This window comes from Gemmiger sp. An120 (assembly GCF_002160955.1).
GTDB classification, from domain to species: domain Bacteria; phylum Bacillota; class Clostridia; order Oscillospirales; family Ruminococcaceae; genus Gemmiger_A; species Gemmiger_A avium.
This window is the reverse complement of record NZ_NFLN01000002.1, coordinates 1-57,343: the sequence shown is the minus strand read 5'-3', so window position 1 is coordinate 57,343 and position 57,343 is coordinate 1. Positions and strand designations below refer to the sequence as shown.

Genomic DNA, 57,343 nt, shown 5'->3' with positions numbered 1-57,343 from the left:
TTGCAGCCAGGTATCCACAATAAGACGGTTGCGCTCCGGCACATAGATCTTACTCTCCAGATCCCGGATGTTGTATTGCACGCTGTTAAAGCGCACCTTGGTCAGGTCGATGTTGGTGTGGATGCGGATACAACGAATCGGCACGAGCTCGCCGATCTCCACCGCCGTCTGGATGTCCAGCTTGTGGGCGGTGTTCTTGAAAATTTCCAAAATAACCTTGCCGTCGTCCGTCCGTTCCGGCGTGGCGGTCAGCCCCAGGGTGAAGGAAGGCTTGAAGTAGGACAAAATTTTCTGGTATGTATCGGCGGAGGCATGATGTGCTTCATCCACGATCAGGTAGTTAAAGGCATCACCCCGGAACTCATCCAGATGCAGCGCCACGCTCTGCACACTGCCACAGACCACATGGGCGTTAGGCTGCTTCATGTTCTCCACATACCGCCCCACCGTGACGCTTGGCCACAACTTGCGGAAGGTCTCCGTAGCCTGGTTCACTAGCTCCTGGGTATGAGCCAGGAACAACGTGCGTCCGCCGCAGTTTTTCGCGTCCATGACTGCGGTTACCGTCTTTCCGGTGCCGGTGGCGTGGTACAACAGAGCGATGGTTTCACTGTTGTCCCGCATGGCTTGCAGCGATTTTAGTGCCTCGATCTGGTGCTTTTTCAAATCCAGATGGGAACCGTCCAGTTCTTTGCCGCGCTGGGGCGGAAGATAGTCCTCGATCTCCTTGAACTGGGGATGGCTGCCGAGGAACACGCGCAACTCGTCCTTGACCGCGTCAGGCTGAATCTGCATCTGACGCACCGCCCAGCGATACACGTCCCACCCCAAATACACCATGCTGTTTTGCTTGAGGAGGTCGTCGTAAAACTTGGTGGACGCCACCAAGCTTTTGTTGTGGGAAGCTTCGTCATCGATCTCGATGGCGATTCGATGCGCGTCGCTTTCCAGCATGAAATCGGCATAGCGGCTGTTCTGGTAGATATCGTAAAAATGATACTGCGAATACAGGTACTTGGTTTTCTCCGCACCGAAGGTCTCGCTGAACAATTCAATGAACAGATCCTCGGCCACGCTTCCGGAGACGGAATGGTAGGCAGGCATGAACTTTCACCTCACACGATTCGCTGCAGACGCTGGGAAACGGGAACTTTCTCCTGCAACTGATGGAGCATAGTCAAAGAAATAGGCCGCTGACCATTTTTCTGCATTTTCCCGCAATGCGCCCAAACCAAAGCCCCAGGGCCGTTGTACTCCTCGGAAAAGGTCCCATCGCGATGGATTTTTAGGACGAGCAGCCATTTCGGCTCACTGGACAAGGCGACCCTCTGAATTTGGGTTGCTTTAATTTGTACCAGTCGGCCATCCGGCGCCTTGGCATCATGTGTTTCTTCCGAAGCTGTAAACAAATCCAAACCATAGAAGCTAGCTGCTAGAGCTTCCCCAATGCTGCCTATTATGTGTCCGTCCGGGGTATAGTGCCGCCCCGGAAATAATGTCTCTAAATCCCGCGAAATCTGGTAAAGCATCTGTATCTTCTCCGCCACCTGTTCTTGCAACATTGCCGTGTTCATTCCCACACTTCCATTAGCAGAATCTTTTTCTCAAATCCACCGCGTTCAGTGGCCTTTTTAGCGCGCATTCGCTCCAGTTCTTTCATCGTCCAGCCACGGGCCTTCACTACAGCTCGGATCACTTCCAGCAAATCGGCCAATTCCTCTAGGGACTTGCTTTCCTGGTATTCTGCCAGCTCCTCATCCAATTTGTGGTCCAGCAAAAGCAGGTACTCTTCGTCTGAAAGTATTTCTACTATGCAGCGCTTGCCATCCGATTCGACAATCTCAGGAATACGGTCGCGAACAAGTTTGTAATATCTTTTCACTGCATTCATCCCCTCTTAAACCGATCCAGCCAGTTTTTCTTGAAATCAATTTCAAAAAACTTCTTCGCCTCATCCAAATCCATTACAACCCAATCGCGGGATTTGTGTGGCTCTAAAGTCTCTGGCAGTTCCTTCAAAAGTCGATCCGCTTCCCATGTTGCACCCGCATTATACCGCAACTCATTGTTTTTCTCCGAAATCTCAAAAGAAGACCGGCTGGTTCGCCATGCATCTTGAATTGTTTTGATCGCATAGCTGCCAGTGACCTTCTCGCTAAAATAATCTTCGAGGCTCAAAAGACGGACGTAGTCCGGGACTTCTCTTTCGCAATACTCAGCGAAAAGATCGAGCAAAACCTGTGAGGATCTTGCTAAAATATCTGGTGCACTCTCAGAATCATCATCCTTGAGAGCCTCCAGAAGATCGTTAACGATTGGTAGCATTCTCCGCAGATATTCACGATAAAAAGCGGTACCGATCTCGCGTTGCACTGTACGCACAACACTACTCTGCATAACCTGTGTATTTGTAAGTCCTGCCTGAACACGGCAGATTACCGTGCGACGAATCACTTCCGGTGCAACAGCTTTCACATCCTCATTAGCGCTGATAACAACTGCCGGATAATGAAGGAGTCCATCTGCTACTCCGAAATCATCGTTTTTGATTGTCTCTATTGCATGCTGGTTAAATCGAGTGTTAGTCAAATCATCCACAATGATTGGGGCACCTTTTACGGTACGTTTTAATCCCTCAATACTAGAGCGGGTAAAATCCGGTGCTGAAAGCTTTGTTTTCTGCCCAATCATCATTTTAAGTAGGGTTTCCAAAAAACTGGTTTTTCCTGCTTTGCTCTGCCCGTATACAAGACCAAATACCGGGTAGGGCAACAGGTTTTGGTTGTAGCGCACTGCCATGTCTCTCATGCAAGCCATAAAGGGAGAGCAGAAAAACCAGTTGGCAAATTCAAAGTAACGCCGCTGCATCCCCTTCTTGTCGCCATTAAACTTTTCGTAGCCATCCATATACTTCAGGAAAAGCCCAATATCTTTGGCCACCTCTTCACGGGAGGGCTGTAGATCCAAAGTCGCGTCATTCAGGCGAACCAATCCCTCATCAGGGAAAATTTCCAACTGTGGGTATTCGTTTTGAAGTTCTTTATCTTTAGTTTTGCCCGCCACCACCTGCCGCCGGATTGTTTTCATTTTCTCTGGTGAAAGCATCTGCCTCCCCTTTTTATCCGGTTTCGGCACGGCCGTAGAAAACTTTGCAGCTAAATTCTTAATATCCAATGCAAAGCGGACTTCCTCTTTTGCTTCCTGCACAGGCTGTAGCACAAACGCTTTTTTCACCTGTATCGTCCTGGCAATAGGAAGTTGTTCCAGATTTTCCGCATCGTCTGCACACAGAAGGGATTCTTGGGCGACTTCATCCGTACTTTCTTCTTTCAGCTGGCAATAGCAGTCCCAATACCAATCGTAGGCTTTGTCTCCGTCAATATAAGAAATATTCTCACGCTGTTTACCTCCAAATGCCGCAAAAGACATATTGGCCGATCCCATTATAACGCGCTTTCGGCCATTCTCCGCTGAAAGCAGGTATATTTTCTCGTGAGATAGCACATTTCGTGCCACGAAGAAACGAAGCGTTCCTTTTTCAATGCGCGCGACCAAGTCTATCTTTCTTTTACTGGCCGACTCTCGAAGTCGCTCAATGGTTTTGCATTGATAGGCCATAATTTCTTGCAGCGAATAGGAAATCACCTCATCACAGCCGAACACGATTTCAGCTTTCTGAAACATTTCCAACAGCTGATAGACAAAGCCTATTCCTGATGAATAGGTAATCGCATGCAGAGTATCAAAACCCGAGAATAGCTCTTTCCAGGAAAGTGTTTCAGCCTCCAAAAACTCCATCTTTACTACATCCAGATTGCCCGAGTTGTTCTGTGGCATCTGCTCTTGTTCCGCACTCTCCCAATTGAACAGAGATAGATTTTCCATTATTCACCCTCTGCTTTCAACTTTCCCAAAATCACTTCATCCGCCGGGCAAAAATCATATTGGTCGATCTCACCCGCGGTGATCCAAACGAACTTTCTCATATTTCAAGTCTACATCTTTAATCCTATATCCTACATCCAGGCAAATATTAGGTAGCGTATACGTCTTTGACGGTTGCCAATAGGCGATGTACTTTCTCGCCGATTTGCACAGCTTAAATTCTAAGATAGCTTCTATTTCTTCAAATGAAAGAACAATTTGAGGTTCATTCTGACATTGAAAATAAAGCGCCAACGGTTCAAATTTGCTGTTGATCATAAACACACTCCTCATCCAACCACCAATTTATTTGTTTTCTTCAGATACTTCGCTGGGATAGGCACATCCAACTTCCAGGTAATGCTCATCGGACGGCTTCCCTCGTGCTTCACATAGTTGGCCGTTCCCAAGAACGTGTAGGGTGCCGTACCGGCCAGGTCGGTCTTTAATTCCCGTACGAACAGCAGAACCTTCGTGCCCATTTCCCGATGATGGATATAACGCTGCCCTTTGGAAGAGTTTGGAGTCGTTGTACTCTGGCTCTGCCAATGGAACAGAGTCTCGTTGATGGAGTAGTCCTTGTACATCGTGGTGGGCGAATAGTCCTTGTCCGCCTTGTTCAGCGTGACAAAGAACACATCCAATTGCTTGTCCGGCAGCCATTTGACACCCTCTCGTACGGTAGCAGGCTTATTGAAATCCAGCGCAACCAACAGTTGATCACGGGTGTAGGTACAATGCACATCCAGCGGGCAATCAAAGCCCAGATCCACCGGCTGGTCAAGAAAGTCGATGGCGTCGAATCTCAATCGCAACAGTTCCAGCAATTCCGCCAGCAGCACTGGACTGTCGGACAGGCTGTACAAATTGCTCAGCACCTCTTCATCCCGCCAATCGTCGGCTGCCTTGCCCCACACTGTTACATAGAACATCTGCAGCATCCGCCGCTCAATGGGTGGCAGTGTGGAGAAATCCACATTATCCAACCGTGGCAGAATATCCAGCAAAAAGCTAATCCAGCGACGAGAATCCAGTGCTGCTAATCGTCCAAAAGCACGAGTGAGTGCGGTTTCCGCCGGTTCGTCAAAATCTGGTTTCACGCCGGCCGCCACACACAGGCGGGAAAAGCTGGCCTTAGTGTAAAGGGTGCGGACGTCTAAATGGTAATAGCGTGTAAAATTGGACAGGTTCAGTGTCAGTTCGGTGTCCTCCTCAAAAGTGCGGATGCGACCAACCAGCCCCGCCCGCAGGCCGAAGGAGTTTTTGATGCTATCCAAAATCACCTGAGTCGGTTTCTTTTCCAACTGGATATAGCAACCCTTGGGTGCCGAAATGAATCCGTGCTTGAGTTCGTATTGCACGCTATGGTTAGTATTTGAGAGCAGCGCCGCAAACTTTTCCTCAAAGTTGTACTTGCGGTTGGCCTGCCCAATGAAATCTAGCACCGTCAGGCATTCTTTGTCCTCGGATAGGCGCAGGCCGCGGCCCAGCTGCTGCAGAAACACCGTGAGGGATTCGGTAGGACGCAAAAATAGCACGGTGTTCACTTCGGGAATGTCCACGCCCTCGTTATAGATGTCCACCACGAACAAAAAGCGCAGCTCTCCGCCGACCAGCCGTTTCTTGGCAGTGTAGCGTTCATCGTCAGAGGACTGCCCCACCAAACACAGGGACGGTACCTCATGCTCGTTGAAATAGTCCGCCATAAATCGGGCATGCTCCACCGACACGCAGAAGCCCAATCCCTTCACTGCATCCATGTCGGTAACGTAGTGGTCCAGGGATTGCAGGATATGGCCGGCGCGACGCTCCGCTACCGCGCGGTTTAGAGAGTACAAATTTGTCAGGTCATTTTTGTCGTAGCCGCCCCGCACCCAGCGTAGTTCATCCAGATCAACAGTATCCGCCACACCAAAGTATTGGAAAGGGCAGAGCAGTTTTCGGTCGATGGCCTCCGGCAGTCGGATCTCCGCCGCGATACGTCCGCCGAAGTAGTTGAGAATAATATCTGTTTTACCATCCATGCGTTCCGGCGTAGCAGTCAGACCCAGCAGAAGCTGAGGCTGGAAATGGTCCAGCAGCCGCCGATAAGTAGGCGCGGCGGCATGGTGAAACTCGTCTACCACAATGTAGTCGTAATAGTCCGCCGGCAAACGGTTGTACAGTTCCTGGGAATTCACCGTCTGGATAGAAACGAACAAATGGTCCAGATCCTCCGGGCGGCTGCCACCCACAAACAACTCTCCGAAATTAGGGTCACGTAAGATATTCTGAAAGGTATACCGACTTTGCCGGAGAATTTCTTCCCGGTGGGCCACGAAGAGCAGTCGATTCAACTCTTCAATGGCTTTGGGGTCGGTGGCCCCCATGTAAGAGGTAGAGATCACACGCAACCGGCCTCCGCTTTGAGTAAATGCGCGCAGCTCTTCCAAGATTAGGCGCAGACCGCTCCATTTGATGAAGGACACCAGCATATCAATCCGATCGGCGCAGGCAATCTCCTTTTTCAGTTCGGAGAACATCTGTGGCTCATTCAATGCACCAGTGAACAGGCTACTGCGGGCCAGAGATGTTTCGGGCCGAGGCAGGTCACCTGCCGTGCGTCCCATCACCAACGCAGGGTCGTTTTCTCGCAAAAGCGCAAGAAGCTGCTCTGCCCTGCCGTCAACGCACAGCGGAGCAAAGTCAGCTTCTTGGGTTGTATGTTCGATGGTCTGGATCAGCTGATTAACAAGCCCAATTTGCGCGGATACATCGCCGCCCTTATCCACCAGGTCATCCAGCCCTTTTTGCGCTACCGAGGCAAGATATTGCGCCAACACCTGAGACGCCTCTGCCTTATCGATGGCTGCTGTGGCGCGTCGCTGAGCGGGAAGCGCATCCAGCTCACCACCAATCTCCTCATTGATGACCTGCTCATAAAGACCGGGTTGCAACATACAGATCACACCTTTTTCTGATTTTGGGTAATTCTAATATAGCAGATAAATCATCCCATAATTGGGATTTTCAAAAAGCGAGGGAAAGAAATCGCGCATAAAGCGAGTTCACTTATTTCTCAGCGAAAAATACCACCCTGTTCGGCAAGGCTCAATCAGTTCCATTCGCCGGGCTAGGCCCCCTCATACACGTAGGCCCTTCGATGCAGTCTAGCTTCATTCCATCCAGAGCCTGCAAACCAATTTGCTCAAAACCATTGACTACCGCTGCATCAGCCGGAACTTGTGGTATAATGAGTCAAAGGAAAGCGCAGATGAGGGGGCAGCCATGAAACACATTTTTCTTTTGGAGGATGACGAGACGCTGGGGCGCGGGATTGCCATGGCGCTGACGGGGTCGGAGACATCGGTCGTTTGCCGCTCCAATCTGACACAAGCCCGGGAGACGCTGGCAGAGGAACACTTTGACCTATTGATTCTGGACGTCAATCTACCCGACGGCAGCGGTCTGGACTTGCTGCGCCAGGTACGCTCGGAGGGCAGCTCTACGCCAGTGATTCTGCTCACCGCCAACGACCTGGAACTGGACGAGGTCACCGGGCTGGAGGCCGGGGCGGATGACTACATCACCAAGCCTTTTTCGCTGGCAGTGCTCCGGGCGAGGGTGAATGCCCAGCTCCGGCGGAGCGCTTGCACGGCGCCCTGTGCCCTGTCCGTTGGACCTTTTACTTTTGATTTTGACAGGATGGATTTCCGCCGAGACGGGGTTGCCGTGGAGCTGAGCAAAACCGAGCAGCGCCTGTTACGGGTGCTGGTGGAAAACTGCGGGCACGCAGTACCCCGCGCCACGCTGGTGGACCGGGTGTGGACGGATGGTGCGGAATTCGTGGAGGAGAATGCCCTGTCCGTCACAGTCAAGCGACTGCGGAGCAAACTGGAAGCAGACCCCGCCAAGCCGGACTATCTGAAAACGGTATACGGCATCGGCTATATCTGGGCGGTGAAACCATGATCGGGTATGTGATTGCGTGTGCGGCGGCGCTGCTGGCGCTGGCTGTGATCTTCTATGACCGCTGGCGCACCGCCCGCACGATACATCGTTTGGACGAGATGCTCACCTCCGCTATGGACGGCAGCTTTTCCGAAGGATCTTTTGATGAGAGCCGTCTTTCCGCACTCGAGAGTCGGCTGGCCCGGTATCTGACGGCCAGCGCCCTGTCCGAACGGAATGTGCGCCGGCAAAAAGATCAGATCAGCGCCCTCATCTCCGACATCTCCCATCAAACAAGGACCCCGGTAGCCAACCTTCAGCTTTATGCCCAGCTGCTTGCGGAGCAGCCCCTCACGCCCCAAGGCAGAGACTGTGCCGCCGCCATCTCCGCCCAGACGGATAAACTCCAGACCCTCATCGAGGCTCTGGTCAAGACCTCCCGTCTGGAGACAGGAATTCTGGCTCTTCATCCTCAGTCCGGCGAGATCGCACCGGTGGTGGCGCGATCTGTTGCTCAGCTCGCGCCCAAAGCGGCGGAAAAAGGCATCAAACTGACCACCCGACAAACCGAAGGCTCGGCAGTTTTTGACCCCAAGTGGACCGAGGAAGCACTGTGCAACCTGCTGGACAACGCCGTTAAGTATACCCCCTCCGGCGGCACAGTGTCGGTGGAGGTCAAAAACTATGAGCTGTTTTCTTCCATTCGGGTGAGCGATACCGGCCCGGGTATTCCCGAGGAGGAACAGGCCAGAATATTCGGACGATTCTACCGTGCGCCCGGCGCCTATCAGGCGGAGGGCGTGGGCATCGGTCTTTATCTTACCCGACAGATCGCGGAAAAGCAGGGCGGCTATGTGAAGGTGGAGAGCGCGCCGGGTAAGGGCAGCGCATTTTCCCTGTTCCTTCCCCGCCCGTGACGGCTTCTTTCAGAACTGACACATTCTCGAAAGTGCCAGGACAGATTTGCATGATATAGTCTGTATTGTCAAAAGACGGTACAGACTTTTTCTTTGGAGGAAAACCGATATGACGATTTTACAGACCCGTGATCTAAAAAAATACTACGGTGCCGGGGACACGCAGGTCAAGGCGCTGGACGGCGTCGACCTCAGCGTTGAGTCGGGCGAGTTTGTGGCCATTGTGGGCACCTCCGGCTCCGGCAAGTCTACCCTGCTCCACATGCTGGGCGGGCTGGACCGGCCCACCTCGGGCACGGTCACCGTGGACGGGAAAGACATCTTCTCCCTGAAGGATGAAGCTCTGACCATCTTCCGCCGCCGGAAGATCGGTTTTGTGTTCCAGTCCTACAATCTGGTGCCGGTTCTCAGTGTGTGGGAAAACATCGTACTTCCGGTGGAGCTGGACGGAAGAAAAGTGGACAAAGCCTTTGTGAAGGAGGTCGTTGCCACCCTTGGGCTGGAGAAAAAGCTGCGGAATCTTCCCAATCAGCTCTCCGGCGGACAGCAGCAGCGCGTTGCCATAGCCCGGGCCCTGGCCGCCAAACCCGCCATTCTTCTGGCCGACGAGCCCACCGGTAATCTGGACAGCAAAACCAGCCAGGACGTGCTGGGGCTCATGAAGGTGACGGGCCAGAAGTTTGCCCAGACGATGGTGATGATCACCCATAACGAAGAGATCGCCCAGACAGCCGACCGCATCGTCCGCATCGAGGACGGGCGGATCGTGACGCGGTAAAGGGGGCAGATAACATGAACGTCTCCAACCGCGGCTGCATCCGCCGCCTGAGCCTGCGCTCCCTGCTCGCCAACCGCACCCGGAACCTTGTGGTAGTGCTGGCCATCGCCCTGACGGCGGTGCTCTTCACTTCCCTGTTCACCATTGCTCTTTCCATCAACGAGGGCATTCAGCAAAATAACTTTCGCCAGGCCGGCGGCTGGGCTCACGGCTCCTTCAAGTATCTCACCGAGGAACAGTTTGAGGATTTGAAGGACGATCCTCTCATTGACCAGTGGGGCTTGCGGCGCTTTGTGGGCATGCCCACCGATGTGCCGTTCAACAAATCCCATGTAGAGATCGGCTACTCCGATGCAAACCACGCTCACTGGAGTTACTGCGACCCGGTGGAGGGGCGCCTGCCCCGGGAGGGCACCGACGAAGCGGCCACCGACACCCATGTGCTGGAATTGCTGGGTGTAGAGCCGGAACTGGGCGCAAAATTCACCGTTACCTTTGATGTGGACGGCCACGAAACCACCCAAACCTTTACCCTGTGCGGCTGGTGGGAGTACGACGAGGCCATTGTGGCCAACCACATCCTCATCCCCGAAAGCCGGGCGGACGCCATCCTGGCCGAGGTGGGTGTCACCCCGCCGGGAAGCGACGGTATGACCGGCAGCTGGAACCTGGATGTGATGTTGAAAAGCGGGGCCCGCTCCATCGCCTCCGATCTGGAGAAAATTCTGGCCAATCACGGCTATCAGAGTGAGACGGCGGGCGAGGACCACATCTCCATCGGCATCAACTGGGGCTACACCGGGGCCCAGCTCTCGGACAAGCTGGACCCTGCCGTGGTGGCTATCATCGTGGGTGTACTGGCGCTGATTCTGCTCACCGGATACCTCATTATCTACAATGTGTTTCAGATTTCAGTGGCCGGGGACATCCGCTTTTACGGCTTGCTGAAAACCATCGGCACCACGCCCCGGCAGCTGCGGCGGATCATCCGCACGCAGGCGCTGCTGCTCTCCCTCATTGGCATTCCTGTGGGCCTGCTGCTGGGCTGGCTGCTGGGCGGCGTGCTCACGCCGGTCATTGTCGCACAGCTTGACGGGGTGACCGCCATGGTTTCGGTCAGCCCTCTCCTCTTTGCGGGTGCAGCCCTCTTTGCCCTGGTAACGGTGCTCATCTCCTGCCGCCGGCCTGGCCGCCTGGCGGGTAAGGTATCTCCGGTAGAGGCGGTACGCTACACCGAGGGCAAAGCACTGAAACGGAAAACCCGGCGTGGTAGCAAAGGCGTATCTTTGCTCTCCATGGCCTGGGCCAACCTGGGGCGCAGCCGGGGCAAGACCTTTCTCACGGTGCTCTCCCTGACCTTGGCCGTGATGCTGCTGACCCTGACTGTGACTCTCACGAGCGGCTTTGACATGGACAAATATGTGTCCAACTTCACCGCCAGCGACTTCATTCTGGCTGACGCAGGACAGTTTCAGACCGGCGGGGACGGATTTAATGATGAAATGGCGGTGCCGGAGGAGGTCATCGCCGCTGTGGATGCCCAAGGCGGTATCACCGCCAGCGGCCGGGTTTACGGTAAAACCGCCCCTGCCCTGGAATTTGTGACCGAAGATTACTACCGATCCATGTGGGGCCGCTGGAACACTAAGGAGCAACTGGACAGCATGATAGCTTTCATGGACCGCACCGAAGACGGACTGCTGGCCGACAGGGTACAGCTTTACGGCATGGAGCCCTTTGCTCTGGATCACCTGACGGTGCTGGAAGGCGATCTTTCCAAGCTGAACGACTTGGACGGGAACTGGATTGCTGCCGTATACAGCGAGGACGACTACGGAAACCCGGAGATGAACAGCCACTGGGCCCGGTTAGGAGATACGGTGACCATCCGCTATGTGGAGGAGTTCGAATACTACAATCCCGTTACCGGTGAGATCTACGGCTCTTGGGAAAATGTGCCGGAAAACGTAGCTTTTGCCGAGCGGGCGGTGAAATACCGGGATGTGGACTATACGGTAGCCGCCCTGGTAGTGGTGCCGTCGGCGTTGAGTTACCGCTACTACGGCGTCGACGAGTTCGTTCTGGGAGCCAAGACCTTTATCCGGGACACAGGTACCGACTCCGTCATGTACTACGCCTTTGATACTAAAGACGAAGCCAACGCCGCCATGGAAGCTTTTCTCAAGGACTACACAGAGAATATGAATCCCCAGTTCGACTACGAGAGCAAGGCTACCTATGCCGGAGAGTTTGAGAGCACCCGGCAGATGTTCCTGCTGCTGGGCGGTGCGCTGAGCTTTATTGTAGGTCTGGTTGGTGTGCTGAATTTCTTCAACGCCATCCTCACCGGCATCACGGCCCGCCGCCGGGAGCTGGCAGTGCTCCAGTCCATCGGTATGACCGCCCGTCAGTTGAGGACCATGCTGGCCTTGGAGGGGCTGCTCTATACCGTGAGCGCGGCACTTCTGGCTCTGGCACTGGTTGTAGTCACGGCGCCTTTCATCGGTTCAGGTCTCAACGGACTGATCTGGTTTTTTACCTATCGCTTTACAGTATGGCCTATCGTGGCGATCCTGCCGCTGTTTGCAGCCCTGGGCATTCTCATCCCGGTGCTGAGCTGCCGCGCCGCCCAGCGCTATTCCGTGGTGGAACGCCTGCGGCAGGAGTGAAAACGGCATTCTAAAACGAGCTGACCATCATTTGCTTACCACGCATGTGAGGGTCCACAAGGCCTTGACTTAACAATGATATGGTATTAGATTACTTAGCGTCTGTTAGCTGACAGTTTTCAGGTTCACGTGAGACTCCCGTTCAATTCTTAGCAGGAATTGGGCGGGAGTCTTTCTTGTCAACTGTACTGTCACAAAATGGTTTATGACGTGCCTTTTATGTAACGGGCCTTTTATGCTGTTCTTGTGGATGTTATAATGAAATTATATTCATCTACCGTTTTTCTGTTTTTATAAAGTAGCGGTGTCGTTCAGAAAACATGCCCCGCACAGGCCACTAAGTTTCCTGGTATAGCATCTTTTCCTGGCCGTTCTTTCGGCCGCGATGTGATTTCTGCTTTCAGTTTGCGCTGTTTGTTCCCGTTTCAGCACAACTTTTACTGCAGCACTTGTCCTTGCATCCGAAACGCTCAAAAATTCTCCGTTGTATTTCCCATCTTACTCCATTGCTTTGTTTTCGGGCAAAGATGTCCGGACATGTGTGCAAGACCACTTATTCATAACAAGGCCCCCTGATGTAGTACTTTCTCTTTCCTGCATTAGGGGGCCTTTTGTCTATGGTACGGTGGCCTTTGTAATATCCACCGATTTACTTTGCATTCCCAGCTTCTCCTGTCACTGATCAAAGGCTCTTTTAAAAATGCGAATCACCGCACCCATGCGGGTACTACAAAAAACAGTAACCCACCACACTTTTGTGAGTGTCCGCTTCCCTTTCACGGGCACAGCACAAATCTTCAACCGCGGAAATATTTTACCAGTTTGGTCAATTTTAGTACCAGTTTTGATGAATGCTTTCTCAGCCCGCTACTTCATGCCATACTATTTTTGAAAACTATTGTCGCGGCACAGGCCTTTGTCCTGAGTATGGGAAAACACACCGGCTGCATTTGAACGCGGGACAGCCTATGAATTGTAGCAGGCCTTCACTGTCTGTACCGGTGCGAAGTATCCCGGAAGAGTGTGCTCCAGTGAGACGAATCCTGGACCAAAGGCGTCTCGGCGGTATCCCCTGAGGGAAATGCTTTTCTGGGCTTTTTCATGAAGCATTAAGCCAGAGCAAGACTGTGCCGGCCTGAGCGACCGAGATTCTGTTAAATCAGTAAGGGTGCAGAAAAGGTACCGTCCTGAAAAGGCGGATCCAATGGTCGGTTGCTCAAACGCATTTTTGAAGAAGCAGGTGATATAATGCGAATCGCCATCTGTGATGATGACCGATTGTTTTTGGAGCAGTTTCGGGCCCAAGTCGAAGAACTGGATTTTGCCCGAAAGATTGATTGCTATTCCGCGTTAAATCAATTTATATATTCTTTGGATGACAGCGCCCCCTACGATGCTGTTTTGATGGATATCGACTGGAAGCAGGATGAGACTGGGATAGATGCGGCAGAAATGCTCTATCAGCGCAGCCCACAGACGAAGGTCATCTATGTCACTGGGTACAACGACCTCTTCCCCCAGCATATTTTTCTACAGAAATCCAATCTCAGCGGATACCTGGTAAAGCCGGTGGACAGCGAGTTACTGCGCGCCAACCTGGAAAAGGTGCTGGCGGCACGGGATGAGCAGCCCGTCCTGACCATTCAGTCTCATGGAAGGCCCATCTCCATCCCCCACCGTGAAATCGTGTATCTGGAGAGCCTGGGGCATACCGTGACCATCCATACACAGAGCGAGACAGTCACGGTCTATGAGCAATTGGACAAGCTGCGTCCGCTGCTGTCGGAGGGCTTCATTCAGTGTCACAAGAGCTTTCTTGTCAACATGCGGTACATCCGCCGATTTCTGTCTCAGGACATTCTGCTGGTCACCGACGCGCAGATCCCAATAAGCCGTTCCAAATACGCCCGGACAAAAGATGCATATTTCCGCTATATGGGAAAAATGTTCTGAGGGAGGCAGGCCTGTGTCTGAGACTGTGATTCTCTGGCTGATACTACACTTGGCAGCGTGTCTCGTTCATCTTGTTTTCATGGGAATGGTCATTCCCTGCCGCCTGCGCCGGTGTTGGCAGGTTGTTCTGCTGGCGGCGGGCATAGCCCTTTTTCATCTTCCGAAGCTGATCTGGGGCGACCACTCCACACCCACTGATATTTTCCGCCTGCTTCGTGCGCCATCCATCCTCGTCGCCGTCCCGGTTCTGTTTTTTGCCGGGCCGCTCTGGAAGCGTCTTCTTGTCAATCTTCTGCTGTTCAGCGGGCAATTTATCGGTGCAATGCTGGCAGTTTTTCTGTTGAGAGGCCCATACCAGATTCAAGATACCAATGGAGTGATTTTTACCTTTACTCAGAGCGCAGTTTATTTGGCAGTCGGACTGTTTGGCACCATATTGGTGGACAGCGGGGTGGTCATTTTGGCGCGCACAATGCAGGCCAGGCGTTTTTCCATGGTTTACCTTCCTGTTCTTTTTATTCTCGCCAGCCTGTTTGGAACGTTTTACGCCTACATCTCTGCCCCCGGTGCCCTTTTCTGGTGTGCCTGCATCCTTTTGAGCGGCATATCCATCGTCTGCCTGCTTTACTATGTGGTCTCGCTGGAAAAGAAGGCGGAGTTGGAGGAGGAACTGCAGAATATCCATTACACAAGAGAGTTGGAGCAGGCCCATTACCGCACGATACAGGAACGGCGGGAAGAGCTGGCACGCATCCGTCATGACTTCAACAATCAGTTGGCGGCCGTCAGATTGTTGATTCAGTCAGGCGACGAGAAGGACGCAGGAAGCATGCTTCGTCAGTTGGGAGATGACATCGCCGCCACACGGGAGGAACCGTATTGCTCTGTTCCGGTCATCAACGCCGTGCTGACAGAAAAAGCGGCCATGTGCGAAAGCGAAGGAATCAGGCTGGAAATACAGCTTGATCTTCCCCACGTGCTGACCATCCATCCGTTGCACTTGTGCAGGATCTTCGCTAATTTGCTGGATAATGCGGCAAAAGCGGCAAGATTCACAGCAGCACCGGCCATCACGCTCTCCTCTGCCATGGCGGGCGATTACTTATTTATCAAGACCATCAATCCATCACTTCCACCGGTGAAACCTGGCAAGGGGCACGGCTACGGCTCCAAGATATTAAAGCAGCTGGCAGCAAAGTATGACGGCAGCTATCAGGTAAGCTATGAGGACGGTATTTTCACTGCTGTGGTAACGCTGTTGCTGGAGCAGCCAACCAACTAAACCAAACAATGACCTTGAGGAACCGGATATAGTTCTTCAAGGTCATTTTATTTTTTGTCCGGCCAATCGAGACCGGTGCAAATTTTGCTGTTTTTTCGACCTGCTTTGATGTCGAAACCGCAAAATACAGGCAGAACAGTAAAATGAAACACAGCAGCTGTGTTTACAAGGGCGAGGAGATTGAAAAATGAATACCAACGAAAGATGGGACTCCCACGGCAACTACCTTGGCAAAGATGTGTCCTTCATTGACCGGGATGGACTGACCCACATTATCCACTATGACAATCACAACAACCGCGTGGGCCGCAGCTATGAGACCACTGACTTTTGGGGCAAGGTCTTTATGGTCCATGAGGACGCCGACGGAAACCGTCTGGCCACCAGTACCCTGGAGCAGGACTGGTGGGGTGACTACTATGTTAAAACCGAACAGACCCAGTATGCTCACGAGCAGGCCGAAGCAGAGCGGAAGAAAAAGTGCGAACCTGAAACTCGCAAAGATAACGCGGATGACGATGCCGGGATTGTCATCAAAGTTTTGAGCGCCATCATTATGGTGCCGGTGGCAATATTTGTCTGTTTGCTAATCGGCGCGATTTGCTTGAATATCGTGGGAATTGCAGCCGTTACCATCTGGCCATTTGTGATAATGGGCCCGCTGAACATGATCATCGGCGTCGTTCCGATCGGCCTTCTCTTTTTTGTGTTGGGCGGAATCGTTTTATCCTATTTCCCGTACATAGGCATCCTGCTTTACCGACGCTGGAAAAAAGAGATCGCATGGAAGGATTTTTTCCTTGCCGTGCTGCGCTGGGCTATCATCGGCCCTTTTGCATACCGGCGGCTTTTGCGCAAGGAAAAGGAAAAAACCAAGGAACATAATCCCCATCGTCCTTATGAACTGCCGCTCTGGCAGTGCCCGACCTGCAAAAACAGCATATTTACTTCAGGTCAGTTTTGTCCTCAATGCGGAACTGCTCGGCCGGAGAAACCAAGCTCCGTTACAGTGCTTTGTCCCAACTGCAGCAAACCGATCTTTCCCGCTACCGGGAAGGAAAAGGTCGGCTTTTGCCGCGAATGCGGCAAACCCTATAACCTCGAAGAGAACTAAAATATAAAGCAAGAAAAGAGGAGTGTTTGTTATGTTTAAAAATATCGGCAAAAAGATTCAGGGCTATTCCATGTTGGTGTTTGTCATTGAGGTATTTTTCAGCATTCTGGCCGGTGTGCTGGCGGGTGCTACGGTTCAGTCGGTACTTTGGGGCGATGAGGCTGAGGTAATCGGTCCCGGGGTTGGATTTTTGGTAATCGGTGCCGGTATTTTCCTGGCCTGGCTGGGGCAGATGCGCCTGTACGCCTACGGCAAGATTGCCGAGAGCTGCGAGGCTATGATGAAGACCATGGAACGTATGGAAGCCATGCAGCGTGCCCAGCTTCCTGTGCGCAAGTGCGCAAACTGCGGCGCGGTGCTGGATGATGACGCGTTCTTCTGTACGAAATGCGGTACAAGAATCGAGAAGTAAGGAGCAAACGGCATGTTCTGTAAATACTGTGGGAGAGATATCCCGGAAACCGCGGAATTTTGCCCTGCGTGCGGCAAAAAGCTAAAGGAAGAAATCTTTAAAGACGAAGAAGAACGCAAACCGCTGGGAGCTGTCTTTGTGCTGATGCTGCTGGTGCTGTGCGGCAGCACGGTCGTGGACTGGGGCCGGGTGCTGCTGCTCGGATATCAGCTCCATATAGGCTTAGTGATCCCCACCGTGATGCTGGTAGCCGGACTGGCGCTGCTGGGAATATTGATTGGGCAGGAAAAGATCAGCACCGCAGACTACCGTCTCTCCGACCTGCTGGTGCTCCTGTGTGTGCGGATGGTGGTACCCGGGCTGCTGCTCAGGTGGGAGTTTCAACTGGCATCCAGCTTTGGGACGGATGCCGTCAGTGCGTACGGGATCACGCAAACTGTTATCATGCCAACGATCCAGTTCCCTGCCTTCTGGCTGGCGCTGGGCCTGATTGTTCTGGGGCTTGGCCGAAGGAGAAATTGGCAGCCTGCCAAAAAACAGAAACGGATCCTGTTGGTGGTGCTGGGCCTTTGCTCCATACTGGGATTTCTGTTTGTGCCCCAACTCGCCATGGTGAATGGCGTACCCATAGAAATGATGGCTATTGTCGTCCAAATGACCCGCCTGTGGTGTATCCTTTGCTGGCTATGGCCGCTGGTCGTGCTGCAGGTGTTCCACTGGCTGGGAACCGACAAAGTCGGCCCTGTGGGGGCGGGCGCCGCTCTGGTGGGTATACAACTGGGGAAATTTTTTCTGTTGCCGATCATTCTTTTTCGGTTTAAACTGGGCCCGACCGGATTTGGTTTGACGGAGGGCATCTCCCCGCTGTTCGGGCTGCTGTTCCTGTGTATTGCCACTCGTCTGCACAAAAAGAAACAAGGATAAGAGGTGTATCCGCATGGCATTTTGCAAATTCTGCGGCAGTTTCATCCCGGATGGGGCAGGATTCTGCCCCGAATGCGGAAAGGAAGATCCCACGGAGATTCACGGATTCCTGTCGCTCACGGCACAGGATCCGCGCCCGCGTGAACCCCTCTCCCGACGGGCGTTCTTCTCGTTCACCGATTCTGCCGATGCGAAAAAGCGGATCCGGGCCAACCGGATCGCTCTCACTGCGGCGGTAATCCTGGCGATATTATGGACGTGCTTTGTTCTTGTATATGCTCTTTTGTCATTGCCGCCTGATTTTCGAGCCATGTATATTGGATTTTTCTTGAATCGCTATTTCTTCAGTTCTGCCGGTCTGTGTATCCTGCTGATGAGTCTGACCTGCGCAATGAAAATACGCGGCTATGCAGTTGCTGCGTTGGTGTTTGGTGTATTCAGCATAGTTCAGTTTGCCAGTTCGGCTCTGGTGGTCGGCAACGGGATATTGCTGATAGCGGCGGTTACTCTTCTTATAAACACCTTGAAGCTGGAAAAAGAATACCGCGCTTATCTTGAACGCGCCGGATTTGCAGCGAAGAAGAAATAACGGAGAATTATCATGGGTTTTTGGAACGATTTAAAAAAGCCCGGCCAAGAGGCTGCCGGAAAGGCAAAGAATCTGGCAGAAGTCACCAGGCTTCAGCTGGCGCAGAAAGAGCAGAAGCGCAAACTGGAAAAGCTCTATGGCCAGTTGGGGAAAGCCTGTTATGATGCAGCTGTTCCCGGGGAGGACAGTCCCTTTTCCGAGTTCATCAGCGCCATCACACAAACTTTGGAAGAGATCGAACAGTCCAAGGAGCAGCAGCGGTTACTGAAGGGCGGTGTGCGCTGCGCTTCCTGCGGCGCACTGATGATGGATGCCGCTGCGCTCTTTTGTACCAACTGCGGTGCGGAGAAAGCGGAATCCGATGGCATTGTGTTGGGCAAACTGTTTTTACATGGAACCATTCATGATTATGAACTGAATTGCATCAAAAAAGAAATCCGTTTTGCGCAGAGTTCCAGCAAATTGTCCGGCAAACTGCGATTTGTCTAATGTAGAAAAGGCCACAGAGTAACCGGCGAGAATGGTTCTTTTGACATTGCCATTGAGTATGAATATCATATTGAGCAAAATTTCAGAAGTCCTCGCGGCCACTTCACTGTCCCCGGAGAAGACTTATAACCGCGCATTCCCATCGAATATGGAAAATAAAAGGAGACAGAAGTATGGATTTTAATTCCGAAGTAAGAAAGTCATTAAAAACGAAGGAAGAGATTTGTAGAGAAGCTGAGGAAGCCGTGGCACAGGAAGCGGAACGTATAGAGAATAAAATTGCTGCGGAGAACTATCAGCGGCTGAAAGACGAGATTCTCTTAAAGGCTCGAAACGGCGAAGCAACTCATGGAAAAATCTTCGGTATTCTTGCACTTTATGCCCTCTATGATGAAAATGGCCACGGTTTGTACAAGGATCTTTTTGCTATTCAAAGGAAATCTGCACGGACGCAAAGCGGTGGACTGTTCGCATTTCACTATACTAACCACGATTCTTATGAAGTTAAAAATATAGCAAAGCTTGACGCTGTATATGCAAAAATACTTGATATGGCGCAAGCAGATGGCATTAGGCTTGGGGAGCCTTTTTTGCACTGCATAATCCGTGATATAACAACAAACAGCATCATAAAAGAAACTCGCTGCGAGCGGAAGTTCGGTACACTATCCGCAAAGCTGCGCTATGTTGACCATAAGCAAAAGGGTCGTAGTTATGGAGAAAAGGGCAGCATAGAGCTTTCCGTTGAGTACGAATATCACATTTGATTGCGAAGCGCAAAGCTGCGTCTTCTGCGGCAGAAAACGATCTCGAGTACATAGAAGGCTATTATGGAAACCCTGATTATTGCCCTTGCCATCATCGGCATTGCGGCTGTCGTTATGCTCATCAAATGGCCTGGCCCTGCTTTTGGTTATATCTACTGTGTGATGGTCGGCCTTGCCATGGCATTCAAATTTTTATATCCTTTTACCAGCGAAACCTATGAGGTACTCCACTGCCTGACGTTAGGCGGAGGCATTGGCGCGGTATTTGGTCTGATCTACGCTGTATCCATCCGTGGAACAGAGGCGAATCTCGCTGCCATTATTGGCGGCGCGCTTCTTTTTCCTATTTTAATGTTTATCGTGGGCTTTATCCTCATCGTTGTGCTGGGGCTGTTTGCCATGATCCAGAGCGGCGACGGCAATCTGGTTCTGGGTTCGGGTTTAATCATGTGGGGCCTTATCACCGCCCTCATCGGCGGAGGCGGCAGTATTATTGTGATTATTTTTGACAATTAAAGGAAATCCTCAATGAAATGACCGGCGGTATTGTTACTACCGCTTTCCCCTCCGCTCCATCGTGGCGATCCTGCCGCTGTTTGCAGCCCTGGGCATTCTCATCCCGGTGCTGAGCTGCCACGCCGCCCAGCACTATTCCGTGGTGGAACGCCTGCGGCAGGAGTGAAAATGGAATTTCAAAATAAGCTGACCTCTATTTGAACACCATGCATGCAAAAGCCCGCGGAGCCAGTACTGAAATGACTTCGTGGGCTTTTGCATCATTCTTTTCAGTTGCGCACAAGCGGCGCAAACTGCTTGAAATCGAGTTTTCCTTTGCATTCTATCTGTCGATCTGTCGGCTTTTTGAATGCTATTTTTTAAATTATAAGCACACTGCAAACAATTTGTACCGTTTTCTCATAACCAAGAAATTATACCTTTCTCCTGCCAAGATTTCTTCTCACTCGCCATAAATCCCCTATAATTATATATGACATTTTAGATATTTCGCCAACAATCACCATGCTCATTGAAAACCATTCTTTGTTACTATATACTAGTTTCATTAACAGTTTGATTCTGCACTTCCCCCTATAGATAACTGTTCACGGATCAATGATTTCTCATTCTCTCAGTTCTCACTCTACTGCTCGGCCCCATGGCAGAATTATCTCATTGTTCTGTTATAATACCTAAACTCGAAAAAATCCTGCTGATATAATTGGCTGTCCCGACTGCTGCAATGGGCATTCGGGTATCGTAGTGAGTTTCCCAGTCGGATACCCGGCATCTCAGGGTTACGTCTGCCATCTGGACACAGGCGGGCAGTGCTGCATTGGTCAGGCCCCTGTTTCGCTGTCCGGCTGGAGTTGTCTGTGAAATATATAGTTTTTGCCATTTCGGTCTTTCCCCCCCCGATTAACTGGCGGAAGCTTGACACCAGGAGGAACTGGCTCTCTCGGCTCGCACAGTGGTGTCGATATACGGCCGCATGCGGAACGTAATGGTTGGTGTAACGATGTTCGGCCGCTCTGGCGGGTAAGCGCAGAGGGTGAACATATGCTGGAATTCTGCCTACCGTCCGGGCGAGGAAGCCCCACGGTACCGGCAGGCAAAGCAATACAATGGAGGCAACTCAAATGAACAAGAAACAATTTGTGCTAATTATGACCGACACTCAGCGGCTGGACATGGTGAGCTGCTACGAGGATAAAGGGATTAAGACCCCCTGTTTGGACGCTCTGGCTGCAGACGGCATCAAGTTCAACAAGGCCTACACGGCACAGCCGGTGTGCGGACCTGCCCGATCCGCAATATTCACTGGCCAGTTCCCCTGTATCAATGGGTCATACACCAATAGTGTGGCCCCTGGGTTAAACGTGCCGACCATTGGCCGTCGCTTGTCTGACAAGGGGATACATACTGCTTACATCGGTAAATGGCACCTGGACGGCGGCGACTATTTTGGCCTTGGAACTGCGCCTGAAGGCTGGGATGCCTCTGTCTGGTACGATATGCGCAACTATCTGGAGGAGCTCACCGAGGAGGATCGCCGCAAGTCACGCCAGCCGACCGTTATGGAACAAGAGGGCATTACTGCGGAGTTCACCTTTGCCCATCGCTGTGCCAACCGGGCTATCAACTTCATTCGTGACCACGCGGATGAGGACTATTTCCTGGTGGTGAGTTTCGACGAACCCCACGACCCTTCTCTCTGTCCAGAACCCTACGCTTCTATGTACCGGGAATTTGAGCTTCCCAAGCGGCCCAACATATACGATACTCTTGAAAACAAGCCTACTCACCAACAAGTGTGGGCCGGGCCGCGGCGTTTCCAGGATCGGGAGGCCCTGCGCCTGAATGCCTGGGCCCTCTTCGGTTGCAACAGCTTTGTTGACCACGAGATTGGTCGCGTGATCGACGCCCTCAACGCGCAGGCGCAGCCGCCAGCGGTTCTCTACACCACCGATCACGGGGATATGCTGCAGTCCCACTGCCTGTACGCCAAAGGGCCGGCAGCCTACGAGGAAATCTGTCATGTGCCTTTTCTTCTGTGGGGGTTCGGACAGGGTGAGGTAGAGACGCCGGTATCCCACATTGACATCGCTCCTACCCTCTGGGATTTCTTCGATTGCGGCGAAAAGCCTATGATGCTACAGGGCGAAAGTCTGCTCCCCCTGCTGAAGGGAGAACAGCCTGCCTCTCGAGATGTATTCATCGAATTCGGTCGCTATGAGGCCGACCATGATGGCTTTGGGGGCTTTCAGCCCATGCGATGCATTTTTGATGGGCGCTATAAACTGGTGCTAAATCTGCTCTCGGAGGATGAGTTGTACGATCTGCAAACCGATCCCTATGAGATGGACAACCGACTGGAAGACCCGCTGCTTCGGACAGTGAGGGACGAGTTGCTCGCTCGCCTGCTGGCACACATGAACCAGGTGCGGGATCCCTTGCGGGGCTACTACTGGGAACGACGGCCCTGGAACACCGATGCCAATGCCGCTACCTGGGACTATACCGGCTTTACCCGTCAGCGCAGCGAGCCCGACTATGAGAAGTCTCAGCTGGACTATAACACCGGTCTTGTACCGGAGGAGCTTGTCCGAAAAAAATTCTAGTATCTAGAGCGCAGCAAATTTTCCGGCCAGGCATAGCCAAGGTCTGCCAATACCCGTGCCGGATAGTGTATTCTTTCTCTCCCATGTCAATCTGCTAAGTACAGCCGTTGGATCACCGTTACTTCCCGGCATCGAGCGTTGTGGATACAGCGGTAATGGAACGCTCTATCTTTTAGGAGAAGCCTCTGTTTAAACGAATCCACGCCCTATTGAAGCCAATTTGCCAGATTATATCAATAGCTTTTCCAAAGATACTCGTGAAATCATGGGCATCCATGAAATTTTCCGGGTAATTGATTGTCTAATCAAGGGCGAATCTGCTTATCTGTTTGGGCAGCTTTTATCAGAGATTGAGTTGAACAATAATGTGTACTGCCAACGATTCAACTCAACAACCGCCATGTTTCTTTTCAGTACTGTGAAATGTGACCACTATTTGGCCACCACATATGCAAAAGTCCGCGAAGCCTTTTTGAAACTGGTTTCGCGGACTTTTTATATAGTTTTCTTATTTGGCCGATAAAAAGCGGCTTGAAACTGATGTTTTTCTTTGTGTATCTGGGAACTCCACTCATTCTGTATTTCGGGTTTGTCCAGGAAAACGAAGTGTGATTATATAGTAATAGTTTGTTTTCCCACCATACTGGCAAGTTTTTCTGTAAAATCAGCATCGCAACCTAAAGTTGACAGATAGTTGGTAGACAACAACTCCATTTTCTGTTATGGTTTCAGCGAGGTGATAGAATGAGCATAGGTCAGCGCATTAACGCTTTGAGAAAACAGAGCAATCTTTCTCAGGAATATGTGGCGGAGAAGCTTGATGTTACCCGGCAAGCCGTATCTAAATGGGAGAAGGATCTAAGCTGCCCGGATACCGAGAATCTTATCAAGCTGGCTGGATTATTCGATACTACCGTTGAGTATATTGCAACAGGAAAGGCGAATAATGCCACGCAGGATGACGTAAAGAGCCGTCACCGTCCAAAGCCTAAGAAAAAGCACATTTTGTGTATTGCAGCCGTCCTGCTTCTTCTTGTTGCCGTAAGCGGCATACTGTATGTTCGTAATTTGCCTGTTGCATGGGATGCCGCTGGGTGTTCTGGCGGATACGCAACATTCATATTCGATAAGTATCAGGAGGAGCTTACAGAAAAGTTCTCTAATGGCGCAGAAGATAAAGAGCGCATCTCTTCCCTCGAAGCAATTCGCGGCTCTCAGGATGCACAGTGGGAAGATGATACAATCTACCTTCAATTTGACATACGATACGAACATGACCTTGAAGGTACGGTAACGCAAAGGCTTAGCTTTATCGGGCACCGAACCTGGTTTGATACGTATGATTGGGGTGGAGCCATTATCGTAGGATAGTCAATACAATGAAAGCTCCACAGGAAAAAGGCGATCCTTCTTTTCTTACTTCTGCAATTCAAAAGGGCGGTGACGTCTTGGTACGTCTCCGCCCTTTTGGCATATCAAATTCCTTGTCATAACATCTGCGGGACTACCCTCGTCGATATGAAGGTACTTCAAAGCCTTGTGAGGGTAAAGTTACACCGGTGCCCAGCCCTGATTTTGTCAGTCCGCAGAAGCAGGATTCGAAATCGCCCCAGAAGTCGGATCCATTGAAAAAGCCGATTGCCACTCTTCGCGGGGTCAACGAAGAGGATGTCTGGAATCGGAGGGAATTTGTCGCCCGGAAGCTCATGGTCCGCTATCCCGAACTTGCGGAGAGCAAAGCCCCGGAAAATCCGGATGGCGGCTTACTGTTAGCCGATATAGCCCGAGAGTATGCCGAGCCCTTTTTCGCCAGCAACAGGCGGAGATGGGGCACAAACACAGAATCTGGCTACCGGCATCAGTTTGACACCCTTGTGAGAGAAATGAAAGACATTTATCTTTCCGAACTCACCGCTGAAACCTATAAGGCACTGCAGATCCATATCTGTCAGCAAGCACTTCTTGGCAGCCGCGACCCGGGCCGTGCCAGCAGCTGAAAATACGGGGATGCTCCGGCGTCTTCCGCCCGCAAACGGTTGTATCTGCTTTATAGTTTTCTCTTGTTCCTTAAAAATGAGGAAGGCCTGTCGTTTCCGGTAAGGCCTGCACGCTACAACTGTACTACGCCTCGTCAGGAGCAGCTACTGGAAAGGACCGACTATGTACGCAGCCTGCCTGATGAACCGTTGCGCCGCGCCTGCGCTACATCTCAGTTCCTGAACCTGGCAGGTGTTTTGCTGGACGCAGGACTCAGAATTAGCGAAGCGGCCGGACTGCTGTTTTCTTCATTGCGTACCATTGAAACCTCCCAGGGTCGTATGTATTATCTGGAGATTACCGGACAGCTTTCCAAAAACGGAATCCGCTCCGAGCGCACCAAAACGGATGCATCCTACCGGACGGTTCCTCTTTCGCCGCAACTGGGGGAAGCACTGCTGCAGCACCGGGAGGAGATGGAAAAGCTCCATGGTGATTTATCACTCCGTCTGATGTGCGGAATCTCTGACGGAAATACCTTTTCCGACGATCCCGCCGTTGCAAACAGCTGGCGGGATGGGGCTGCCGATACGATTACAGAATTTCTGCGTTCCAAGGGAATTCAAGACCTGCTGACCGAAGCCCGTCCTATTCAATCTGGCCGCGCAGAACGAAAGCCAGAAATCTATGGCGACTGCCCATGCTTTTCGCCGTGCTTGTTGCACCCGGCAGTATACCCGAAGCGGCGAAGATACCGATACCATCTACCGGTATATGGGTCATGCGGACAAAACCCTTGCCTGGGCACCGTCCGGTCCTTTTGGACTGACGGATGATGAACTGCGCAAGATGTGCCTGCGCCAGTATGTCAGCCGTACTCCCTCCCATCCGGGGCTTCCACTTCGCTATGCAGTGGATGGAGAAATCCATACCAGCGAGGTTCCGGCCTGCCAGATTAACCTGGTAATTCCAGCCGGTTTTGATTTTACGCTCCTTGTGAAAAGCACCGAACCGGGCAATGTGATTCGTATAACCGGTGATGACCTTCTTATTCAGGAAGAATGCTGGGGAATGTGCCCGGCTGCCCCCTATACGTACAGCCTGCTGGCCAGCGATGAGCTCCTGTCTGTTTGCGATGAAGGGCCGCTGATTCCTGACGACTAAAGTCTTGACCCGGCATTTGCAAAGAGCCCGGCAGATTTTTAAATTCTGCCGGGCTTTCTGATTTTCTTTTGGTGTGCGGTTATGATATGGTATAATAATCGAAATCCGGTACGGCGTAAACCAAAAACTGCCGTACACCGGCAACGAAAGGGCGGCAATGATATGGGGCAGTTTTTAGGACATCTGGGCGGTGCCCTTATGGTGCTTTTTGTTGTGTTGCTGGCTCTGCGGTGTGCCAAGCGGCTGGGCCTTCTGTTCTGGTCCCCTGCACCTGTCCGTTCGGTTGTTCCCTGCTGGAAGCCCAGTCTGCAGATGATGGTCCTGACAGCCACAGGCGTTGTGGTGCTGCAGCTGCTGTTTGCTTTTATCTGCTGGCTGGATCTGGGACAGAGCGGCGGACTGAGTGCATTCTGGCAGCGGTTTGTGGAACGTTTCTCCACAGCCGGTGACTCTGTGCACTATCTTAACATCGCTCGGTATGGCTACCTGGCAGAGGGCGAAGCAGCCAAATACATTGTATTTTACCCGCTTTATCCGCTGGTCGTACGGCTTGTTCACACACTGCTGTCCCCTTTTTCCGTCAGTTGGGAGTGCGCGGCGCTTGCGGTCAGCTGGCTGTGCTGGGGTGGTGCAGGCGCCGCCATGCTGGTACTGGCCGGGCAGGATCTGAATCGGGAGCAATCCATCACCGCTGCCGCGCTGATGGCACTCTATCCGTTCAGTTTCTTTGCTCTGGGTATTTACACCGAAAGCCTGTTTCTTTTGCTTTGTCTGCTATGCATGATCACTGCCCGGCGGCAAAACTGGCTGTGGGCTGGTGTCTGGGGCGCTTTGGCTGCACTCTGCCGCAACCAAGGTCTTGTGCTGATTCTTCCGCTGCTTTATTTATGGCTTCGGGCACGACGTGAGAAAAAGCAGGGGCTTGTATCCCTGTGTATCCTGTTTCCGTTCTTAGGTTGGGGCAGCTATCTTGCCCTCAATGCCCGCCTTTTCGGCGATCCGTTTGCTTTTCTCGAGTTTCAGGCGGCACCGCCCTGGTACCAGAGTATTAAATGGATCGGGAGCAACCTGATGCAGCACTGGCAGATGGCGCTGAAATATCCCGGACTGGCCCCGTTTATTTACCACGCTCAACTGGTACTGTATTTTGCGGCCATGGCGCTGCTCTTTATTGGTTTTTGCCGCAAGGCGCCCACCCACTGGCTTATCTGGGGCGGAGCCTACCTGGGCATGTGTTACCTGGCCGGATGGCTTATCAGCGGCGGACGGTATCTATTTGGATGCCTGCCCCTGTACCTTATCGGCAGCAGCCTTCCCCGCCCGGCGCGCTGGGCATTGCTGGCCATAAATCTCTTCTTTTTCTGGAGAATGGGCATTTATTATATGCAAGGGCAGGCTATCATGTAACTCTTCAGCGGTTTCTCTTCTTTTTAAAGCAGGCAAGCAATACCCCCTGGTACGGTTTTATCCGCATCAGGGGGTATTCTGTTTCTGATTTGACTCGTTGACTTTATTCCATGGGCTGCGCGTTGAGCATCATCAGAAGCCCATCCAGTTTATCGGCACCGAACTGATCCGGCGCCATCATTCCCAGCTGACGCAGGGGCATGTCTTCCAGCATAGCTTCAAACATAGCCCCGATATCTCCCGCGCCGGCCATCATCTGCCGTACGCCGGCCGTTACCTGATCGGCGATCTGCCGTCCCATGGCACAGCTGCGCAATTCACCGATAGTTGTGTTCGGCGTATAGGGACGAGCTTCATGCCAGGGCTGTACCGGATGGCCCAGCAGGATCTCAAACTGCTCCCTGGGAATATCCAGCGGATGGCCTGCAGGTGCATAATAGGCAGGGGCATCCTGACGCAGATCCCGCCGGCTTCCGGCCCGGGTGCTCTGCACGGTGACCGGTGCGCTCAAGCGGATATCCTGGCTGGAAGAAGCTGCCTCCACCGTATATACGCCGCTCTCCACAAACCAGTCGGCAATACCGGTATCGTAATAGGCAAAGTCACGCGGTTCCAGCGTAAAAGAAATCGGACGGCTCTCGCCCGGCTCCAGGTGCACCTTGGCAGCGGCACGCAACTCCCGCACCGGTCGGAAAACAACGCTTTCCGGCGGTGCCACATAGATCTGCACCACTTCGCTGCCGGCATAACGGCCCGTATTCGTTACAGTAAGGGAAAGCGTCAGCGGCTCATTGTCCGACACAGCGGCTTTTTCCAGTTTCAGATCCGAGTAGGCAAACTCCGTATAGGAAAGGCCATGGCCAAAGGGATACTGTACCGTCATCCCGGCTTTGTCATAGTAGCGGTAACCCACATAGATGCTTTCCCGGTACTCCACATTGCCGCCCTTGCCGAAATGCAGATAGCTGGGATTATCCTCCAACGCCAGCGGCCAGCTTTCAGCCAGTTTGCCGCTGGGATTCGCATCGCCGAACAGCAGATCCGCGGCCGCGCTGCCGCCGTTCTGACCAGCCAGGTACATCAGCAGAATGCTGTCCACCTGATCTCGCCAGGGCAGGATCACCGCGCTGCCAGTGCTCAGCACTGCCACCACCGGCTTGCCGGTTTCGGCCAGGGCAGCCATCAGAGCGTTCTGGCTATCAGGCAGCTGCATATGGGTGCGGTCAAAGCCTTCGCTTTCAAAGCTGTCGGGCAGACCCACACAGGCGAATATCACATCAGCCTGCAGGGCAGTTTCCACTGCCTGCCGAATCAGTTCGCCGTCAGGTGCCGCTTGCTCCGCCTGATACCCCGGCGCGTAGGTATAATGTACACCACGGGCATCCAGTGCGTCGCACAGACTGGTGACGCGGGTGGGGTGGATCTTGCCGGAACCGGCTCCCTGGAAACGGGGTGTTTTGGCGAACGCTCCCACGACTGCCACTTTAGCATCAGGGTTCGCAGGCAGAGCTGTACCCTTTTTCAGCAGCACGGCACTTTCCCGGGCAATACGGCGTGCCAGTTCGTGGTGTGCTTCCGGATCATACGGGGTAACGGGATTTTCCGCAGCCTGCAGCACCAGTGCAGCTACACGCCGGGCACAGATATCCAACTTGGCCTCTTCCAGTTTTCCTGTCTGCACAGCCTCTACAATCTTACGGCAGGAACCCTCACAGGGGCCGGGCATTTCCAGATCTACACCGGCCCGGATTGCCTGTACCCGGTCGTTCATAGCACCCCAGTCGGTAACGATCATGCCTTCATATCCCCACTCGCCCCGGGGAACATCGGTCATCAGGCGGGTGTTGTCCGACGCATAGGTACCGTTAATCTGGTTGTAGGAGCACATCAGCGTCCAGGGCTGGGCTTTCTTTACCGCGCGCTCAAAGCCAGCCAGATAAATCTCCCGCAGCGCCCGTTCATCCACGATCGAATCGGACACAAGGCGGGCTTTCTCCTGGTTATTGGCCAGATAGTGTTTCAGGCTGGTACCCACATTTTTGCTCTGGATACCACGAATCATGGCCGCAGCGGCTTCGCCCGAAACCAGCGGGTCCTCAGAGAAATACTCGAAATTGCGGCCGCACAGCGGGCTGCGTTTGATATTGGCTGCTGGGCCCAGGATTACCGCTACCTGTTCGGCCAGGCATTCTTCGCCCATGGCCTGCCCCATCTCATAGAGCAGGTCCGGATCAAAGCTGCAGGCGGTAGCGGCTGCCGACGGGAAGCAGGTAGCCGGTACCGAATCGTTGATTCCCAGATGGTCGGCGCTGGCCGCCTGCTTGCGCAGGCCGTTCGGACCGTCGGTAACCATTACCGACGGCAAACCCAGACGCTCAATGGCCCGGGTATTCCAGAAATTGCTGCCTGCACAGAGGATAGCTTTTTCTTCCAGAGTCATCTGCGCCACCAGTTCCTCTGCCTTGCGGCGCACACCGGCAAAGGGATCCTTCGCTTGTTTCATAAAATACTCTCCTTTCCGAGCGATATTTTATATCTTTTCTCCAGTATAGCAGCGACAGATCACGCAGTATTGTAAATATGTTTTCTGTATTGCAGAATTTCTGCCGAATTATTTGGCACGTGCCTGCCGCTGCAGGCGGAAGGTTTGTGGTGTTTGCCCTGCGATGCACTTGAATACATTTTGAAAATGGCTCTGAGACGAGAACATATACAGTGCTGCAATCTCCGAAATGCTTTTATCGGTAAACTCCAGCATCCGCTGGGCACTGAGAATCTTTTGCTGCAGAACATACTGGGTAATCGTCAGACCGGTAAGCTTTTTAAACCGGCTGCAGAGATACGAACGGGAGTACCCCAGCTGCTGCGCCATCTCTTCCACGCGGATCTGGTTATACAGATTCTGGGAAACATACTCCGCACAGGCATGAAACAGACTTTTGCTTTCCTCGTCACCGGCAAGAGCAGCCGGATACCGTACCTGCTGCACCTGCCGGGCAAAATCCAGAATGATAGATGTCCGCAGCTTTTCCAGCGATGGCAGATCCTGTGTCAGTTCCACGCGCTGAATATACAGGTCACTTAGTCGGAATGACGCTGCATCATCCATCCCGCCTGCGATAGCTGCGCGGGCCGCCAGCGTAGCCGCACAGATGCAGGTGTTTTTCACCTGCCGCAGCGTATTATCGGCCATAGGACCTCCTCCCAGAACAGGCCCTGCCGTAAACAGCTCTTCGATTTTGTCCGGTTCCCCGTTTTCAATGTAACTCAGCAGCAATCGTTCTGCATTGTATTCCAGCCGATGCCGGTCCAGGCTATCGTCTTCCTGCAGTTCTGCGCTCTGGCTGATATGGCGTTTTGCTACCTCAGTCTCCCAGTTTGCGACATGAAGATTAATAAACAATTCCTCCGGACGCGGTTCCCGCCGGTTGATGGCGATCGACAAAAAGGAAATCAGCCACCCCAGCCGTTCTGCGGAAATGGATGGCAGGCAGCGAAGAATACGCCGGTATTCTTCCTGTTTTTCTTCGCTCACACCCAGCAGGAACAGCAATTCCTGTTCCAGACGAGGGTCTTCGTTCTGGATGCGGCTTGGTCCCAGGATCAGGCGCCATCCCTCTTCCAATGTAATATAGGCATAAAATTGGTACAGCGGTGTCGCATAGACCCCTGCTGCCCGGTCGCTGCTCAGCATGGCAGAAAGATAGGGCTGTATCGGATCGGGATTGAGATGATATACGGAATAGTAATAGCAACACTCCTGTCCACGGTAAAGCCGAACAGCGGAATTCAGGGCCTTGGCCAGTGAGTAGCAAAGACGCTCGTATTGTTTTTTATCCATAAAGTCCTCCACGCCATTGCAGAATTTACAATACATCTATCATATTTGCAATACTTTGTCAATTCTGCATGATACCATTTGAACAAGGAAACATTTTTTTGGAGGTGTCGCTTTATGCCCAGACGATATGACCCGAGCCTATTGGAGAAAATGAAACAGGGACAGCGAGTCGAGTTCTACAAAGGGCTTCCTGTTCTGGTAAAACCAATCCCGGAGGGCGGACAGCCGGGCGATATGGATCCGCGGCTGTATAAATCCATGAAGATGATGCCGCTGCTCTCCCATTTTCTGCCCAAGCCCAAGAAAGGGCTTTCCACCCTGGAAAAGATTCAGCCCTATCGCAAGATGTTCGGTCAGTACAAAGGCGATATTGTAGTAAGCGAAGGGGTTGTAACAGAAGAAGTATCGGTTCCCAGCGCGGACGGGTATATGGTTCCGGTGCGAATTTATAAGCGCACCGACGCGGGCCGGGAACTGCCGATTCTGGTTTATTATCACGGCGGCGGATTCTTTGGCGGCGGCGTACAGATTGTGGAACAGATGTGCAAGGTGCTGGTTGCGAATCTGGACTGTGTGGTACTGAACGTGGATTATCGTCTTTGCCCGGAAGCGCACTATCCTCAGCCCTTCGATGATTGCTGGTACGCTACCCGCTGGGCCTGGGAGCACGCGGAAGAGCTGGGCGGCGACCGGAACAAGCTGGCCGTGGCAGGTGACAGCGCAGGCGGCAATCTTGCCGCTGCCATTACTCTGCGGGATCGGGACGAAGGTACCGGCATGGTTAAGCTGCAGGTGTTGCTGTACCCTGCGGTGAACATCAGCGGACAGCATACTGCCTTCTATCAGGGTGTTGATTATGAAAAATACCGCCGCAGCCCCCGGCATAAACGGGTACTGGACTGCGTGCTCAAGCTGATGGGCAGTATGCTGGGCGGCGAAGAGAATCTGCTGGAACAGGTTTACCTGCAGGGGTATCTGCCGGTGGACTCCATCTATGCTTCTCCGCTGCTGGATGATTTTCATGCCCTGCCCCCTACTATGGTAATCTTTGGAGAGCATGATATGCTGGCCTTTGAGGATATCGCTTATGCTCTCACCGCTCATGAGGCAAAAGTTCCCCTGCAGACCATTGTGTATGAAGGCATTTCCCACGGATTCGCGGATCAGATCGGCGTGATGCCCCAGGCAGAAGACTGCATGAAGGAGATTGCCGCCTATATGCAGACGCTGTTTGGCTGATCGCCCCGGATGAAAATGAAAGAGGAGCGTAATCTTGTGAAGAAACAATCTGCGTTTTTGTCCCCCAGGGTTCTGCTTGCCAGCCTCGGGATTGCGGCAGCTCTGATGCTGCTTGGCTCTTTTGTGGATTACCCGCTATCCTGTGCGTTGTACAATGAAACCAATCCCTTTGCCATGTTTTTCGCTGCCTATGGCGAGATCCCCGCTACCCTTGGTCTGGTCGCGGCAGGCAGTCTTCTGCTGTGCGGCCGCAACCGGCAGAATCGGATTCTGGGTGTTTCCCAGTGCGTTGGCGGCACCCTGCTGGTTCTTTCGGGAACGCTGATGATTTGTTTTATGCCTACCATGTATCTGCCGGTATCTCCGGTGATTCTGGCCGTGGTTGGGCTGGCATTAAGCGCCGGAACCATAATCCTGGTGCTGCGCCTGGCGCGTGGTGCCGACCGGGCTGTTTTAGTTCGGGCTGCGGCTGCGGTGTTCTTTGTTATCCTCTGCGAAATGGTACTGGTAAACTGCATTAAGGTTCCCTGGGGGCGGCCCCGTATGCGGCTTGTTGCCAGCAATGCGGAAGCCTGTTTTCTGCCCTGGTGGCAGATGGGCGGCACGCTGAAGGACAGTCTAATTGCCGTAGGAGTAGCTTCCGAAGAGTTCAAATCCTTTCCTTCCGGACACACCGCCAATGCAACTGTTATGCTGCTGTTGGGGCTTATCCCCTATCTGAAACCGCAGCTGCAGAAGTTCCGGAACCTATTCCTGGCAATCGGTTTTGCCTGGGCCGGTGTGGTAGCGTTTACCCGGATCGTAATGGGTGCGCACTACCTGACCGACACGGTTGCCGGGTTTGTAATCAGTTTGCTCTGTGTGTACGGTATCTGCACAGCAATGTTTCGGCGTACAAAGATATGACGGTGTTCTTTATCAGATACCGTAGTCAAAAGCCTTTGCGGCTGATCCGGGTGGTCAGCCGCAAAGGCTTTTTGCCGATATTCTGCAAGATTAGTATTTTCAAAACTCTTGTGGCGGGAAAATGGATGCGATACAATAGAATCGGTATCGCTGTTGTTTGCCGTGTCAAAGGAGGCCGCTATGGATAAGGATACCCTGTTGCAGCATCTGAAAACGAAGCCGGATCTGCACCAACTGGCTCTTGAAGCAGGGAATGATTCTTCCCTGCTGGCTGCGTTATTTGAAGTTGTCCGGAGCGACCGCTCGCCGCTTCGATACAGCTGCACCAAAACAATCCGTTTTTTGAGCGAACAGCAGCCGGGAGCGGTCTATCCGTATTTTCGCGATACAGCGAACTGGCTGCAGGACACCAACAGCTTTGTCAAATGGGATGGAATCCTGACTCTGGCCAACCTTGCGGCAGTAGATACAGAGCATCGGTTTGATTCTCTTTATGAGATGTACTTTGGCCTGCTCCGCGATACGCAGATGGTTACAGCCGCCAATGTGGCAGGCAATGCCTGGAAAATTGTACAGGCCAGGCCGGACTGGGAATCCGACATCACTGCGCGGCTGCTGGAGGTTCCGCAGATTGTCTATCTGCATCATGGCAAGCCCTCTCCGGAATGCAACCGGGTGATGTGCGGGCACATTCTGGATTGCTTTAACCAGTATTTCGCGCAGTCCCACAGCCAGGCCGCCATATTGCGTTTTGCACAAAGTCAGCTGAACAGCCCCCGAAAGTCCGTTGCCAAAGCTGCCGCCCGCTTTTTGAAGCGCCACAAAAATACTGCTGAAAATCCGGCGGATTGACCGGATAAAGTCTGCGTCCGTTTAATTCGTCGACATACAAGAAAGGTTTATGGATACCTATGCATAAAGAAATCAGAGGAAGCCGGATTATCCTGCGTGAACAGCGGGAAGAAGATGCGCCGTATTTTACCTATTGGTTCAATCAGCCGAAGGTCATGTTTCAGTGCGGTTTTGAGAAGCCAATCAGCGAATCCGAGATGAAAGCCTGCATTGCTGGCGACCACCAATCGGACGATTCGGTCTGGTTTACCATTACAGATCTGGACGGCAATATTTTAGGAGAAACCGGGCTGCTGCGCATGTTTCCCGCCTGGCACCAAACGGATCTTACCATTATCATCCCTGACCCGCAAATGCAGAACAAAGGATACGGCACAGAAGCCATCCGGCTTGTGCTGGACATGGCCTTTCATGAATACGAGATGCACCGCGTTTCCATTGGAGTAGTAGGATTAAATGAAGAGGCGTTGGCATTTTACAGGAAAATTGGATTCAAGCAGGAAGGTATTCTGGAAGAAGCCTATTACTACAACAACGAATACAGCGATTTTGTTATGATGCGGATTCTCAGCCACGAGTGGAAGTAACGATTGGATTTTCGCTTATGGGGCGGCTGTATCGGTAAGCATACACGGAGAGATGCGCAGGCTATCTCTTCGTGTATGCTTTTTTGAAGAAAACAGAAAAATGCTCTCTTACCGTGCCCAGTGGGACAGCAGTAAGAGAGCATTCTGTTTTAAGGCTTTGAGGTACCTATTGCCTTTCGGGCTGAATGCTATGGAAGGATCAGGAGAAACCGATCATCACAGCTACAATCACAAAAACCGAAGACAGCAGGAATAGTACGCCCTGCATTTTAATCTGGAATTTGGCCCATTTGCCCCATTCCAGGCGGGCCACACCCAATACTCCCAGCAGGCAGCCGGAGGTGGGCACGATCAGGTTGGTCATGGCATCGCCCAACTGATAAGCCAGCACCGCCACCTGACGAGAAATACCCGCCAGATCAGCCAGAGGCGCCATAATAGGCATAGTCAGGGCAGCCTGGCCAGATCCAGACACCACAACGAAGTTAAACAGGCTCTGGAATACGTACATCAGCCAGGCAGCCAGAACGCCGGGTACATTGCTGAGCACATTGCCCAGCGCATACAGAATGGTATTCATGACACTGGGAGTGGTTGCCTCGGTTCCCCCCAGCACAATCACGATACCCTTGGCCATGCCAACTACCAGGGCTGCACCTACCAGGTCAGCCGCACCGCTCTGAAACGCAGAGGCCACATCGGAAGCGTGCATGTCGTTCAGATGGAAAATGCAGCCGATAATGCCCGCCACCAGGCCCATGACAAAGAACTGGGATGCAATCTCAGGAATGTAGTATCCCTTGACTATCACGCCCCGCACCGTCCAGATGATGGTGGCCAGTACGGTCAGCAGCACCAGCGCCTGGCCCAGGGTGAAGGAGGACTGCTCCTCATCCGTCTTGCTCATCTGATCACGGTAATATGCATCACTCTCATATGCCACCGAAGCCATCGGATTTTTCTTGATCTTGCGGGCGTACACCATGGTGAACAGGATCCCTACCGCAGTGAACACTACCCACATCACAATGCGGAACCCGGCGCCGGACATAACCGGAACACCGGCAATGCCCTGCGCGATAGCCAGACCAAAGGGGTTCATCCAGCTTGCACCAAAACCGATCTGGGTTGCGCAGTAGGTAATGCACACCGCCACCACCGCATCATATCCCATAGCGATCGTCAGCGGGACAATAACCATCGCAAAGGGAATCGCCTCTTCGCCCATGCCGAATACCGCGCCACCCAGCGAAAACAGGGTGAACAATACAGGGATCAGTATGATTTCCCGGCCTTTTGTGCGATTGATCATGGCGTGAATACCCGCGTCAACGGCACCGGTTCGCATTACAATGCCGAACGCACCGCCAATAACCAGGATAAAGGCCACAATACCCACAGCCGTACCCGTTTTATCGCCGGAGGTCAGACCTTCAAATACATAGTTCAGCATGCCCTGGCCACCGAAATCCTCGGTGCCGAACAAGGGCACTCCGTTATATACCCGGTTTCCCGCCTCGTCCAGTTCGTAGGTAAAGCTGTCCGGCACAATGACGGTACGGGTCTTTTCCGTATCCCCCACCATATAGGTCACGTCCTGGGTTTGAAAACCGCCGACCGGGATCAGATAGGTCAGCAGCGCGCAAATTACAACTACCGCAAAAATAATGACATAAGTATGGGGCATCTGTAGTCTTTTCTTCTTGGTTTCCTTCACGATTCCTCAACTCCATGCTTCGATTCTGAACAGCATTATACTGTTTCGTATCCATAGTAACGTACCGACCTGCAAAAAGCAATGCAAAAACTTGCATATCATTTACATTCTCGTCCGTCTACCCTATAATAAATCTGAGTGTTTACTCGAAGACGGAGAATTTATGTAACGGGGGCGCAACCATGAAAATGAATCTGTATCGGGACGCTATGGTGGAGGCAGTCAGCCGCCTGGTGGCCATTCCCTCTGTTTTTGAAACAGACGACCGCACGCCTTTTGGCCCTCAGGTGGACCGTTGTTTGGATGAAGCACTGGCTATACTCTCTGAGCTCGGGCTGCATACTTATAAATCACCGGATGGCATGTACGGTTACGCCGAAATCGGCGAGGGTGAACTGTTCAGTGTACTGTGCCACCTGGATGTGGTGCAGGCACGTCAGGAGGATGGTTGGAATTATCCGCCTTTTGTGCCTACGGTACAGGATAATTGTCTGTATGGCCGCGGCACACAGGATGATAAAGGGCCCACTATAGCGGCAGCCTTTGCGTTAAAGTCCTTACTGGATGATCAAATTCCCTTGCGCAAGCGGGTACGGTTCATTTTGGGCATAGACGAAGAAACGCTGTGGCATTCCATTCGAGCCTACTCCCAGCGCGAAGAAGCGCCTGCCAGTGGATTTGTTCCGGATTCCGCATTCCCCTTGACCTATGCCGAAAATGGACTTTTGCAGGTGCATATCCGCTCGGCCGAGCCCTTTCCGTTTAGCTGCCGGGGTGGTGATACCCTGAACGCTGTATCCTCCTTTGCCTGTTGCCCTGACAAGGATGCCCTGCGTCTGGCCCTGGACGAACTGGGCCTTCCCTGGCACCAGAAGGGAGACGAGCTGTGCGTGGAAGGTATGACCGCACACGCCAAGAATCCATGGAAAGGCAAAAGCGCAAACCTTTACCTGCTGCGAGCCCTGCGCAAAGCAGGTTATGAGCATCCGGCCGTCCGTTTCGCCTGTGACGCACTGGATGAAAAATTCCGGTTCGAGGGCTTTACGGACGATGACCTGAGCGATTTTTCCGGTCCCGTCACAGTAAACCTGGGCACGATGACCTTGAATGAATCGGGCTGTGAACTGGGCCTGGATCTTCGTCTGCCCGTCGGCTGCACCAAGGAAAAGGTGATGGATCTGCTGCGTCAGAAAGCCGCCGCTTATGGTCTGGAAGTCGAAGAATTTGACTGGCTTCGCCCGCTGCATGTACCACTGGACACGCCTCTGGTACAAAATCTGATGACCGCTTATCGAACGGTCACCGGCGATGATGTCACAGAACCGTATATCTCTGCCGGCGCTACTTTTGCCCGGGCCTTTGACAACTGCGTGGCGTTCGGAGCCAACCTGCCGGATTGCCCCACCAGCGAGCACCAACCCAACGAGCATATTGATATCGACAAGCTGGTTCTGGCTGCGGAGATATACCGCAATGCCTTAAAGCTCTGTGTTACCTGACACAAGACAAGGCATTTGCAGCAATAACATAATAAAAGGCCCCTTAATGGGTCGCACGTAAATTTTCGAACTGCATTCCTTTGCGTGACGTCCCTGATAAGGGGCCTTTTTACATCTAAATGTATTTAGCTGACGCAGAGCTTTTGAGAAGGTTCTCTGGGCAACGCTTGTTACGCCGCATAATGCTCCGGTGATTATGTCCTTGCTCCTGTGATTGAAGGACCGGTTCCGTCGATCAAGCAAAACCGGACAGATCTGCTGCGTTTTTCATCCCATTGCTGCCCGATGGTCAACCGTAACTGTGATAGGGATGGAACACGATTCCGCACTGATGAAGCATAGCTTCCACCTGGAAGAAGCTGCAGCCTTCTTCGGCCCACTTTGCCAGAGCCTCGGGCAGGGTTTTGCTGGGATCCAGGGACAGACGCAGCTTCTCCCCCTGCTGCGGATTCAATTCGTAGTGGGAATCTTCCGCTGTCTCGATGTCGATGCTGTACTTCTTCACCATACCCTGCCGGTCATAGAACACCGAGAGGAAAAGGGGCTGTTCCAGGGAGAGAGGCAAAATCTTTCGGAAATGCCCCAACTGTTCGTTGTACTGGTCATCTTCCAGAATCGCCTGCGCCATACGATATTTCAGTACCCGTTTCCGGTCCCGGGCGGTTACATTCTCCAGTCTGGCCAGGTCGCTGTTGTGGGCCAGATCCGCCAGCTTCACCCGGCGGGCAATGGGATTTTTCCGCAGCCGGACAACGTAGTCCAGATAATGAATATGGGGATCCCGTGTCAGAAGCAGCAGGGCCTGCAGCACGGTATCCGGGATGCCTGCCTGGGCTAAGTCCTGAAAAGTACAGGCCGTGTCCTCTACCACATCATGAAGCAGCGCTGTGCAGACCTCTTCCTCTGTTTCCATCTGCTCAGCCAAATGAAGCGGATGGATTATATAGGGCAGACCGCTTTTGTCCACCTGATTTCTGTGGGCGGAGCAGCAAATCTGAAGGGCGGCTTTGGTAAGAGGAGTATACATGAGCCCAACCGGGCGCAAAGGCTTTAACGGTTCCGCCTTGGGTACCGCAGGCGGTTCCTGCGCTTTTTCTCCGGCGGACGTACCGGAGACTTCTACCGTTTCAAAAAGCTGTTCCGCTACCTTTTCAATCATATCCCGCAGTTCCAGATTCCGGAGATCAAACGCAGCTTCTACTGCTCCCTTCCCCAGCCAGGCTCCCAGGATATTGCCGCAAATGGCTCCGGTGGAGTCGCTGTCCCCTTTATGATTGACGGCAGCCCGAATGGCAGACGCAAAATCGTCCTGATAACGCACGGCACAGAATACCGCTATGGCCAGTGCCTCCTCCGCCACCCAGCCTTCGCCTAACGCATGAATACCGCCCAGGTCGGAGATGGATGGATCCAAGGCAAACCGTACAGCCCGGTCCAGCAGCTTGCAAACCGTCTGATCTCCCGCCTTTGCCAATTGAGAAATCGCGTCCTCCAGCCTGTAAGTACGGTCGGGAAATTCCTGTACTATCCAGGAAATCAGCCGCGCCAACATGCTGGAGCAAGCCCAGGCCAGCGGATGGCCATGGGTCAAAGCGGCATCCATAGCGGCCATTACCTCCACGCCGCTGTGAGCATCTGGCTGGCCTGCCAGGCCAAAAGGTGCGGCGCGCATAACGGTACCGCAGCCCTTGCTGTTGTTTACCGGGCTGTCCATCGTACCGCCATAGGAACTGGTGCGGATGGCGCTCAGGCAGCTGTTTCCCGGTGCCCGCCGTGCATGCATACGGGGGTCTCGGTAAACCCACATCTGCGGATGTTCCGGATCGTTCATCCGGGCAGTGTCTCCCTGGGTACCCAGCCACTCCCGATACGCAGTCCACAGGTTCTCCCTCAGATCTCCGCCATTCTGTTTTGTATTCACAAGGGCATTGGCGGCAAAAAGGGTCATTTGGGTATCATCGGAGATACGGGCCGGGTGTCCGGCCTGTGCAAGAGTCTGAATACCCTTAGGGCCATACTTGCCACAGATGGCATTCTCCTGCAGGAATTCTACCGGATAGCCCAGCGCATCCCCTACCGCACCGCCCAACAGGCAGCCAAGATAGCGGCTGTGCATTACAGTGCGGGGATCCGCATGCGGAACGGCTGGTTGTTCCATGTCTTCCAGCTGCCAGAATTCTCCCTCGTCGGACATTCCTACCGGGAAGGCGCACCGATCCAACCATGCGTCGGTGGACAGTTCCGGTACCGGCAGCTGACTGCATTTGGCGGTGAACCTCTGAACAGCCATGTCATACAGCTGCCGGTCCATGGAAAATTCCGCTGTCAGCCAAAGTTTCCAGCTTGCATCGTCGGGCAGGTGCAGCAGAAATATACCGGTCTTTCCCCTGTATGTGCTCTGGCCTAATACCTTGAAATGGGAATCCCTGTTTGCTACACAGAGCCCCCAGCGGGTATTCTGCTCCATAAACTGGGACAGATCCGTCATGTGGTTGGACAGGATTACGAACCGGTGGGTGGTGACCATACCCATAAAACGGCTGGTGGCATCGGTGAAAGCCTTTTCACGGATAACAAGGCCCTTTGTATAGCGCTGGGCCAGAACCGGAGGCAGGTTCACATCCCGGGCGAACAAGGCTATACCGGGATATACGCTGTCCGCGATGGCTTCCAGTTCTTCCTTCGTCATGTGATTTGGATTGAAGTTCTTGTCCATATTGCCTCCTCGTATTTACGTTCTCTAATTTCTGGCCCGGACATCGCCGCATCGTCCAATTGTCAGTACACGTTTTCCACCCTGTAACGGCAGACTTTTATTTGTATTATATCACAGGAGCATACAACTGCACGATCATCTTGCCACAAGTACTGCGTTATCCGGCTAGACGCACAACAGGACGAAACAGGCTGGTATGGGAAGCCAAAAGCTTATATAATAAATGTATCCAGGAAATACGCCTCGGCTTTATGTAAGCTCAGTGCTTGAAGTTTATGGGGCTGTCATTTCAAGTGGCTCTGATCCTGATTCAAAGGAGTTTCTTCCCTATGGATACACTGGAAATCGGTTGTTGCGGTGCATACTGCAAAACCTGCCGGGAATACCAAAAGACCTGCAAAGGCTGTAAGATCGGCTATTCGGATGGCTCGCGTGACCTGGCAAAAGCCAAATGCAAAATCAAGGTGTGCTGTGTTCGCAAAGGCTGCGCCACCTGTGCCGACTGCTCCGAATATGACGATTGCTCCATCATCCAGGCATTTCATAATCATCCCGGATACAAATACGGAAAATACAAGCAGTCCATTGCTTACATCCGCACCCACGGCTATGCCGAATTTGTGAAGCGAGCCATAAACTGGACGGTTGCGTACGGAAAGCTTTGATTTTTATTGGCCGGTCAGATAGGGCATCTTATCTGCGAAGCAGCACCAAAATGCAGCGGGAGGAAGCGAAATGACAAAGCAGGAAGTATACGATTTTCTTAACGCCAAACAGATTTGGCACGAGATCACGGAGCACGCTGCCGTGTACAACATGCAGGAACTGGAGCAGGTAGAACTCCCCTACCCTGACCGGGACGCGAAAAATCTTTTTGTGCGGGACGATAAGCGGCGAAACTATTATCTGATCTCCGTCAGAGGCGATAAGCGGGTGAATCTGAAAGACTTCCGCCGCAAGCAAGGTACAAAACCGCTGACCTTTGCCTCACCGAAGGAATTGCAGGCGTTGCTCGGGTTAATTCCCGGCGCCGTGACCCCTTTCGGCCTGCTGAACGATGCAGAATGCAAGGTGCATTTTTTCATCGACCAGGATTTCTGGCAGGGTTCCGGCCTGATAGGTGTACACCCCAACGACAACACCGCCACCGTCTGGCTGAAAGCGGAAGATCTGGTGACGCTACTTCGGGAGCACGGCACTGCCGTTGACCTGGTGGATCTGGAGTAAATCTGCGACTCTTGCAATATAGGAAAGGAGTAACGGGTATGTCGATGCTTGGTGCTTTTTTGACCCCGCATCCGCCGGTTCTGCTGCCCGAAGTGGGCAACGGCCGGGAACGGGAAATTGCTGCTACCGGACAGGCCATGCGTACAGCCGCTGCGGAAGTGGCCCGTTGGAATCCCGATGTCCTCATTGTGGCTTCTCCCCACACGATTCTTTACGGCGACTATTTTCACATTGCGCCGGGCAGCGGAGCGACAGGTACTATGGCCGCTTTTGGCGCACCACAGGTTCGCTTAGAAGTACAGTATGATGCAGCTTTGCGGGACGAGATTGTTCGCCGCGCCGAAGCAGCCGGTTTGCAGGCCGGTACGCTGGGGCAGCGTGACCCCGACCTCGACCACGGTGTGCTGATTCCCCTGTATTTTTTGCGCAAAGCGGGTGTGGTCTGCCCCATCGTGCGGATGGGTCTGTCCGGCTTTTCCGCTTTGGATCACTACCGGCTGGGTCAGTGTGTGGCAAGCGCAGCAGAATCTCTGGGGCGCCGTGCCGTCTTTGTGGCCAGCGGTGACCTTTCCCACAAATTGAAACCCGATGGCCCTTATGGATTCGCCGCCGAGGGGCCCGTTTTCGATGAAGCGGTAACCCGAACCATGGCTTCGGGAAATTTTCTTGAGTTTCTCACCATGGACTCCACCCTCTGCGAGCGCGCGGCCGAATGCGGGCTTCGCTCTTTTCAGATTATGGCCGGTGCGCTGGACGGGTTGGCAGTGGAGCCTCATTTGCTTAGCCACGAAGGCACATTTGGCGTAGGATACGGGGTGGCACTATTTCCTGTTGTCGGCAAAAACGAGAACCGCCGGTTTGCAGCGGCCTGCGAAAAGGCTCAACAGGAACGTCTTGCTGCCCGGCGTGCCAAGGAGGATCCCTGGGTACGGCTGGCGCGCCTGTCCCTGGAGACCTATATCCGCCAAGGACATGTTTTGTCTGCTGTTCCGCAGGACTTGCCTGCAGAATTGACCACCCAGGCAGCCGGGGCTTTCGTATCGCTGCACAAGCACGGACAGCTGCGGGGCTGCATTGGAACCATTCTTCCTACCGAAAAGAATCTGGCTGAAGAGATTGTGCATAATGCTGTTTCGGCTGGGACACGGGATCCGCGGTTCCCTGCGGTTCGTGCGGATGAGCTGGATGAACTGGAGTACAGCGTAGACGTGCTCGGCCAATCGGAGCCGGTAGATTCGCCTGCTCAGCTGAACCCCAGGCTGTACGGCGTTATTGTCAGCTGCGGACGCAAACGAGGTTTGCTGCTGCCGGATCTGGATGGTGTGGATACTGTGGAAGAACAACTGGATATTGCACGCCGAAAGGGCGGTATTCAAGAGGACGATCCCTATACTATCCAGCGTTTCAAGGTGGTGAGACATCTATGAAACTGACCTGTGAGCTTTGCTTTCACCATTGTCAGCTGGATGAAGGACAAACCGGGTTTTGCCGTGCCCGCGGTAATCGCAACGGGAAAATCGTTTCTCTGAACTACGGCAAATTGACGGCATTGGCTCTGGATCCTATTGAAAAAAAGCCCCTGCGCCGGTTTCACAGCGGGAGCCTGATCCTGTCAGTGGGAAGTTTCGGCTGCAATCTGCATTGCCCTTTCTGTCAAAACGCCGGAATTGCCGCTGTTGGTCCTGAAGCATATACACAGGATTGCTCGCCGGGACAGCTGGTTCAGGAATCTCTGCGTTTGCGGGAGCAAGGCAATATCGGTATTGCCTACACCTACAATGAGCCCCTTGTAGGATACGAATATGTGCGGGACTGCGCCGAACTGGTGCATCAAACAGGAATGCTGAATGTACTGGTGACCAACGGGACTATTGAAGAGGGGCCTTGGAAGGCGCTTCTTCCGCTGCTTGATGCTGTTAACATTGACCTGAAAGGATTTACAAGCGACTGGTACCGCCGCCTTGGCGGAGACCTGGCAACGGTTAAGCGTTCGATTGATTTAGCCGCACAGCACTGCCATATAGAAGTTACCACACTGATAGTGCCCGGCGAAAATGACAGTGAGGATGAGATGCGGGCTTTATCAGCCTGGCTGGCTTCGGTAAGCCCTGAGATTCCTTTGCATGTCTCCCGCTTTTTCCCGCAGCATCAAATGCAGGATCGCCCACCCACGCCGGTACAGACGGTTTATCGATTGGCTGAAGTGGCACGGGAACGGCTGCGGTATGTGTATACGGGGAATTGTTGAATGGATACGCACACCACTGCCTTTGCATTTTTCATCTAATCAGTATAGGCCCTATTGAGCGTCAGCGCAAAATGCAACTGATAGTTGCGGAATAGTTGATAGACAAGAAACACCTCATTTCCTATAATTAAGATGAAAGTTGCGAGGTGAACGCCATGACGGTTGGAGAGAAAATTCGGCTATTGCGAAAAAGCAAAGGCTTAACCCAAGATGCCGTCGCCTTTGATCTTGGCGTAAGCAGACAGGCCATTGCAAAGTGGGAAGGCGGCCAGAGCTCTCCCAACTCAGAGAATCTCATAAAACTGGCGAATTTGTTATCTGTTCCAATTGATGAACTCACTGATACAAAGCCGTATCAACCAACAGCTTTGGAGGAATATGCTCGCCAAAAGCTAGAGGACAGGAAAAAGTTCCAGGAAGCAAAACGGATCGCATTTAAAATGATCCAGGCGATAGCCCTAATTCTCATAGCGTATATCGCTGTGTATGGGATATGTTTGCTTGTTTTTTACCTGGCCGGCATCAGAAACTGTATCTGGAAATGGATGCAATCGAACCATATCCTTATGATTACCTGTCTAGTTCACGTCGTTATCTTTTCTCTGGGCAAGAAAATCGTTGGTGTCTCATTATTTTTAGGGACAATTGTTGCCATCATTGTGTCAAATACAGCCGGGTTGTCCATGATGCGCAGATCACCAATTGGATACAACAATGGTTGGGTATTTTATCTGGCAACACTGTTTGTATTTTATATCATCGGATTTTTCGCAGAACTCAAAGTTGCAAAACCCAAGAATAAATCCTTACAGGGCTGGCGGAAGGCCGCAAGTATAGCTTTATTTACAATTCTTTCGATATTTTTTGTCACAAGTACCATTTTATCTGTTCGGCATGTAAAATATGGGATAGGAGCTGAGAGCGGCTATCAAAGTGGCTATGCCATTGGTGCGGCGGATGCTACTGTTGGAAAGCCGCTGAACTCCAGTTTTTCATCTCATCCCGCTCCGACACAATATGTATTTGGCTCCTCTGAGTTCAAAGGTTATGCCGTATATTGGCCCGCAGGATACAAGCGCGGTTATGAAGATATAAAGCAAGCAATGGCCAACGATCCCGTGTGAAAGCGGCAGGGCACTTTCAAGGAAGTACCCTGCCGCTTTTCTATACTCTTACCTGCATTTACGCTTCATCCGGCCAGCATTATGGTACTGCACTGTATTGTGTCAGGAATGGCCCACACAATTACCAGTTGTTCACCGCATGTTCAGCAAAGGCGGGCAGATTCTTGATCTGCAGCACGGTTCCGTCATCCAGCACTGCCTGGCCGGAGAAGCCGCCGAACATCTGGTGGCAGCAGTTATCAATAAACAACACTTTGGTGCGGGTAGTGCGGTCGTAAAGGGGGTCCAGGGTCAAGTCCAGCCGTCCCTCTTCATCATACAGATGCCAGGGCTGGTTATAGTCCGCTTGCCGTTCAAACCGTACCCGACCAATTTTGCAGTAACCGCCATCATAGAACAGCATATTTTCGGTGGCTTGACTGGTGTTGCCGAAACCGGTTCCCAGATTGAAACCGAATATCTTCCCATTCACCATGCCTGTACCGTTGGACCAGTACCACTCATTGTGGAAGGGCCACACGCCTCTCCCCCAGTCCAGCAAACCGAAAGCATCTTCACCAAAACAGTATTCCTTACCCTTGTATACCGCACGACCGCGGGCCGTCATGCAGTTGATCTTGTGGTTATAATAAAATGCGGTTTTGTACTCGTCAAAGGGGATGTTGATGACCAGCGAATACGGATTCTTCCGTTCCAGCGTGATATCGGCTTCAAATTCCGGCGCAGAGAAGGTCAGCCGCCGGCGATTTCCCTCGACCAAGAAGCGCAGATGCACCCCACCTTTGTCATACCGAACGTCGCTGTCCATCTCTGCATTTTCCGGCAAGTGCAGGCTGCCAAAGGGGAATGCAAGCAGCTTATTAATATCGGCGATCATTTCCCCCTTTTTGAAGTCAAACAGCATAATCCCGACCTGCCCCGCATAGGATGCGTGACCATAGGTGAACTGCAGGCACTTTTCCCCGTCAGACACCTGGTAGAAGTCCCATTCCTTGATTCGGTAAAAAGGCGCTTTGATATCACGGCGGCGGTAGGTCAGCACCGACTTTTCGGAATAGCCGGGAGTGATAACACCCTGTTTATCCAATACCGGACCGGGAGTTGTGATACGATGTTCCTGCATACGTGATTCCTCCTTTTTCCTGTATCAACGATCATGGATTCTTCAAGAGTTGCGTATCGGCATCTCAGAAATTCTGTATAATGCTGGCTATCAGAACAATGATGCCGGCTCCAATAAAGAAAATTCCGCCAAGTCGCATCAAAGTCAAGTACAAATCTGTTGGTTCGCCATTTTTCACCGTAAAAATATGCTCAATTTTCCAGATAATTTCCGGTTTCAACAGCATTGCGAATCCAAGCAAAACGAGAACAACAATCCATATATAATCCACTGTTGTTACCTCCCTGCCAATTCAAATATGCAGCCTGATCTTTATAAAGAAAGTATATCACACGACAATCGGCAATTCCACATTCGCTATACTCTGACAGTGCAATTGAACAAGCGAAGCAGACCCACTCCGAACGGCTTTGCCAAACTGTGCAACATTAAAAGGGAGCGCTGCAACTATTGCAGCGCTCCCTTGTTTGCCCTTATTTTGAATTCGCCTGAGAGGGAAAGACTTACTCTTCCCAGCGGATTGCCGACACAGGGCATGTGTTGATAGCTTCCTGTACGTCGCTTTGGTGTATCTCATCCGCCGCCTGATAGGCCTCGGCTTTTCCTTCATCGTTCATACGGAATACCGCATCGCACAGGCCGCAGCACAAACCGCAGCCGATGCAGGTATCCGGATCTACCATTGCTTTCATCTTTCTGTCTCCTTTCCTCAGAACACAACTACCAGCAGCATTTTGAATGCTTCTTCGCCATACACCGCGTGGGGGTGCCCAGCGGGCATCACGATTGATTCGCCTTCCCGCAGCAGATACTCCACACCGTCGATGGTGATTTTGCCCACACCATCCAGACAGGTCACAAAGGCGTCGCCGCCGGATGCGTGGGTGCTGATTTCCTCACCCTTGGCAAAGGAAAACAGCGTAATGCTCAGCGCGTTATTCTGGGCCAGCGTTTTGCTGACTACCTGGCCCTCCTGGTATGCGATCTGCTCCTTCAAAACCAGGACCTCCGCCTGGCTGATATTCTTCATTTTTGCGGACATTGCCGGTACCTCCTTGTCCCTTATTCAGTTTATACAGACTGCCGGGTTTTATTCGCCGGTTTTCGGCTAGTATCTTCTTCCACCTGCGCGTTGCTTAGTCCAGTATTTTGCCATCCACCGAGATGGTTACCACCTGCCAAGGGATGAACTTTCCGCTTGCCTGCAGCGCTTTCTTGGCAGCAAGTTCCAGCCCTCCGCAGCAGGGAACCTCCATCCGCACAATCGTCAGGCTCTGGATGTTGTTATTGCGGAGAATCTCGGTCAGCTTTTCGCTGTAGTCCACGCTGTCCAGCTTGGGGCAGCCGATCAGGGTAACTTTACCGCGCATAAATTCCTGATGCAGGTTGGCATAAGCATACGCCGTGCAGTCGGCGGCAATAAGCAGTTTAGCGCCGTCAAAACAGGGCGCATTTACCGGAATCAGCTTGATCTGGCAGGGCCACTGACCAAGCTGCGACGGAAGCGGCGCAGCGGCGGCCGCCGCCGGTGCCTGCCGGTTGAACTGCTGCATCTGACGCCCGGGACAGCCAGAGTGCGTTGCCTGTTTCTTCATCTGGTTTTCCCGAACCGCCTGTTCATCGTAAGCGGCTGCTTCCCGCTCTACAAAGCGGATGGCACCGGTAGGGCAGGTGGGCAGGCAGTCGCCCAGGCCGTCGCAGTAGTCATCCCGAAGCAGCTTGGCTTTCCCGTTCACCATCCCGATAGCGCCCTCATGGCAGGCAGCGGCGCAGGCGCCGCACCCGTTGCACTTTTCTTCGTTAATCTCAATAATCTTGCGGATCATGTTATGTTCTCCTTTATTGCAGGTATACTTGACGTTCTGTAAGCAGTTTACTATAATAGCCAAAAGATTTCTGTTGGAATTCCAACACGGGAGATTTTTATGGAAAAATATCAGTCTGTTTTGTCTCAATGTCCCCTATTTCATGGCATTCATACGGATGAAATACAGTCGATGCTGGGATGCCTTGATGCTAAAGTATTGCCGATCTCCAAAGGAGAGCCTGTCTTTCTGGAGGGCTCACCGGCCCAACTGGTAGGCGTAGTTCTGTCCGGTGGCGTGCAGGTGGTTCAGGATGACTACTACGGAAATCGCAGCGTACTTTCTATCCTGCAGCCCGGCGATTCGTTTGGAGAAGCATTTTCCTGTGCCGGGCTGGAAAAACTGCCCGTGAGTGTGTATGCGGTCAAGGATGGTGAGGTGCTTCTCCTGGATTGCCGCCGCATTCTGACCCTTTGCTCACACACTTGCCGTTTTCACAGTCTGCTGATTCAGAACCTGCTGCAGGGGCTTGCTCAGAAGAACCTGTCCTTTACCCAGAAGGTTCGCTATATGTCGCAAAAGACCACAAAGGACAAGCTGATGACCTATCTTCTGGATCAGGCAAAGCAACAGGAAAGTTCCGAGTTTGTAATCCCCTGTGACCGGCAAACTCTTGCAGACTATCTGGGGGTAGAGCGTTCCGCTATGTCAGCAGAACTTGGAAAGCTGAAACGGGCGGGCTGGCTGGAAACCAAAGGTTCCTGGTTTCGCCTGCATCCTTTTGGCCTGGGCGCAGAGCAGGGCAAAGACTTGATATAGCTCTCTCCTGTGCAACGATTGGAGGATAACCAAAATGAATACTCACCACAAGGCTGCCATTCTGGGCTGCCTGGCTGTTGCAACTGGCACGATTGTATGGAAACGACGGACCTTTCAGATGCCTTTCAAAGAGTTTACCCGATACGCCCTTTATATGGCTGTTATGGACGATGAAATCTGCCGGAACGAACTGGAAGGGAATGACCTCGGTGGCGTGCGAATCGAATTTCCCGACAAGATGGACTCTCTTCAGATGCGGTATCACCTCTTTCTGCAGATGAACCAAAAGAAAAGCCGCCAGCAAATCCTGGATGAAATCGCTGCCATGGAACAGCGGCTGCAGGATTCAAGACAATACATCGGACAGCCTTCGGTCAATTTGTCGGCTTCTATCTCTCAAAAATGAAGCATCCGTCAAAAATGGGGCGCTGCACTTTTGCCTGTGCAGCGCCCTATTTTCTTGCATAATGATTCCACTTTAATCCCCGTACTGATTCCGGCACCAGACTGCCATTTCTCCGATCAGATCAAGCGGCAGCGGCTTGGTATAGGGTAATTGGATGGCCCCTTTACTGGTCTTGTAGTCTTGCAGCCGTTCAGCAAAGGCGCTCACAGCCTCTGCACCGGGATACAGGCCGAGATGTTTTTTGAAAGCAGCGAACTGGATCAGGTTTCTTTTTTTCCAATAGGCGGGCATACTCCAGGATATCTTTTGTACCGCATCCGGAATCGCGTTGTGAATCGCTTCGTCAACCTGGCGAAGGTAGTTCTGCGCCTCTTCCGGCTGCCGCGCAATGTATTCCGCAATGCTCTGTGGAGCGGCACCGCAGTAATGCTCCTGGTTGGTGTTTTTGAATGCACGTCCGCATTTGGGGCACGTCCACATTATTTCCATCTCCTTTTCCTTACGCCTCTGGGGCTTTTACGGTTACCCGCACCGTATCACCAGGCTGCTTGCCGATCTTTTCCCGGATATCCTTACGGATGCCAATGATATAGCAAATAGAGCCATCTTCGTTTTTTACGCCCATATTTACAATGCTCCCGGAATATGGCTCTCCGTCAAACGTGATTTCCGCCTTTACCCGGCCTTTGCCAAACTCTGTACAGATGTCATACGGAAAGCGAATATAGGCGCCGCCCTTTTCAGGAACAGGGTAAATAACGGAGTCGAACTCATATCGTTTCTCCACGGATAATGGCACCTTCTTTCGTCAGAATACAATTTCTATGACATATATAACGCAAACTGACTTTTCGCAGACTATCGAAATTTTTGCAAAGTCATTAAGACAGATACTCTTCAAAGCCTTGCACACCAGGTCTTTTTATTTTGGCAGTCTCTCCAATCCTGCTATGTTCCACACCTGCAGCCCTTGCTTTTGTGCATACCGCAAGGTATACGCTGTGCCGCCGGTGGAACGGGTACAGTAGCCAATACAGTAGGCAGATCCATCCACCAGATGCCGGTCCCGTGCCAGAAATGCCTCTCGGCTGGGTGTCCGGCAGCAGATCACCACCTTGTCGACACGGTTCTCCACGGCTGCTGCACGGGCCTGCTGTGCAGGTGTCCAGCGGCTTTGGTACCCTTGAAATGGCTGCACCAGAATCACCCGGATCTGCGGATAGATTTTCCGCAAATCCAGAAGCTTTTCTGCCACCAGCGTGTCGAATCCTATTGCACCGCCCACGCCGAAATAGCGCACGTCTCTTTCCAACAGCGGATAAAGCCGGGTACATACTCGTTGCCATATTTCCTCCTGCTGATGAATTGAAAGATTTTGATGGCCTGTAAAGCAGCAAGTATATGGTCGCGTATCCACAACTTTCTCCTTTCATCACACTATGTAATACTATTTTGTAATATATAAATAATACACCATTGTGCACAATAATGACTACAAGAAAATATCGTCGGAGGTGCAACATGGCGCAAGAGGATAAGTTTATCGTTCCGCACCGCAAACCAGCTGTAGGAAAATCCACGGTGGTTTCGGTGCGGCTGCCGGATACCATGCTCGCCAAACTGGAAAATGTGGCCGCACAGACAGGCCGCACCCGCAATGAACTGGTGCAGATGTGCATTGATTATGCCCTCGCCCGGCTGGAAATCCCTGAAGAATGATAAGAGCAGTCTCCTGCGTGTGGAGGCTGCTTTTCTTTATCCAATAAGCACCTTAATTTTCATATTTTTGTCATTCTTTGCAAGGCTAAAACGTAACTAATATAGTGATAGCTCCCCTAGAGAAAGAAAAGGAGAAATGAAGGATGCAATACCAAATCGAGGGCGATACCCTTCCTGTGGTAATCTGCCAACTGTCTGCAGGCGAAACCATGATCACCGAGCGGGGCAGCATGAGCTGGATGACCCCGAACATGCGGATGGAGACCACCAGCGGTGGAGGTCTGGGCAAGATGTTTGGCCGTCTGCTGGCGGGCGAGGCTCTGTTCCAGAACCGCTACACGGCACAGGGCGGTCCCGGCATGATTGCCTTTGCCTCCAGCTTCCCCGGCAGTATCCGTGCCTTTGAAATCGGGCCTGGCCGCGAACTGGTAGTCCAGAAGAGCAGCTTCCTGGCAGCGGAAGCAGGCGTAGAACTTTCCGTCTTCTTCCAGAAGAAGATGGGCGCCGGTTTCTTCGGCGGTGAGGGTTTTATCATGCAGAAACTCTCCGGTCAGGGCACTGCCTTCACCGAGTTTGATGGTCACGTGGTGGAGTACGAACTGGCTGCCGGCCAGTCGCTGGTAGTGGATACCGGCTATATCGCCGCTATGGATGCCACCTGCTCGGTGGATATCGTGAGCGTCCCTGGAATCAAGAACGCTTTCTTTGGCGGTGAAGGCCTGTTTAACACTGTGGTTACCGGGCCGGGCCGCGTCTGGCTGCAGACTATGCCGATCAGCAACGTGGCTGCTGTACTGCGTCCTTTCTTCCCGTCCAATAGCAGCAACGACTGAAGTGAAAAATGCCGTTTCCTCCGGGAAACGGCATTTTCTGGTTTTATCAGCTATTATTTGCATCAGGCCCCACGTTCTGCCTGTTGTTGCGTCAGTGGATGGCTGAGTGCATGCTTGTACAGCTTTTCCCCTGGTGGTACAATACTGCTAAGAAAAGGGAGGAAATCTCTATGAAATTCGATACAGAAAAGCTGGTTTTTACCAGACCGCCGGAGCAATACAGCATTTCGCAAGAGAAAATTGAGATCACAACACAGCCACATACCGATTTGTGGCAGCGTACCTATTACCATTTCCGCAACGATAACGCTCCCCTTCTGCAAATGGAAACGGACGAGCCTTATTTCAGCTTTGTTGTCAAAACTGATTTTGCCGATGCGGGGCATCGATTTGATCAGTGCGGCATCGTCCTGTATCTGGACAGTGAAAACTGGCTGAAAGCATCCGTCGAGTATGAAAACGGAGCCTTTCAGCATCTGGGAAGTGTCGTGACCAATGAGGGCTACTCCGACTGGGCAACCACCGCTATCGATGGTCAGATTCGCACCATGTGGTACCGGCTCAGCCGCCGGGAGGATGACTACAGAATTGAATGTTCTCCGGATGGAGTTACCTTCAGCCAGATGCGCATCTGCCATCTTCGCAAAGGCGGCGGTACCATTCGGTTTGGTTTGTATGCCTGCTCTCCGGAAGAGTCCTCTTTCACAGCGGTATTCTCCCACATGCAGATCACGGAGTGTCAGTGGCAGGCTCATGACGGGCAGCAGCCGGACTAACCGCACAAGGAGGAAACGCCATGTTTACGGATAAAGTTGCCGTTGTGACCGGCGGCGCCAAGGGAATTGGCAAAACCATCGTGGAGGAATTCCGCAAGGCCGGGGCTTCGGTATGTGTCATTGAGCTGCTGCCGAATGACTATTTTACGGGCAATATTGCGGACCAGACCGTACTGGAGACCTTTGCCCGCAAGGTCATTGCAGATTATGGTCATGTAGATTACCTGGTCAACAATGCCCTGCCCCTGATGAAGGGAATCAATACATGCAGCTGGGATGAGTTCAACTATGCACTGCAAGTCGGTGTAACCGCGCCTTTTTATCTGACCAAGCTGTTTATGCCTTACTTTGCGCCCGGTGCAGCTGTGGTGAATATCTCTTCTTCCCGGGATCGGATGAGCCAGCCCCAGACCGAAAGCTACACCGCTGCCAAGGGCGGCATTGCGGCACTGACCCATGCTTTGGCGGTCAGCCTTGCCGGCAAAGTGCGGGTAAACAGCATTTCGCCGGGCTGGATTGAAGCCAACGGTGAGGTCTGGACCGGGCCGGATGCTTCTCAGCAGCCGGCAGGCCGGGTGGGCAATCCGCTGGATATTGCCAATATGGTGCTGTTTCTCTGCTCCGACAAGGCAGGGTTCATCACCGGCGAAAACATCTGCATCGACGGCGGCATGACCCGGCAGATGATCTACCATAACGATTTTGGCTGGACGCTTCAGGGAGGCGACGAACATTGAAAACGGCAATCTGCTATCTCTCCTGCCATCACGGAAATACCCGGAAGGTCGTGGAAGCCATGGCCAAAGCGGGCAGTGTCGATCTTATCGATCTGCGCACCCAGTCTAACATACGACTAGACGGGTACGACTGTGTGGGTTTTGCGTCCGGCATCTATATGTCCGACATGCATAAAACGGTAGTGGAATTTGCCCGCCAGCATCTGCCCGCCGGCAAACCGGTGTTCTTTGTTTACACCTATGGCGGTGCAAAGGGTCGCGGTACCAAAACTCTGCGACAGGTTGCTGAGGAAAAGGAATGCCCGGTGTTGGGGGAATTCAGCTGCAAGGGGTATGACACCTTTGGCCCGTTCAAGCTGGTAGGCGGCCTTGCCAAAGGGCATCCCAACGCCAAGGATCTGGAAAAGGCACAACAGTTTTATTGTTCGCTGTTTCCGCAGCCTGAACCGGAAAAGCCCTGCACAAACTGGAAGTTCGAAACCTCCGGACCAACCGGGCTTTGCCGGCTGTTTGGCGTAGATATCTATCAATACCGCTGGCAAAGATGCAACGAAACAGCCACTGTGATCGACCCGCATTACCATGTGGAAAAGGTGTTCCCCGTCTATAAAGTAGAGATAGACGGTGTAATGCACCGTTTTGCTGCCGGAGAGTTTTCCAACGGAGTGTCCGGGTTTTATCTGCCGGAAGAATGACAATATTTTCATGTGGTTTGTCTTCCTTTTTAAGCGCTTCTATTGCCAAGCCTGTAAACCCTTTTGCATATCGGCTTCATGGGCTTGACTTATCATCATCCGCTGTACAATATCTGCCTATAAAATTAAGGTTTATTTTGAGGGTTCGCTTCCTGATGATACGGGGAACGGACCTTCTTTAGTTTTATTGGCTTTTCTGAATTTTTGCCATGCTGCATCCTATCCGAAAAGATAGTTGACAACACAATTCCACGCGGCTATAATCCCATTTGGGATTATAGCCGCACTTCAAAGGCCCGCTATTTTCCTGCAAAGATCTTTTCAAATTCGTGAAAGAGGGATTCCGCATGCCAGATACATCATTGGAACTGCTTGGAGATATAAACCGTGCCGTAATCAAATTTCGCGGCGTCTATTCTGCATGGTCAAAGCGCCATGGCATCAGCTACAACGAAATGCTGGTTTTGTACACAATCCGTGATGATGGTTTTTGCACTCAGAAAGGTATCTGCGATTGTTATTTGCTACCCCGGCAAACAATCAACAATGTCATTACCGACATGCGCAAGCGCGGATTGCTTGTTGTAAGTCCTGAGTATTGCCGCGGTCGTGAGAAAGCATTTGTGTTGACGGAAACAGGCACAGCCTACGCTGCCCCATTTCTGGATTCCCTGAACAAAATTGAAACTCAGGCTGTTGCATTGATTGGTGAAGAAAATATCCGTGGAATGGCACAGGCCGCTGCTGCTTTTAGCGATGCGCTTGAACAAGCCATGAAAGAAAACGCTTGAAAGGATTCATAAAAGTAATGACAGATTCTCAATTTTTCGGACAGGAAAAAATTCTGAAAATACTGTTGAAGATTGCACCTCCCGTCATGCTGGCACAACTCATCCAGGCGCTCTATAATATCGTAGACAGTCTGTTTGTCGGAAGATATTCCGATTCCGGTCTTACGGCACTGTCTATTGTATACCCGATTCAGCTGCTTATGATTGCTCTGGCGGTTGGTACCGGCGTTGGTATTAATACCGCTATGGCAGCACGCTTCGGTGTAGGACAAAAGAATAAAGCCGATGAATTTGCCGGTGTGGGTACCCCATTGGCTGTATTGCTGTGGGCAATCTTTGCACTCATGTGCTGGTGCATCATGCCTGCATATGCCGGAATGTCTACATCCTCTCCGGAAATTATCACCGACGTGGTTACCTATGGGAGAATTATTGGAATATTCAGTTTCGGCTTGTTTTTGGAAAGTATTTGGACAAAAATACTGCAAGCCAATGGTGATATGAAAACACCTATGGCCGCGCAGATTCTTGGTGCAGTCACCAATATCATTCTGGATCCTCTTCTGATTTTTGGCCTTTGGGGCTTCCCGGAGCTGGGAATTGCAGGCGCCGCTATTGCAACTGTTATCGGTCAGATCGTAGCTGCATTGGCTGTCATGCGAAAAGCACTGCGCAAATCGCCATCGTTGTCCGTGTATCACAGACGAATTGCCGAAATTTTCCGATTGGGAATCCCGAATATTCTGATGCAGGCTGCCTATACCTTTTACATTTTTGGCTTGAATCTTATTCTTTCTACATTCTCCGATCAAGCAGTAACTACTCTTGGCCTCTACTACAAATGGCAGACCTTTTTCTTCATTCCGCTCGGTTCCATGCAGACCTGTATCGTACCGGTAATCAGCTTTAACTATGCCGCACGGAAAATACGTCGCTGTAAGCAGACCCTGGTCACATCGGTTGTATTCGGGATGGCACTCATGGCACTGGGAACGCTCTGTTTTGAGACTATTCCCGGTCCTATGCTCCACGTGTTTACCTCTGATCCTCGTGTGGTGGAAATTGGCAGTGTGGGATTCCGATTTATCGGCATCAGCTTCATTCCTCTGGTCACCTCGCTGATCTTCCCGGTGTTTTTTCAGGCTGTCGGTCAAAGTCTAAAAAGTTCTCTGCTGACAGTTGTACGTACGGTAGTTTTGTTTGTTCCTTTAGGATTTGTCTTTTCCCGTCTGGGCCTTACCTGGTTTTGGCTCACCTTTCCTGTCACAGAACTGCTCACTACCCTGCTGGGGTTCGAATTTTACCGGCAATTTCTCTCGCATCCCTATGTCAGTCAAGCTCCTCTGCTGGACAAAAATCAGTCTGCCGCAATTATTCGTCCATCCAAGCCTGGTGTTATTGTTACGATCGCCCGTCAGCACGGTTCTTCCGGCAAGGAAATCGGCAGGCTTGTGGCGGAGCAGCTAGATCTCCCTTTCTACTACAAAGAAATGACGGCTTTGGCCGCACAAGAAAGCGGACTGGATAAAGAATTCGTGTCTGGCATCAATAAAAATGCCCCAAAAGTTCTGTATAATCTGTATCTCAGCACCAAAGCCGTTCGGCTGGCAGTGATGGCACAGCACAGAATTATTGAAAAGATTGCCGATAACGGAAGCTGCATCATTGTAGGACGTGCTGCCGATTATGTTCTGCAAGACCGGAAAAATGTTGTACGGATTTTTATACAAACTCCACAGGAGTATCGTATTCGGAGAGTTATGGAAGTATACGGCGATACCAGGGAAGAAGCCGAAGAGAGAATATCTACCGTTCCGATAAAGCCCGTGCCGCATATTATCACCATATATCCGGACGTCGCTGGGGCGATGCCCGAAATTATGATCTTGTGCTGGACTCTTCCTGCGGTGTAGAAAGCGCTGCTGAACAGATAACCGGTTTTCTTGCCTCTTTTGCTGATGCCTCGCCACAAAAGGCACAATACAACTAAGTATCAAAGGTGGTGCATACTTATTCAAGGGCACATATTCCGTAGTTCTTCAGATGAAACGGACAGATTCCTGCTTGACAAATCCATTCGAACCTGTTACACTTCCACTGGTTTATCGGAGGACTTATAATCGCATGATATTGACATCTCCACGTTGTGTGACTTAAACTATCTACGTCTTTGTTATTCCTCATTTCAAAGACAACCTCCCTGTTTTTTGAATGTGGTTGGCAAACCCACATCCTATTTTACAGGGAGGTCCTCTTTTTTCTATGGCT

The 57,343-nt window shown here is 52.2% G+C and carries 55 protein-coding genes and 1 pseudogene (1 of these 56 cut by a window edge); 38 read left to right on the top strand and 18 right to left on the bottom strand.

What is annotated here, in order from left to right:
- The 6 genes and pseudogenes from B5E65_RS02045 to B5E65_RS02020 all read right to left on the bottom strand — a co-directional run.
- On the bottom strand, positions 1 to 1,104 hold the start of the coding sequence (locus B5E65_RS02045) for a DEAD/DEAH box helicase (protein ID WP_087170119.1). Its footprint begins 1,164 nt before the window's first position; only the first 1,104 of its 2,268 coding nucleotides appear in the window; the start codon lies at positions 1,102 to 1,104; its stop codon lies off the left edge, out of view.
- 11 nt (positions 1,105 to 1,115) lie between these two features.
- Positions 1,116 to 1,574: a DUF6998 domain-containing protein gene (locus B5E65_RS02040; protein WP_206406266.1), complete on the bottom strand. Its 459-nt coding sequence runs from the start codon at positions 1,572 to 1,574 to the stop codon at positions 1,116 to 1,118.
- The gene (locus B5E65_RS02035) at positions 1,571 to 1,891 is read right to left on the bottom strand and encodes a nucleoside triphosphate pyrophosphohydrolase (RefSeq protein ID WP_087170118.1); all 321 of its coding nucleotides are present in this window, start codon (positions 1,889 to 1,891) and stop codon (positions 1,571 to 1,573) included. Before B5E65_RS02035 ends, B5E65_RS02040 begins: the two co-directional genes overlap by 4 nt.
- On the bottom strand, positions 1,888 to 3,885 hold the full coding sequence (locus B5E65_RS02030; RefSeq protein ID WP_087170117.1) for a restriction endonuclease PLD domain-containing protein: 1,998 nt from the start codon (positions 3,883 to 3,885) through the stop codon (positions 1,888 to 1,890). Before B5E65_RS02030 ends, B5E65_RS02035 begins: the two co-directional genes overlap by 4 nt.
- Before the next feature lie 69 nt (positions 3,886 to 3,954).
- On the bottom strand, positions 3,955 to 4,203 hold the full coding sequence (locus B5E65_RS02025) for a DUF7662 domain-containing protein (RefSeq protein WP_087170116.1): 249 nt from the start codon (positions 4,201 to 4,203) through the stop codon (positions 3,955 to 3,957).
- An 11-nt stretch (positions 4,204 to 4,214) separates the two neighbouring features.
- Positions 4,215 to 6,752 (bottom strand): annotated as a pseudogene (locus B5E65_RS02020) (DUF3427 domain-containing protein); the annotation flags it as partial.
- A 439-nt stretch (positions 6,753 to 7,191) separates the two neighbouring features.
- On the opposite strand from B5E65_RS02020, the gene B5E65_RS02015 reads away from it, so the two are divergent.
- From B5E65_RS02015 to B5E65_RS01925, 18 genes are all read left to right on the top strand, one after another.
- Positions 7,192 to 7,875, top strand: coding sequence for a response regulator transcription factor (locus B5E65_RS02015; RefSeq protein ID WP_087170114.1), 684 nt, complete (start codon positions 7,192 to 7,194; stop codon positions 7,873 to 7,875).
- Positions 7,872 to 8,771 carry a sensor histidine kinase gene (locus B5E65_RS02010; protein WP_087170113.1) on the top strand — a complete coding sequence of 300 codons (900 nt, stop codon included), beginning with the start codon at positions 7,872 to 7,874 and terminating at the stop codon, positions 8,769 to 8,771. Before B5E65_RS02015 ends, B5E65_RS02010 begins: the two co-directional genes overlap by 4 nt.
- 109 nt (positions 8,772 to 8,880) lie before the next feature.
- Entirely contained in the window at positions 8,881 to 9,549 is a 669-nt protein-coding gene (locus B5E65_RS02005) for an ABC transporter ATP-binding protein (protein WP_087170112.1), read from the top strand.
- A gap of 14 nt (positions 9,550 to 9,563) precedes the next feature.
- Positions 9,564 to 12,218, top strand: coding sequence for an ABC transporter permease (locus B5E65_RS02000; protein WP_087170111.1), 2,655 nt, complete (start codon positions 9,564 to 9,566; stop codon positions 12,216 to 12,218).
- Positions 12,219 to 13,466: 1,248 nt separating this feature from the next.
- Entirely contained in the window at positions 13,467 to 14,171 is a 705-nt protein-coding gene (locus B5E65_RS01995) for a LytR/AlgR family response regulator transcription factor (protein WP_087170110.1), read from the top strand.
- Positions 14,172 to 14,184: 13 nt separating this feature from the next.
- Positions 14,185 to 15,453, top strand: a complete 1,269-nt coding sequence (locus B5E65_RS01990) for an ATP-binding protein (protein ID WP_158098488.1) — start codon at positions 14,185 to 14,187, stop codon at positions 15,451 to 15,453.
- A 187-nt stretch (positions 15,454 to 15,640) separates the two neighbouring features.
- On the top strand, positions 15,641 to 16,567 hold the full coding sequence (locus tag B5E65_RS01985) for a hypothetical protein (protein WP_087170108.1): 927 nt from the start codon (positions 15,641 to 15,643) through the stop codon (positions 16,565 to 16,567).
- 31 nt (positions 16,568 to 16,598) lie between these two features.
- On the top strand, positions 16,599 to 16,979 hold the full coding sequence (locus tag B5E65_RS01980) for a zinc ribbon domain-containing protein (protein ID WP_087170107.1): 381 nt from the start codon (positions 16,599 to 16,601) through the stop codon (positions 16,977 to 16,979).
- A 12-nt stretch (positions 16,980 to 16,991) separates the two neighbouring features.
- The gene (locus B5E65_RS01975) at positions 16,992 to 17,903 is read left to right on the top strand and encodes a zinc-ribbon domain-containing protein (RefSeq protein WP_087170106.1); all 912 of its coding nucleotides are present in this window, start codon (positions 16,992 to 16,994) and stop codon (positions 17,901 to 17,903) included.
- Positions 17,904 to 17,916: 13 nt separating this feature from the next.
- Positions 17,917 to 18,492 (top strand): zinc ribbon domain-containing protein, encoded by a 576-nt coding sequence (locus tag B5E65_RS01970; RefSeq protein WP_087170105.1) that lies wholly within the window; start codon positions 17,917 to 17,919, stop codon positions 18,490 to 18,492.
- A gap of 12 nt (positions 18,493 to 18,504) precedes the next feature.
- Positions 18,505 to 18,981, top strand: a complete 477-nt coding sequence (locus tag B5E65_RS01965; RefSeq protein ID WP_087170104.1) for a hypothetical protein — start codon at positions 18,505 to 18,507, stop codon at positions 18,979 to 18,981.
- A gap of 173 nt (positions 18,982 to 19,154) precedes the next feature.
- On the top strand, positions 19,155 to 19,748 hold the full coding sequence (locus B5E65_RS01960) for a hypothetical protein (RefSeq protein ID WP_087170103.1): 594 nt from the start codon (positions 19,155 to 19,157) through the stop codon (positions 19,746 to 19,748).
- 63 nt (positions 19,749 to 19,811) lie between these two features.
- The gene (locus tag B5E65_RS01955) at positions 19,812 to 20,264 is read left to right on the top strand and encodes a hypothetical protein (RefSeq protein WP_087170102.1); all 453 of its coding nucleotides are present in this window, start codon (positions 19,812 to 19,814) and stop codon (positions 20,262 to 20,264) included.
- Between the two features lie 1,121 nt (positions 20,265 to 21,385).
- Positions 21,386 to 22,867: a sulfatase-like hydrolase/transferase gene (locus tag B5E65_RS01950; protein WP_087170101.1), complete on the top strand. Its 1,482-nt coding sequence runs from the start codon at positions 21,386 to 21,388 to the stop codon at positions 22,865 to 22,867.
- 744 nt (positions 22,868 to 23,611) lie between these two features.
- On the top strand, positions 23,612 to 24,238 hold the full coding sequence (locus B5E65_RS01940) for a helix-turn-helix domain-containing protein (protein WP_087170099.1): 627 nt from the start codon (positions 23,612 to 23,614) through the stop codon (positions 24,236 to 24,238).
- A gap of 254 nt (positions 24,239 to 24,492) precedes the next feature.
- Positions 24,493 to 24,864: a hypothetical protein gene (locus B5E65_RS01935; RefSeq protein WP_143402946.1), complete on the top strand. Its 372-nt coding sequence runs from the start codon at positions 24,493 to 24,495 to the stop codon at positions 24,862 to 24,864.
- Between the two features lie 667 nt (positions 24,865 to 25,531).
- Positions 25,532 to 26,008, top strand: coding sequence for a hypothetical protein (locus tag B5E65_RS15965; protein WP_143402945.1), 477 nt, complete (start codon positions 25,532 to 25,534; stop codon positions 26,006 to 26,008).
- A gap of 162 nt (positions 26,009 to 26,170) precedes the next feature.
- Positions 26,171 to 27,415: a mannosyltransferase family protein gene (locus tag B5E65_RS01925; RefSeq protein WP_087170096.1), complete on the top strand. Its 1,245-nt coding sequence runs from the start codon at positions 26,171 to 26,173 to the stop codon at positions 27,413 to 27,415.
- A gap of 103 nt (positions 27,416 to 27,518) precedes the next feature.
- On the opposite strand, the gene B5E65_RS01920 is transcribed toward B5E65_RS01925, so the two are convergent.
- Positions 27,519 to 29,918, bottom strand: a complete 2,400-nt coding sequence (locus B5E65_RS01920) for a beta-glucosidase (protein ID WP_087170095.1) — start codon at positions 29,916 to 29,918, stop codon at positions 27,519 to 27,521.
- 108 nt (positions 29,919 to 30,026) lie between these two features.
- Entirely contained in the window at positions 30,027 to 31,256 is a 1,230-nt protein-coding gene (locus B5E65_RS01915; protein WP_158098487.1) for a helix-turn-helix domain-containing protein, read from the bottom strand.
- 150 nt (positions 31,257 to 31,406) lie between these two features.
- Here B5E65_RS01915 and B5E65_RS01910 point away from each other — a divergent pair, with 150 nt between their 5' ends.
- From B5E65_RS01910 to B5E65_RS01895, 4 genes are all read left to right on the top strand, one after another.
- A complete protein-coding gene (locus B5E65_RS01910; protein ID WP_158098486.1) occupies positions 31,407 to 32,495 on the top strand; it encodes an alpha/beta hydrolase in 1,089 nt (362 codons plus the stop codon).
- A gap of 36 nt (positions 32,496 to 32,531) precedes the next feature.
- Entirely contained in the window at positions 32,532 to 33,401 is an 870-nt protein-coding gene (locus tag B5E65_RS01905) for a phosphatase PAP2 family protein (protein ID WP_158098485.1), read from the top strand.
- Between the two features lie 180 nt (positions 33,402 to 33,581).
- Positions 33,582 to 34,253, top strand: a complete 672-nt coding sequence (locus tag B5E65_RS01900) for a hypothetical protein (RefSeq protein WP_087170091.1) — start codon at positions 33,582 to 33,584, stop codon at positions 34,251 to 34,253.
- A gap of 59 nt (positions 34,254 to 34,312) precedes the next feature.
- On the top strand, positions 34,313 to 34,840 hold the full coding sequence (locus B5E65_RS01895; RefSeq protein WP_087170090.1) for a GNAT family N-acetyltransferase: 528 nt from the start codon (positions 34,313 to 34,315) through the stop codon (positions 34,838 to 34,840).
- 199 nt (positions 34,841 to 35,039) lie between these two features.
- On the opposite strand, the gene yfcC is transcribed toward B5E65_RS01895, so the two are convergent.
- Positions 35,040 to 36,557, bottom strand: a complete 1,518-nt coding sequence (gene yfcC / locus B5E65_RS01890; protein ID WP_087170089.1) for a putative basic amino acid antiporter YfcC — start codon at positions 36,555 to 36,557, stop codon at positions 35,040 to 35,042.
- A gap of 182 nt (positions 36,558 to 36,739) precedes the next feature.
- Between yfcC and B5E65_RS01885 the strand changes: the two genes are divergently transcribed.
- The gene (locus B5E65_RS01885) at positions 36,740 to 38,056 is read left to right on the top strand and encodes a Sapep family Mn(2+)-dependent dipeptidase (protein ID WP_087170088.1); all 1,317 of its coding nucleotides are present in this window, start codon (positions 36,740 to 36,742) and stop codon (positions 38,054 to 38,056) included.
- A 289-nt stretch (positions 38,057 to 38,345) separates the two neighbouring features.
- On the opposite strand, the gene B5E65_RS01880 is transcribed toward B5E65_RS01885, so the two are convergent.
- Positions 38,346 to 40,772, bottom strand: a complete 2,427-nt coding sequence (locus B5E65_RS01880; RefSeq protein ID WP_087170087.1) for an ADP-ribosylglycohydrolase family protein — start codon at positions 40,770 to 40,772, stop codon at positions 38,346 to 38,348.
- Between the two features lie 329 nt (positions 40,773 to 41,101).
- Between B5E65_RS01880 and B5E65_RS01875 the strand changes: the two genes are divergently transcribed.
- From B5E65_RS01875 to B5E65_RS01855, 5 genes are all read left to right on the top strand, one after another.
- The gene (locus tag B5E65_RS01875) at positions 41,102 to 41,437 is read left to right on the top strand and encodes a DUF3795 domain-containing protein (protein WP_087170086.1); all 336 of its coding nucleotides are present in this window, start codon (positions 41,102 to 41,104) and stop codon (positions 41,435 to 41,437) included.
- A gap of 70 nt (positions 41,438 to 41,507) precedes the next feature.
- A complete protein-coding gene (locus B5E65_RS01870) occupies positions 41,508 to 41,999 on the top strand; it encodes a prolyl-tRNA synthetase associated domain-containing protein (RefSeq protein ID WP_087170085.1) in 492 nt (163 codons plus the stop codon).
- Positions 42,000 to 42,037: 38 nt separating this feature from the next.
- A complete protein-coding gene (gene amrA, locus B5E65_RS01865; protein ID WP_087170084.1) occupies positions 42,038 to 43,426 on the top strand; it encodes an AmmeMemoRadiSam system protein A in 1,389 nt (462 codons plus the stop codon).
- Positions 43,423 to 44,247, top strand: a complete 825-nt coding sequence (amrS, locus tag B5E65_RS01860; protein WP_087170083.1) for an AmmeMemoRadiSam system radical SAM enzyme — start codon at positions 43,423 to 43,425, stop codon at positions 44,245 to 44,247. The genes amrA and amrS overlap by 4 nt, the downstream gene beginning before the upstream one ends.
- A gap of 155 nt (positions 44,248 to 44,402) precedes the next feature.
- Complete coding sequence (locus tag B5E65_RS01855; RefSeq protein ID WP_087170082.1) at positions 44,403 to 45,371, top strand: helix-turn-helix domain-containing protein; 969 nt, start codon at positions 44,403 to 44,405, stop codon at positions 45,369 to 45,371.
- A 121-nt stretch (positions 45,372 to 45,492) separates the two neighbouring features.
- On the opposite strand, the gene B5E65_RS01850 is transcribed toward B5E65_RS01855, so the two are convergent.
- The 5 genes from B5E65_RS01850 to B5E65_RS01830 all read right to left on the bottom strand — a co-directional run bounded on the left by B5E65_RS01850 (position 45,493) and on the right by B5E65_RS01830 (position 48,320).
- The gene (locus B5E65_RS01850) at positions 45,493 to 46,494 is read right to left on the bottom strand and encodes a DUF2804 domain-containing protein (RefSeq protein WP_087170081.1); all 1,002 of its coding nucleotides are present in this window, start codon (positions 46,492 to 46,494) and stop codon (positions 45,493 to 45,495) included.
- A gap of 64 nt (positions 46,495 to 46,558) precedes the next feature.
- Complete coding sequence (locus B5E65_RS01845; protein ID WP_087170080.1) at positions 46,559 to 46,765, bottom strand: DUF6199 family natural product biosynthesis protein; 207 nt, start codon at positions 46,763 to 46,765, stop codon at positions 46,559 to 46,561.
- A 232-nt stretch (positions 46,766 to 46,997) separates the two neighbouring features.
- The gene (locus B5E65_RS01840) at positions 46,998 to 47,186 is read right to left on the bottom strand and encodes a ferredoxin (RefSeq protein ID WP_087170079.1); all 189 of its coding nucleotides are present in this window, start codon (positions 47,184 to 47,186) and stop codon (positions 46,998 to 47,000) included.
- A gap of 17 nt (positions 47,187 to 47,203) precedes the next feature.
- Entirely contained in the window at positions 47,204 to 47,536 is a 333-nt protein-coding gene (locus B5E65_RS01835; RefSeq protein WP_087170078.1) for a cupin domain-containing protein, read from the bottom strand.
- 94 nt (positions 47,537 to 47,630) lie between these two features.
- On the bottom strand, positions 47,631 to 48,320 hold the full coding sequence (locus B5E65_RS01830) for an ATP-binding protein (RefSeq protein WP_087170077.1): 690 nt from the start codon (positions 48,318 to 48,320) through the stop codon (positions 47,631 to 47,633).
- A 99-nt stretch (positions 48,321 to 48,419) separates the two neighbouring features.
- Between B5E65_RS01830 and B5E65_RS01825 the strand changes: the two genes are divergently transcribed.
- Positions 48,420 to 49,118, top strand: coding sequence for a Crp/Fnr family transcriptional regulator (locus B5E65_RS01825; RefSeq protein ID WP_087170076.1), 699 nt, complete (start codon positions 48,420 to 48,422; stop codon positions 49,116 to 49,118).
- A gap of 34 nt (positions 49,119 to 49,152) precedes the next feature.
- Positions 49,153 to 49,524, top strand: coding sequence for a hypothetical protein (locus B5E65_RS01820; RefSeq protein WP_087170075.1), 372 nt, complete (start codon positions 49,153 to 49,155; stop codon positions 49,522 to 49,524).
- A 72-nt stretch (positions 49,525 to 49,596) separates the two neighbouring features.
- On the opposite strand, the gene B5E65_RS01815 is transcribed toward B5E65_RS01820, so the two are convergent.
- The 3 genes from B5E65_RS01815 to B5E65_RS01805 form a co-directional block, all read right to left on the bottom strand.
- Positions 49,597 to 50,004, bottom strand: a complete 408-nt coding sequence (locus B5E65_RS01815) for an iron chaperone (RefSeq protein ID WP_087170074.1) — start codon at positions 50,002 to 50,004, stop codon at positions 49,597 to 49,599.
- A 19-nt stretch (positions 50,005 to 50,023) separates the two neighbouring features.
- The gene (locus B5E65_RS01810; RefSeq protein ID WP_087170073.1) at positions 50,024 to 50,311 is read right to left on the bottom strand and encodes a DUF1905 domain-containing protein; all 288 of its coding nucleotides are present in this window, start codon (positions 50,309 to 50,311) and stop codon (positions 50,024 to 50,026) included.
- 135 nt (positions 50,312 to 50,446) lie between these two features.
- Positions 50,447 to 50,941, bottom strand: coding sequence for an SLOG family protein (locus B5E65_RS01805; RefSeq protein ID WP_087170072.1), 495 nt, complete (start codon positions 50,939 to 50,941; stop codon positions 50,447 to 50,449).
- Positions 50,942 to 51,045: 104 nt separating this feature from the next.
- On the opposite strand from B5E65_RS01805, the gene B5E65_RS15960 reads away from it, so the two are divergent.
- The 8 genes from B5E65_RS15960 to B5E65_RS16835 all read left to right on the top strand — a co-directional run bounded on the left by B5E65_RS15960 (position 51,046) and on the right by B5E65_RS16835 (position 57,065).
- Positions 51,046 to 51,243 (top strand): ribbon-helix-helix protein, CopG family, encoded by a 198-nt coding sequence (locus tag B5E65_RS15960; protein ID WP_158098484.1) that lies wholly within the window; start codon positions 51,046 to 51,048, stop codon positions 51,241 to 51,243.
- A 143-nt stretch (positions 51,244 to 51,386) separates the two neighbouring features.
- Entirely contained in the window at positions 51,387 to 52,076 is a 690-nt protein-coding gene (locus tag B5E65_RS01800; RefSeq protein WP_087170071.1) for a TIGR00266 family protein, read from the top strand.
- A gap of 170 nt (positions 52,077 to 52,246) precedes the next feature.
- Positions 52,247 to 52,852: a DUF1349 domain-containing protein gene (locus B5E65_RS01795; RefSeq protein WP_087170070.1), complete on the top strand. Its 606-nt coding sequence runs from the start codon at positions 52,247 to 52,249 to the stop codon at positions 52,850 to 52,852.
- Positions 52,853 to 52,872: 20 nt separating this feature from the next.
- Positions 52,873 to 53,589: an SDR family oxidoreductase gene (locus B5E65_RS01790; protein ID WP_087170069.1), complete on the top strand. Its 717-nt coding sequence runs from the start codon at positions 52,873 to 52,875 to the stop codon at positions 53,587 to 53,589.
- On the top strand, positions 53,586 to 54,284 hold the full coding sequence (locus B5E65_RS16475) for a flavodoxin family protein (RefSeq protein WP_275532853.1): 699 nt from the start codon (positions 53,586 to 53,588) through the stop codon (positions 54,282 to 54,284). Before B5E65_RS01790 ends, B5E65_RS16475 begins: the two co-directional genes overlap by 4 nt.
- A gap of 347 nt (positions 54,285 to 54,631) precedes the next feature.
- Positions 54,632 to 55,075 (top strand): MarR family winged helix-turn-helix transcriptional regulator, encoded by a 444-nt coding sequence (locus B5E65_RS01780; protein ID WP_087170068.1) that lies wholly within the window; start codon positions 54,632 to 54,634, stop codon positions 55,073 to 55,075.
- Between the two features lie 17 nt (positions 55,076 to 55,092).
- Positions 55,093 to 56,988 carry an MATE family efflux transporter gene (locus tag B5E65_RS01775; RefSeq protein ID WP_087170067.1) on the top strand — a complete coding sequence of 632 codons (1,896 nt, stop codon included), beginning with the start codon at positions 55,093 to 55,095 and terminating at the stop codon, positions 56,986 to 56,988.
- Positions 56,922 to 57,065: a hypothetical protein gene (locus tag B5E65_RS16835; protein ID WP_481810348.1), complete on the top strand. Its 144-nt coding sequence runs from the start codon at positions 56,922 to 56,924 to the stop codon at positions 57,063 to 57,065. Before B5E65_RS01775 ends, B5E65_RS16835 begins: the two co-directional genes overlap by 67 nt.
- Positions 57,066 to 57,343: the final 278 nt, after the last annotated feature.

What these genes read in the sequence shown, in the direction of transcription:
- B5E65_RS01985 (WP_087170108.1), top strand. Translation starts at nt 15,641, where the DNA reads ATGAATACCAACGAAAGATGGGACTCCCACGGCAACTACCTTGGCAAA.
- B5E65_RS01980 (WP_087170107.1), top strand. Translation starts at nt 16,599, where the DNA reads ATGTTTAAAAATATCGGCAAAAAGATTCAGGGCTATTCCATGTTGGTG.
- B5E65_RS01780 (WP_087170068.1), top strand. Translation starts at nt 54,632, where the DNA reads ATGCCAGATACATCATTGGAACTGCTTGGAGATATAAACCGTGCCGTA.
- B5E65_RS01900 (WP_087170091.1), top strand. Translation starts at nt 33,582, where the DNA reads ATGGATAAGGATACCCTGTTGCAGCATCTGAAAACGAAGCCGGATCTG.
- B5E65_RS01970 (WP_087170105.1), top strand. Translation starts at nt 17,917, where the DNA reads ATGGCATTTTGCAAATTCTGCGGCAGTTTCATCCCGGATGGGGCAGGA.
- amrS (WP_087170083.1), top strand. Translation starts at nt 43,423, where the DNA reads ATGAAACTGACCTGTGAGCTTTGCTTTCACCATTGTCAGCTGGATGAA.
- B5E65_RS02000 (WP_087170111.1), top strand. Translation starts at nt 9,564, where the DNA reads ATGAACGTCTCCAACCGCGGCTGCATCCGCCGCCTGAGCCTGCGCTCC.
- B5E65_RS02010 (WP_087170113.1), top strand. Translation starts at nt 7,872, where the DNA reads ATGATCGGGTATGTGATTGCGTGTGCGGCGGCGCTGCTGGCGCTGGCT.
- B5E65_RS02015 (WP_087170114.1), top strand. Translation starts at nt 7,192, where the DNA reads ATGAAACACATTTTTCTTTTGGAGGATGACGAGACGCTGGGGCGCGGG.
- B5E65_RS01855 (WP_087170082.1), top strand. Translation starts at nt 44,403, where the DNA reads ATGACGGTTGGAGAGAAAATTCGGCTATTGCGAAAAAGCAAAGGCTTA.
- B5E65_RS01840 (WP_087170079.1), bottom strand. Translation starts at nt 47,186, where the DNA reads ATGAAAGCAATGGTAGATCCGGATACCTGCATCGGCTGCGGTTTGTGC.
- B5E65_RS01975 (WP_087170106.1), top strand. Translation starts at nt 16,992, where the DNA reads ATGTTCTGTAAATACTGTGGGAGAGATATCCCGGAAACCGCGGAATTT.
- B5E65_RS01775 (WP_087170067.1), top strand. Translation starts at nt 55,093, where the DNA reads ATGACAGATTCTCAATTTTTCGGACAGGAAAAAATTCTGAAAATACTG.
- B5E65_RS01835 (WP_087170078.1), bottom strand. Translation starts at nt 47,536, where the DNA reads ATGTCCGCAAAAATGAAGAATATCAGCCAGGCGGAGGTCCTGGTTTTG.
- B5E65_RS01965 (WP_087170104.1), top strand. Translation starts at nt 18,505, where the DNA reads ATGGGTTTTTGGAACGATTTAAAAAAGCCCGGCCAAGAGGCTGCCGGA.
- B5E65_RS01950 (WP_087170101.1), top strand. Translation starts at nt 21,386, where the DNA reads ATGAACAAGAAACAATTTGTGCTAATTATGACCGACACTCAGCGGCTG.
- B5E65_RS01960 (WP_087170103.1), top strand. Translation starts at nt 19,155, where the DNA reads ATGGATTTTAATTCCGAAGTAAGAAAGTCATTAAAAACGAAGGAAGAG.
- B5E65_RS01800 (WP_087170071.1), top strand. Translation starts at nt 51,387, where the DNA reads ATGCAATACCAAATCGAGGGCGATACCCTTCCTGTGGTAATCTGCCAA.
- B5E65_RS01825 (WP_087170076.1), top strand. Translation starts at nt 48,420, where the DNA reads ATGGAAAAATATCAGTCTGTTTTGTCTCAATGTCCCCTATTTCATGGC.
- B5E65_RS01920 (WP_087170095.1), bottom strand. Translation starts at nt 29,918, where the DNA reads ATGAAACAAGCGAAGGATCCCTTTGCCGGTGTGCGCCGCAAGGCAGAG.
- B5E65_RS01910 (WP_158098486.1), top strand. Translation starts at nt 31,407, where the DNA reads ATGAAACAGGGACAGCGAGTCGAGTTCTACAAAGGGCTTCCTGTTCTG.
- B5E65_RS01925 (WP_087170096.1), top strand. Translation starts at nt 26,171, where the DNA reads ATGGGGCAGTTTTTAGGACATCTGGGCGGTGCCCTTATGGTGCTTTTT.
- B5E65_RS01885 (WP_087170088.1), top strand. Translation starts at nt 36,740, where the DNA reads ATGAAAATGAATCTGTATCGGGACGCTATGGTGGAGGCAGTCAGCCGC.
- B5E65_RS01995 (WP_087170110.1), top strand. Translation starts at nt 13,467, where the DNA reads ATGCGAATCGCCATCTGTGATGATGACCGATTGTTTTTGGAGCAGTTT.
- B5E65_RS01895 (WP_087170090.1), top strand. Translation starts at nt 34,313, where the DNA reads ATGCATAAAGAAATCAGAGGAAGCCGGATTATCCTGCGTGAACAGCGG.
- B5E65_RS01915 (WP_158098487.1), bottom strand. Translation starts at nt 31,256, where the DNA reads ATGGATAAAAAACAATACGAGCGTCTTTGCTACTCACTGGCCAAGGCC.
- B5E65_RS01815 (WP_087170074.1), bottom strand. Translation starts at nt 50,004, where the DNA reads ATGTGGACGTGCCCCAAATGCGGACGTGCATTCAAAAACACCAACCAG.
- B5E65_RS01880 (WP_087170087.1), bottom strand. Translation starts at nt 40,772, where the DNA reads ATGGACAAGAACTTCAATCCAAATCACATGACGAAGGAAGAACTGGAA.
- B5E65_RS02025 (WP_087170116.1), bottom strand. Translation starts at nt 4,203, where the DNA reads ATGATCAACAGCAAATTTGAACCGTTGGCGCTTTATTTTCAATGTCAG.
- B5E65_RS02005 (WP_087170112.1), top strand. Translation starts at nt 8,881, where the DNA reads ATGACGATTTTACAGACCCGTGATCTAAAAAAATACTACGGTGCCGGG.
- B5E65_RS01795 (WP_087170070.1), top strand. Translation starts at nt 52,247, where the DNA reads ATGAAATTCGATACAGAAAAGCTGGTTTTTACCAGACCGCCGGAGCAA.
- B5E65_RS01955 (WP_087170102.1), top strand. Translation starts at nt 19,812, where the DNA reads ATGGAAACCCTGATTATTGCCCTTGCCATCATCGGCATTGCGGCTGTC.
- B5E65_RS15965 (WP_143402945.1), top strand. Translation starts at nt 25,532, where the DNA reads ATGGCGACTGCCCATGCTTTTCGCCGTGCTTGTTGCACCCGGCAGTAT.
- B5E65_RS01790 (WP_087170069.1), top strand. Translation starts at nt 52,873, where the DNA reads ATGTTTACGGATAAAGTTGCCGTTGTGACCGGCGGCGCCAAGGGAATT.
- B5E65_RS02040 (WP_206406266.1), bottom strand. Translation starts at nt 1,574, where the DNA reads ATGAACACGGCAATGTTGCAAGAACAGGTGGCGGAGAAGATACAGATG.
- B5E65_RS15960 (WP_158098484.1), top strand. Translation starts at nt 51,046, where the DNA reads ATGGCGCAAGAGGATAAGTTTATCGTTCCGCACCGCAAACCAGCTGTA.
- B5E65_RS02030 (WP_087170117.1), bottom strand. Translation starts at nt 3,885, where the DNA reads ATGGAAAATCTATCTCTGTTCAATTGGGAGAGTGCGGAACAAGAGCAG.
- B5E65_RS01820 (WP_087170075.1), top strand. Translation starts at nt 49,153, where the DNA reads ATGAATACTCACCACAAGGCTGCCATTCTGGGCTGCCTGGCTGTTGCA.
- B5E65_RS01850 (WP_087170081.1), bottom strand. Translation starts at nt 46,494, where the DNA reads ATGCAGGAACATCGTATCACAACTCCCGGTCCGGTATTGGATAAACAG.
- B5E65_RS01940 (WP_087170099.1), top strand. Translation starts at nt 23,612, where the DNA reads ATGAGCATAGGTCAGCGCATTAACGCTTTGAGAAAACAGAGCAATCTT.
- B5E65_RS01875 (WP_087170086.1), top strand. Translation starts at nt 41,102, where the DNA reads ATGGATACACTGGAAATCGGTTGTTGCGGTGCATACTGCAAAACCTGC.
- amrA (WP_087170084.1), top strand. Translation starts at nt 42,038, where the DNA reads ATGTCGATGCTTGGTGCTTTTTTGACCCCGCATCCGCCGGTTCTGCTG.
- B5E65_RS01870 (WP_087170085.1), top strand. Translation starts at nt 41,508, where the DNA reads ATGACAAAGCAGGAAGTATACGATTTTCTTAACGCCAAACAGATTTGG.
- B5E65_RS01830 (WP_087170077.1), bottom strand. Translation starts at nt 48,320, where the DNA reads ATGATCCGCAAGATTATTGAGATTAACGAAGAAAAGTGCAACGGGTGC.
- B5E65_RS02035 (WP_087170118.1), bottom strand. Translation starts at nt 1,891, where the DNA reads ATGAATGCAGTGAAAAGATATTACAAACTTGTTCGCGACCGTATTCCT.